Consider the following 56727-nt stretch of genomic DNA (forward strand, 5'->3'; position numbering starts at 1 on the left):
CGGTCAACGCGTCTGCTTGCGGCTTGGCGTTTTTGCCCATCCATCGGACGGGTTGTTCGGTCATGGCGGGCGGGCCGCCGGATTGAGGGTGGGCGTGCCCCTGCGCATCGGCTTGGGAAAACGATTGCGCCTCGCGGGCCAGGGCTTCAAGCTGCTTCATGTGGTGCTCTTCGCAAGGGTCTGTTGGCGCGCAGCGGCGGCGGCGCGGGTGCCGGCAATGCGGCCGAACGCCGTGCCGATGGACATGCCCACGCCTGCCGTGTAGCCCTTGCCCAGCACGTTGCCGGCCATCATTTCGCCGGCCACGAACAGGTTGTCGCTAGGCACATCGTTAAAGCGCACGGCGGCGGTGTCGTCCACCTTCAGGCCCAGATAGGTAAAGGTGATGCCGGGGCGCAGCGCGTAGCCGTAGAACGGCGCCGTGTCGATGGGGCGCGCCCAGTGCGTCTTGGCGGGCGTGACGCCTTCGGTGTGGCAGTCGTCCAGCGCGGTGTGGTCGAACGTGCCGACACGACAAGACGCGTTGTAGTCGCGCAAAGTCCTCTCGAACGTGGCGGCGTCCAGGCACAGCTTTTCAGCAAGCTCGGGCAAGGTGTCGGCCTTCACGCCCGGAAACACCGGCGGCATGAAGCGGCCGACGGCCTTGGCGTCGATGATGGAATACGCGATTTGGCCGGGCTGCATCGCGGTCAGCCGGCCCCAGATGGCGTAGCGCTTGGGCCAGAAGTCTTCGCCTTCGTCGTAGAAGCGCACGGCGTCGCGGTTGACCACGACGCCCAGCGACACGCAATCAATGCGCGTACAGATGCCGCCGTCGTACAGCGGCGCGCGCGCGTCGATCGCCACGCAGTGGGATTGCGACGGGTCGCCAATACTGTCCGCGCCTGCATCCAGCATGAATTTCAGCAGCACGCCCATGTTGAAGCGCGTGCCACGGATCAGGAAATTGTCGGCCGGCCATTCGCCGCGTTCGTTCTGGCCCCAGGCCTCGCGCAACCATTCGCGGTTGGACTCAAAGCCCCCGGCGGCCAGCACACAGGCGCGCGCTTCGATGCGTTCGTCGCCGATGCGCGCGGCCTTGAAGCGGCCGTCTTCCAGTTCCAGCGCATCAACCGGCGCGTTGTAGCGGATCTGCACGCCCAGCGCCTCGGCGCTGCGGTAGTACGCGTTGACCAGCGCTTTGCCGCCACCCATGAAAAACGCATTGGTGCGCGCCACATGCAACGCGCCCGACAGCGGCGGCTGGAAGTTCACGCCATGGCGGCGCATCCAGTCGCGGCACGTCGACGATTCGCGGATGACCAGGCGCGCCAGATGCTCGTTGGTCAGCCCGCCCGTGACCTTCAGCAGGTCTTGCCAATATTCTTCTTCGGGATACGCGTCGATCAGCACGTCCTGCGGCGCATCGTGCATGCAGCGCAAATTGCGCGTGTGCTGCGAATTGCCGCCACGCCATTCGCGCGGCGCGGCTTCCAGCAGCATCACGCTGGCGCCCGCTTCGCGCGCCATCAGGGCCGCGCACAGCGCCGCATTGCCCCCTCCCACCACCAAGACGTCCACCATGCCATCGTCCCCAATTCAAGAGGCCGACTGTACCCAGCGGGCGGTGCGTGCGATATCAGGCAGGCGTCAACGGGTCTTCACGATTCGTGAAGGGCGACGACCGCCCACTTGCCCTCGCGCGCCAGCGTGCGCGACACATCCGCCAGCACCAGACGGGCGGCCAGCGCCGCGGGCGAGAGCTCGTCGTCCGACAAACTGGCCAGCAGATTGGGGCGGAACAGGTGCGCGTCTTCAATGCGCGCCATGTGCAGCTGGCCGGGCGCGATGCGCGCGGTGGCCGAGCTGGGCTGGATGGTGGCGGCGTTGCCCAGCTGTACCACGTCCATCAGCAATGACAAGCCATCCACTTCAGCCACCACGCGTGGCGTCTGGCCCAGTTGCTGGAACGCGTTGTTGACCAACGCCCGCAAGCCATGGCGGCCGCTGGGCAAGACCAGCGGCAAGTGAGCGATGGCAGCCAGCTGCGTAGTGCCGCCCGACGCGCCGCCCGATGCGCCCCCCGATGTCGCCCCCGATGTCGCCCCCGATGGCAACCCCGGCATGTCGCGATGCGCGCAGAGAAACAAGGGTTCGTCCAGCAAAGGCATCACGCTCCAACGGCGCGCGGATTCGGTGTGGAACACGATGGCCAGATCCAGCAGGCGGCCGTTGAGCATGTCGCTTAAATGGCCCGACAGCGCCTCGACCAGATGCAGCCGGATGTCGGGATAGCGCTCGTTCATGGCTTGCAGGAACGGCGCCCCCAGAATAGCGGCGGTGGTGGATGGCAGGCCCACGCTGACGTGGCCGGCCAGCCGCGCCTGCTGCGCGGCCTGCACGGCGTCGTCGGCATGGCGCAGGGCCAGTTGCGCCTGGCGAAAGAACGCCAGGCCCGCATCGGTGGGCACCACGCCGCTGGCGCTGCGCTGCAACAGCCGCGTCGACAACTCGCCTTCCAGGCGGCTGATCTGCTGGCTGAGCGCGGACGTGACCATGCCGATGGACATGGCCGCCCGGCCGATGCTGCCCGCCTCAACGACGCGAACGAAGTAACGCAGTTGGCGCAGTTCCATGGCGGGCTCAGTGTTGCCGTTACGGCGCGGGCGGAATCGTCAGGCCGCGCACGACGGCCGGGCGGGCGACAAAGGCTTCCAGCACGCGGGCCACGTTCTTGAACTGCGAGAACTCGACGAGGTCACCCGCGCCATAGAAGCCAACCAGGTTGCGCACCCACGGCAGGATGGCGATGTCGGCGATGGTGTATTCGTCGCCCATGACCCAGTCGCGGCCTTCCAGGCGCTTGTCCAGCACGCCCAGCAGGCGCTTGGATTCGGCGGCGTAACGGTCGCGCGGGCGCTTGTCTTCGTAGTCCTTGCCGGCGAACTTATGGAAGAAGCCCAGTTGGCCAAACATCGGGCCGATGCCGCCCATCTGGAACATCACCCATTGCAGCGTCTCGTAGCGCCCGGCCGTGTCCGCGGGAATGAACTGGCCCGTCTTGCTGGCCAGATAGATCAGGATGGCGCCCGACTCGAACAGCGCCAACGGCTTGCCGTCGGGGCCATTGGGGTCAAGGATGGCCGGAATCTTGTTGTTCGGGCTCAGCGACAGGAACTCGGGCGAAAACTGGTCTTGCGTATCGAAACTGACCCGGTGCACCTCGTACGGCAGCCCCATTTCTTCCAGCAGGATCGACACCTTCACGCCATTGGGCGTGGGCAGCGAATACAGCTGAAGGCGGTCGGGATGCTGGGCGGGCCACTTCTTGGTGATGTCGAACGAGGCAAGGGAGGTCATGCGGGGTTTCTCCAGGGGAGGCGGGAATTTGTGGCGTCAATCCTAGCGCAAATGCCCCACATCTCGATGAAATTCCGGGTCGGCGGGCGGGGTGAATGGCGGGCGGCGCCCCAGAGCCGGTTTCAGCGGGCGTTAGCGAGTTTCAACGGTCTTCACCGGACAAACACGCGGCGCAGCACCCACCGCGCCGCCGCCACGGCCAGGGCGATGGGCAGCACCAGGCGCCATTGCGCCAGAAACAATTCGCGGGTGGCCTCGCCGGACGCCCAGGTATTGCCGAACACCACCGGCGCGGGCGGGGCCAGGTACAGGGCGAGCAGCGCCGCGATGAACGTCAAGCCTAACCGCCAGGCCGGGTTCAGGCGGGGTGCGGAGAATCGCTCGGCCACCACCAGCACCAGCAGGCCGGCCAGCCCCGCCAGCACGGCGTCGGCGTAGAAGTCGCGCGGCGAGTAAATGTAGGGCGCATCGGGCACCGCCCAGCCGTAGTTGCCTGTTGTCAGCAACGAGGTCAGGCAGGCGCCAAAGAGCGCGGCCGCGCCCGCCAGCAGCAGGAAGTCGCAAACGCGGAGCAGGAGTTTCGGCATGAGACGCATGGGATAAGGGCGATGGAGTGCGGGCGGGGAAGGCGGTGGGCCGGGCCACAAGGGCCGGAGCATGCCACAGCTTGTGGCGACGCGCAGAAGGATTCCACGGCAAGGGCGACGAAGCGTCTAACGAAGAAGACAGCGAAGAAGCCAGCGAAGGAGTCAATGAAGGCGTCAGCGAAGGAGTCAATGAAGGCGTCAGCGAAGAAGCCAGCGAAGGACTCGACAACGCGTTCAACGAAGGTTCACCCCGCTTCGCGCGCCTCGGGCTACAGTGTTCGGCGTTCCCTGCCTCCCTGCCCGCCATGCGCCCGCCCCGCTTACGCCATTCGCTGCTTGCCCTGACCTTGGCCTTGGCCACCGCCCTATCCGCCCCGGCCTCTGCCGCCACGCTGACGGACCAGCGCTATGGCCCCGACGCCGCGCAGATCGCCGACGTCTATCTGCCCGACGCCACGCACGCGCGCCCCGCCCCCATCCTTGTCATCGTGCATGGCGGGTCATGGAAGAACGGCGACAAGGCCGCGGCGGAAGTCGTCGACAACAAGCTCGCCCATTGGCTGCCCCAGGGCTACGCCATCGTGTCGGTCAACACGCGGCTCATGCCGCAGGCACGCCCCGAAGCGCAAGCCGAAGACCTGGGGCGCGCCATCGCCTGGATCACCCAACAGGCCCCAAGCTGGCAGGCGGACGCCAGCAACGTGATCGTCATGGGCCATTCATCGGGCGGGCATCTGCTGGCGCTGCTGGCCGCCGACGACGCCATGCGGCAACGCACCGGCGCGCCGCTCTGGCGGGCCAGCGTCATCCTGGATGGCGCGGGGTTTGATCTGCTGGACGTCATGCCCCGCCCACACGCCCCGTTCTACGACGAGGCCTTCGGCACCGACCCCGCGCGCTGGGCCGTGGCCTCGCCCGCCGCGCAACTGCGCGGCGGTCAACCGCCCGCGCTATTCGTCTGCTCGACCTTGCGCCCCGACCCTTGCCGGCGGGCGCAACGCTACGCGGATTTGCTGACCGCGCAAGGCGGCCAGGCCGAGCTCGTTGGCGTGGCGCGCAACCACGCGCAGATCAACGCGGACGTGGGCGCGGACAACGACGAAACCCGCGCGATCAGCGCATTCATCGATGCGCGGCTGGCGCGGTAGTGCGTTCGTGACACAATCGGGCTCGCCGACATAACCGGCCCCCTGGCACCGCCCTCCGCAGCTTCCATGACACCTTCGATGCAGCACCGCTTGACTCCGTTATTCCTGGCCGCCGCCGCCCTGCTGACGCCAATCGGCGCGCAGGCCGACGCCCCCGCCGAACCACCCGCCGGCATGGCGCAATACGGCGCAGGGCCGCACGGCCAGACCCTGACGCTGACGCTGCTGAACAACCACGATGCCGCCCCCGCCCCCAACACGCCCTACCGTTTGTTCCTGACGGGCAAGCAGGAATCCATCCCCAACACGCCCAGCCAGGACGGCATCCTGCATGGCGTGACCGATGCCGACGGGCGCACCGCCTGGGTCTGGACAGACAAGCCGCACGACCCCGACGACTTCACGCTGATCCGCCGCGTGGGCGACGGGGCGTGGGGCCATTTCTTCCAGCTGCACTCCTCCAGCCGCGAAAGGGAACCCGTACCCGCCTGGCCCTACGTTCTGACCATGCATCAGCGCTGGGGCGAGCAATGGGTAGACCTGGGCTACACCACGCGCCAAGGCGCGACCGCGTACTTCAGCCACGACGTGCCGGCCGTGCCGATATCGTTGTCGATTGAATCCGACGTCACGGACAACCGGAAGTGCTTCGACGAGCTGGACGCCATCAACCGCAAGTTCAGTCAGAACGATGCGGAAGGCGCGCAGCAGTTGATCAACACCATGCATTGCGCGGAGACACCCCTGCAGCAAATAAACGTGGCGCATTTGCTGCTAATGACCGGCCGCAAGGACGCGGCGCAAACATGGCTGCTGCGTGCGCGGGCGTGGCGCTTCCCGGAATCGCTCAAACCTGTCGACACCGCCTTGTTGCGCGACCGGCTGGAACTTGAGCAGTTGCTGGGCATGCCGGACCTGGCGCTGGCCGATGCAGAAACGCTGCAACAACGCCAGAACAAGCGCGGGCGCGGCGCCCAAGCTGACGGCACCGACTGGGCCAACAACGTCGCGTACTACCTGGCGGATTTTCCCGACTATCTGCCGCAAGCCGAAGCCCAGGCGCGGCAGTCGATCCGGGTGCGGGGGCCTAACGCGTACAACCAAGGCACGCTGGGCTGGATCTTGAGCTTGCGCGGCGATGCCGACGAAGGCCTGCGCCTGCTGCACACGTCGTATCGCGACTTGTCGCGCAACGAGGAACTCGTGGCCGACTATGGCCTGGCGCTATGGCGTAGCGGCCGGCGGGAGCAGGCCGTGCGGCTGTGGGACGAAGCCCAGGCGCAATGCGTGTGGGGCCGGCGCCTGCACGACGCGATGCGCGACGTGCAGTACCCGCACCCCTACTTCCAATCGACGGAGTCCGACGCGGTGAAGGCGTATCGGCAGCGCTGCGATCCGCCTAGAACGAAACGCAAGACGGTGGCGGGCGGCCCCGCGTAATCGCGGTTTCGGACTCGCGTTCCAGAATCGCTATTCCGGATCGCTATTCCAGGATCGCTTTTCCGGGATCGCTTTCCCGGACTCGCTGGTCCTTGGGCGCGTCTCCGGGATTGCTGTACCCGGAGCGCTTGGCCGTCACCGCCTTGCCGTCGCCGTGATTACTTCTCGTCCTTCATCTTCACTTCGCTGGCCGTGTCCGCCTTCAGGCCGCTGGTGTTGATCTTGCCCGGCGGCGGCGCGTCGATCTCGTCCAGGTTGGCGGCGGCCGGCGCGGGGGCCGCCACATCGTCCAGGTTCACGGCATCCGCCACGGGTGCGGCGGGCTTGGCCTTGGGCGGCGCTTTGGGACGCGGCTTGGCCGGCACGCGCGGCTTGGCGACTTCCAGCGGACGCGTGTACAGATTGCCGTCTTGATAAACCAGCATGTAAGGCTTGCCGACGGCGGGCTTCACGGTTTGACGCGCGGTCCACTGGCCATTGGCCACATTGAATGACAGCGGGCCTTCGCAGCTGCGATAGCTGTTTTGCCACTTGGACGATTGCGTGCCCGACACGCGGTACACGTGATAAACGTGGTTGCAGCCCAGCTCCGGAACGTCCAGCGTGATCAGCGTCGCGCCAGGCACTTCGGACACATTGGCCACCATCATGGCCGCGCCCTTGACCTCAAGCTCCATCACCTTTTTCTGGCCATACAGCTTGATGTCGTAGGAATCGTTGTAGTACTTGCGCAGCGCCGCGCGCTCGCCATTCACGGTGAACACCTGCTGCTCTTTGGCCAGCACTTCACCGAAATCCAGGCCCATCTTGCCCGAGCCGGTGCTGACGCACCCCGTCAGCGCCAATACGGCCGTGACGGAAACTATTGCGCCAAATGAACGGCTGACATCGGACCTGATTGCCAATTTCGTTGAAACCCATCCGACGAATGCTGAAGCCATTCACTAACCCCTTGATTTAGCGCGATATTTACCCGAATAGGAACATTCCTGACGGACGTATCATTTATTTCCAAATGATTCGCAATGTTATACTGTAAACCAATCCGTACAGGGCGAGGCTCGAAGCATGAAGAAGGTCTGCGTGGCCGCGGCAATCGCCGCCAGTGTTGGCAGCCTGCCAGCGCACGCCGAGGCGTATCGCCTGGCATATTCCAAAGCCGAAAACATCGAAATATTCATCGACCACGCCACGGGTACGCCCTGGTGCGGTCCTCACCTTGATCTGCGCGCCGTGTACGGCGCTGCCCCAGACGCCGCCGCATTGGGCCGTTTGCTGCCCAAGATCGGCGTGCTGCTCAGCAAGCAATGTCCCCAAGCCGTCGACCTGCGCTGGACCAGCGTCAACAACGCCGGCGCACGCGTGGCCGACGGCACCAGCACGAAGGCCAATGGCTGGGCGATGCTGGTGGCGGCGGCTGCGGTAGCGCCCGTGGCTGCGGCTCCGGTGGCTGCGGCTCCCGTTGCACCTGCTCCCGTTGCACCAGCTCCTGCTGTCGCGGCGACCGCTCCCGCGATTGCCGCCCCGGCCGTCACCGCCCCTGAAGCGGCGCCCGCAATTGCTCCCACGGCTGTGTCGCCGCAAGCGCCGGCGCCCGTCGCCGCTGCGCCGCTAGCCGCAGCGCCTGCGCAAGTGGAAACGCCAGCGCCCACAGCATCCGTTCAAGCTCCCGCCAGCGTCGCGCCCATCGCGCAAGCGCCGGTGGCGCCGGCCCCAGTTTTTGAAGCGCAACCTGCCGCTGCCCCGACTCCGGCCCCGACTCCGGCCCCGACTCCGACTCCGACTCCGACTCCGGCCCCAGCTTCAGCCCCTGCCGCCGCTGAACCCGCCGCGCCGGCGCTGGCGGCTGCCCCTGCCACCGCCCCTGCCCCCGCTACGGCCCCAGCCCCGGCTCCAGCGCCTGCGCCCGCCCCCGCCGTCCAAACCGCCTTCGCGGTCAGCGGCTGGACGCCACCGTCGCCCGCCGCCGCGCTGGCCAGCACCCAGATGCTGAAGGCCATGGCGGATCAGAACGGCTGCAAGGTCGTCTCGACCTTCCGCCTGGGCGAAGGCGCGCAATACATCACGTTGAAATCCGACGGCTTGACCTGCGGCCCCGACGGCTACGCCACGGGCAAGGGCCGGTTGCGGCTGGAACGTTCCGACGGCGCGCGCATCGGGCAGAGCAATGACGTGTGGGTCGTGTCGGGCATTCCGTTCACATCACCCGTCGCCGCTGCGCGCCTGGCCTATGTCAACGACGAAGGCACGCTGTGGTTCCACCTGGACAGCGACCCCGCCAGCCGCTCGCACTACCTGATGCGCGCCGAACGCATGTCGTACGGCAGCGGCCTGGACGTGTGGCGCGTCAGCCGCATCGATGTCGTCACCGAAAGCGCGAACGTGTTCCGCAATGCCACTGACATCAAGGTTGCCGTGGACGGCGCGCTGCGCGTGCTGGAACGCACCGCACTGCCCGACGCCGGCAATGCCCGCATCGTGTTCTCGGACGACTTCCAGCAAGGCGCCATTGGCGACCAGATGGAGCACCTGCTCTACGTGATCACCGCCGACCGCCCGACCGACTGGCGCACCGGCAAGCCGCGCGGCGAATGGCGCTACAACCTGCAATACGCGCAGAACTACCTGTTCAAACGCGACGAAATGCTGGCCCGCAAAAAGCGCGAAGAATTGATGCGCCTGGCCAACAAGGAACGCGACCACCTGCGCCAATACCAGAACCTGGTGGAGCAGGCCAAGAGCGATCCCAAGGGCATCCTGGGCCGCATGCAGCGCGACGTGCACTACGACTTGCTGACCGGCGGCGACTACCGTTCGCTGATGGCCGGCCGCAAGGCGGCGGTGCGCATGGTCGTCCACGTGGACGATCACAAAGACAACGACGCCATCGCCGACTGGCCCTACGAAATGCGCCTGCCCGGCCAGAAGGCCATGAAGGAAGGCTGGTATCTGGTGCCGGGTGAAATCACGCTGGACGCCAAGCGCCAGGACGACAAGGGCCTGCCGCTGACCCTGCTGACGCTGGGCCAGGCCGCGCCCGTCGCGTGCCAAAAGGAAGGCTGCGCCGACCTGAACGACCCGCTGGTGGGCGCCCGCATGATGCTGGGCCTGCCGGACTGGACGCCTGAAAAGGCCCAGGCCGTGATCGACCAAGCGACCCAACCCTAACCGCCAGACGAGCAACGCAATGATCAAACAAAAGAATGGCCTGATCGCAGGCGGTGTCGTGGTGGTGCTGGCTGCTGCCTGGTGGGGCTTGGGCGCGTATGCGTCCGGCAAGGCGGAAGACGAAATCGTGGCGCTGCTGGACAAGACCGGCCAGCGCGACATGGTGCGTTGGGAAAGCATTTCGGCGTCGCCCTTCGGGTCCGCCAAGTTGAAGCAGGTGACGATCGGCCCGGCGGGATCACCCATCGCGCTGATCGACACCGTGAAGATCAGCGGCCTGCGCAACACCGCCGACCGCCGCAGCGGCGACGTCACGATCGAAGGCGCCGCGCTGCCCAACGGCTACAGCGTACTGAGCCAGACGGATCTGGCCCGCCAAGGCGGCAAGCTGGACCTGCCGCCCGCCAACCTGCGCGTGCGATGGGACTACGACCGCGACGACGACGACGCCGAAGTTCATCTGAACCTGGAACAGCCCGACGCGCTTAGCGCGGAACTGTCGCTGAACCTGGACCGCGTCAACGCCGCGGTGGCCATGGCCGAAGACGGCTCGGCGCTGGCCGCCGCAGGCATGATGGGTTTGATGGGCATGGGCCGCCTTGACCGCACGCTGGCCCCGCTGGCCGAAATGCGCATCAAGACTGGCAGCCTGTCCGTGAAGGACGACGGTCACGTCAAACGCAGCATTGAACTCTTCAAGCGCTACAACCTGACCGCCACGCCCGGCGACGGCAACCCCGACAAACAGCGCGCCAAGCAATTCGACAAACTGGTCAGCGACAGCAAGAAGCGCTGCTATGACCAAAAGTCGTTCGCCGGTTTCAAAGACAACGACGACGCCTGCAAGGCCGCAGCCAATTTCGCCAGCGGCGACAAGCGTTCGATCACGCTGACGCTGAACCCGCGCAATGGCGTATCGATGGCGGAATTGCTGTCAAACGCGAACAATCAGGCCAAAGCATTTGCGCTGCTGGCGCCTGCGCTTGAGAACTGAGCCGCGCCTATAATCTCCTGCATACGCTGCGCACGACGCGCCTGCTGAGGGGCAGCCGCAGGAGACCTCCATGACATTCACGTTGAAGCATTTGCTTGCCCTGCTTGCCACCGCTGTGTTGCTCAGCGGCTGCGCGCCCGGTAACGGCGGCCCGCCCCACCCGGGCGCGGTCAATCCGTACAGCAGTGGCGGCTTTAATGACGCCGGGCCAAACTACCCGGATACCGGCCGCTGACCTCACCGCGCCCCGCCTGCCACGTGCAGCCGGGGCGCGGAACGCATAACAGCTTTGCGCGCCACGCGCATCCCGCCCAGCCTTTGAAATCCTAGACTACCTGCACATCACAGGCGTCAAGGAGAAGGCTTTGCAGCCGCTGTTATCAAACGTGAAAGTGCTGGACCTGAGCCGGATTCTGGCCGGCCCCTGGGCCAGCCAGATCCTGGCCGATCTGGGCGCGGACGTCATCAAGGTCGAGCGGCCTGGCCTGGGCGACGACACCCGGTCATGGGGCCCGCCGTTCCTGAAAGACGAACAGGGCCAGGACACCACCGACGGTGCCTATTTCATCGCCACCAATCGTGGCAAACGCTCCATCACGCTGGACTTGCAGACGCCCGAAGGCCAGGCGCTGGTCAAGGAGCTGTGCCGTGACGCGGACGTCGTGCTCGAAAACTACAAGGTCGGCACCCTGGCCCGCATGGGCCTGGATTACGAATCGCTGTCCAAAATAAACCCGCGTCTGGTGTATTGCTCGGTCACGGGTTTTGGCCAGACGGGCCCGCGTGCAGCAGAACCCGCCTACGACTTTCTGATCCAGGCCATGGGCGGCCTGATGAGCGTCACGGGCGAACGCGACGACAAGCCCGGCGGCGGGCCGCAAAAGGTGGGCGTGCCGATTGTGGACCTGACCACGGGCGTCTACGCCGCGCTAGGCATCGTTGCCGCGCTGCTGCGCCGTTCGCAAACGGGCCAAGGCGAACACATCGACGTCGCCATGCTGGACGTGCAGGTCGGCCTGCTGGCCAACCAGGCGATGAACTTTCTGTTGGGCAATCGCGTGCCGCGCCGCACGGGTACCGCGCATCCCAACATTCAGCCTCAACGCACCTTCGCCTGCGCCGATGGCGACATTGTGATCGTCGTGGGTAATGACGCGCAGTTCGCCACGCTGTGCCGTTTGCTTGGCCAGGATGCGCTGGCGCAAGACCCGCGCTATGTCACCAACAGCCAACGCGTGAAGAATCAGGCCACGCTGGACCCCATCCTGAACGCAATCTTTGCCGCGCAACCGCGCGCGCACTGGCTGGCGGCGCTGAAGCAGGCGGGCGTGCCGGCGGGGTCGATCAATACGGTGCCGGAAGTGTTTGAAGATCCGCAGGTCGTGCACCGCGCCATGCTGCGCCGGCTGCCGCATCCCGCTGCCGGTTCGGTGCCGCAAGTGATGAACCCCTTGCGCTTCGCGGCATCGGATTTGCGCGTGGATCGCGCGCCGCCGCTGTTGGGCGAACACACAGAACAAGTGCTGGAGGAACTGGGCATGAGCGCCGAGCAGATCCAGGATTTCCGCGACCGCAAGATCATATAAATCAAACGGAGACTGCCTCATGAGCCACCCGGAAAATCTCGCCGGCCCCTACACCGCGCTCGACGTCACGATAGACGGCGGCGTCGCCATCATCCTGCTTGCCAACCCGCCGGTGAACGCGTTGAGCACCGAGATGATGAACGAACTGTCGTGGGTGCTGGACCGCATCTCTGAAACCCCTGAGGTCCGCGCCGTGGTGCTGTCGGGGCAAGGCAAAACGTTCTGCGCGGGCGCCGACTTGAAGACCCGTGCCGCCACCATCAAAGGGCCGGGTGATCTTCCGCAGCACTCGCGCCGTACCCGCGAGTGCTTTCACGCCATCCGCGAATGCGCCAAGCCCGTCATCGGCGCCATCAACGGCGCGGCGCTTGGCGCCGGCCTGGCCATCGTGGCGTCGTGCGACATCCTGCTGGCCGCCAACACGGCGGTGGTGGGCCTGCCGGAAATCAATGTGGGCCTGCTGGGCGGGGGCCGCCACGGCATGCGGCTGTTCAGCCATTCGCGTCTGCGCAGAATGATGCTGACCGGTTTGCGAATCGATGGCGACGAACTCTACCGGCTGGGCATTGTTGAAGCCTCGGTTCCCGCCGACGCACTGATGGACCGCGCCATGGAACTGGCGCGCGAACTGGCGTCCAAGAGTCCGCTGGCAAGCGCGCTGGCCAAGCAGACGTTGAACGCCATCGAAGACATGAGCCTGCGCGACGGCTACCGGTACGAGCAGGACATGACGGCCGCCATCGCCAAAACCGAAGACGCCCAGGAAGCGCGCCGTGCGTTCCTGGAAAAGCGCGCGCCGGTCTTTCAGGGCCGCTAAGGAGACAACATGACCCGTGCGCTAGAAGGCGTAAAAGTCCTGGACCTGAGCCGCGTGTTCTCCGGCCCGTGGGCCGCGCAAATGTTGGCTGACTTTGGCGCTGACGTGATCAAGGTGGAACGCCCGGGGCGCGGTGACGACGTCCGGCATCAAGGCTATCCGATGCCCGGCCGCAACGGCGAACCCAGCCCGCAAACGTCGTCATTCGTGGCGATGAACCGCGGCAAAAAGTCATTGACGATCGATATCTCGCGGCCCGAAGGCCAGGCGCTGGTACGCCGGCTGGCGCAGACCGCCGACATCGTGATCGAGAATTTCAAAGCGGGCGACCTGCGCCGATATGGGCTGGACTACGCGTCGCTGTCGGCGCTGAATCCCCGGCTGGTGTATTGCTCGATCACCGGCTTTGGCCAAACGGGGCCGTACAGCCACCTGCCCGGCTACGACCCGATCTTTCAGTCCATGAGCGGCCTGATGAGCGTCACCGGCGTGCCCGATGGCGAGCCGGGTGCGGGGCCGGTGAAGGCCGGCTATTCCGTGTCGGACTTGACCGCGGGCTTCTATGCGGTGGCCGCCATCCTTGCTGCCTTGCATCACAGGAATCAGATTTCGGGGGTGGGCCAGCATATCGATCTGGCGCTGCTGGACGCACAGATTGCCGCCATTTCGCATATCGGCATGAACTATCTGGCCAGCGGAAAACTGCCTGCGCGCATGGGCTCGGCGTCACAGATCACCGCACCTTTTCGCGCGTTCGCATGCAGCGATGGCCATCTGATGGTGGCGGTGGGCAACGACTCACAGTTCCGCAGCTTCTGCAAAGTCATCGGGCTGCCCGAGCTGGCCGAGGACGCGCGCTTCCTGACCAACCCCTTGCGCGCCGCGGCGCAAGCCGAGCTGTCACGCCTGATCGAACCGGCGATGCGCCTGCGCACCGCCCACGCGTGGAACGAAGCGCTGGCCGCCGCCAACGTGCCTTGCGGCCCTATCTACACGATGGACCAGGTGTTTGAAGACCCGCAGGTGCGGCATCGCAAGGTGCTGGGCAGCGTTGACCACCCCGAGCTTGGCGCCATGCCGGTTATCAACAACCCCATTCATTTTTCCAACACGCCCATTACGCCGGGCCTGCCCCCGCCGCTGCTGGGCGAACACACGGCGGCGGTGCTGCGCGCGGAATTGGGCATGTCCGACGACGAGATCGCCCGCCTGCACGCGGAGGGCATCGTATGAACGCCGTTGACCACGACCTTATCGAAGCCATTCGCGACAGCGCACGCGACTTGCTTTCCAGGCGCGATCAGCGCCAAAGAAAGCGGGCCGCGCGCGCGGCGGATCGGGACTACTGGCAAGAGCTTGCCGCCGCCGGCTGGATCGGAATGAGCGTGCCGGAAGCGTTGGGTGGACTGGGCTTGGGCTGGCACGCGATGGCGGCCGTAATGGAAGAAGCGGGACGCGCGCAATTGCCCGAGCCGCTGGTGGGCGCGGGAGTGCTCGCCACCGCCCTGCTGACGCGCATTGATCCGGCGCCGGGCTCAACGCTGCGCGATCAGCTGCTGCAAGACCTTTGCGCCGGCACACGCATCATTGGCGTGGCCTGGCAAGAAACCGAAGGCCAGTTGGAAGCCGGCGAGGCGGCGGGCGCGTTTGGCGTCAGCGTCACGGCGCGAGAAGGCGCATACGTGCTGAACGGAGAAAAGCGCCACGTGATTCCCGGTGCGGGCGTGGACGGTTGGCTGGTGACGGCCGACGGCGAACACGGCACCGCGCTGTTCTATGTCGAAGCCGGCACCCCCGGCATCACGGCGCACGCACACACGCGCGCCGACGGCACGCCGGCCTGCCACCTGAGCATTGAGTCCGCCACGGTGCCCGCCGACGCGCTTGTGGCGCGCCATGACGTGCTGGACGCGGTTGACCACGCGTTGGACTACGGCCGGTTGATGCAGTCTGCAGAATTGATCGGGGTGGCGCGGCAGGTGCTGGCCGACACCGTGGCCTACCTGAACACGCGCCAGCAATTCGGCAAACCCTTGTCGTCGTTTCAAGCGTTGCAGCACCGCGTGGTCGACGCCGCAACGCAAATTGAACTGGCGGCAAGCAGCCTGCAAGACGCGCTGAACGCGTTGGCTGAGACGCCCGACGCCATCACCGTGCGTAAGGTCGCGGCCAGCCGCGTCAAGGCGCGCGCGGCGCGTGCCGGGCTGGAGGCGTCGCGGCTGGCTGTCCAGCTTCACGGCGCCATCGGCTACACGGAAGAATGCGATGTCAGCCTGCACTTCCGTAGCGCCCTGCACTTGTCCGCCTGGTTGGGCAACGCCACCGCCCACCGCCAGCGCTATGGCGCATTGGCGGACGACCCCGCCCCGCTGGCGGATGACGCAGACGAACCGGACAACGCGGCCGAGCCCTTTCCCCGGGATGCCGACTGGAATGGCATGCCCGAAGCGGAGTTCCGCGCACTGTTGCGCCGCTTCTTCCGCGCGCACTATCCGGCGCACCTGCGTCACGTTCCCTGGCGGCTGCATTGGGACGAGATCAAGGCGTGGTACTTCACGCTATCGCGCCAGGGCTGGATTGCCCCGTCCTGGCCCCGCGAACACGGCGGGATGGCGCTGTCGCCCGCCCGCCAGATTGCATTCATCGAAGAAGCCGAACGCTACGGCGTGGCGCGCGCGCCCGATCAAGGCCTGGTGATGCTGGGCCCGATTCTGATCCGCTATGGCACCGACGAACAGCGCGCCCGCTTTCTGCCGGGCATTCTGTCGGGCGAGGCCGTGTGGGCGCAGGGGTATTCCGAACCCAACGCCGGTTCCGATCTGGCGTCGTTGCGTTGCGAAGCGGTGACAGACGGCGATGCGCTGATCGTGACCGGGCAAAAGACCTGGTCAACGCTGGCGCAAGACGCCACCCACATGTTCATGCTCGTCCGCACCGACAAGAGCGTGAAGAAGCAGGCGGGCATCAGCTTCCTGCTGGTGGATCTGAACCGTCCCGGCATCRGCCGCCGGCCGATTCGAACCTTGTCCGGGCATGAAGAATTCTGCGAAGTGTTCTTTGATGAGGTCCGCGTGCCGCGTGCGAACGTCGTGGGTGAACTGAATGCGGGATGGGGCATCGCCAAGGCGCTGCTGGGGTTTGAACGGCTGTTTACCGGCAGCCCCAAGCACGCCAACCATGCGTTGCAGCAACTCTTCAGCATCGCGCGGCAACGCGGCCTGCTGGCTGACCCTGCATTCACGGACCGGCTGGCCGAGCTTCGGCTGGACAGCGCTGACCTGACCGCCATGTACCGCGTGTTCGCCGATCTGGCCCGTGCGGGGCGGCCGCTGCCACCTGAGCTATCGCTATTGAAAATCTGGGCCACCGAAACCCACGAACGTCTGGGTGCGCTGCTGATCCAGATTGCCGAAGAATACGGCGGCGCCGACATGCGGCTGGGCTACGGCAACAGCGGTGTCCAGCCGCTGGCGCCGTACATCAACGCGCTGGCCGCCACCATCTTCAGCGGCACCAACGAGATTCAACGAAACATCTACGCCAAACAGGTTCTGGGCCTGGACGGCGCATAACAACATGGCGCCGGCAAGACCCGGCGCGACCTGGAGAGAGACCATGCACAAAGCACCCGCACTGACGGTGGCGGCAATATTGATGGGCGCCGCGCTGCTGCCCGCGGCTCAGGCCGCCCAACCCTGGCCCAGCCAGCCTATCCGCATGATCGTGCCCTATCCGCCCGGCGGCTCGGTGGACAATCTGGCCCGGCTGCTGGCGCCCGCGCTGGGGCAACGGCTGGGCCAGACCATCGTCATTGAAAACAAGGCCGGCGCCAGCGGCACCATCGGCGTGGACGCCACCGTGCGCGCCACCCCCGACGGCAGCACCTTCGGCTTTGGCGTGCCGGGCGCCATTACCGGATTGCCTCACGTCATGAAGGTGCCGTACGACGTGGGCAGCATCCAGTATGTGTCGCTGGTGGCCCGCATTCCGCAGGTCATCATGGTCAACCCGGCGCTGCCCGACACGACGCTGGCCGCGTTCGTCAATGACGCCAAACAGCATCCCGGCAAGATCAACTATGGTTCCGCCGGCAACGTCACCACGCCGCATCTGGGCGGCGAATTGCTCAAGCAGCAAACCGGCATCGACATCATGCATGTGCCGTACAAGGGCGCAGCGCCCGCGGTGACGGCGCTGCTGTCCAACGAGGTGCAGATGTTCCCGGGCGATGCGTCGGCCGCGCTGGGCTTCATCAAGGCGGGCAAGCTGCGCGCCTTGGCCGTGGCCAGCCCCGAACGCTTCGAAGGCCTGCCTGATGTGCCGACCACCCGCGAAGCCGGCTTTCCCGGCGTGATCGTGGAATCGAACTACGGCATCATTGCGCCCACCGGCACGCCCCGCGACATCGTGGACAAGATGGCGGACGCCATCGCCCAATCCCTGGCGGACCCGGTGCTGCGCAAGAAGATGATCGACCAAGGAGCCATCCCGGCGGCCACCACGCCTGACCAGTACCGCACGCTGATGGAAACGGAATCAAAGAAATGGGGCGAGGTCATCCGGCGCGGCAAGCTGGGGCTGGAATGATCCATTCCCGTACGCTTTGCCGTACGCTTATGCCGTTGCTTGAGCCCCTAACCGTGAACTGCCGAACATGCCTTCTGCCAAAGCCACTGGCCTGAGCCTGGACCTGACCGCCGATCTGCACAAATGGAGGGCGTTCCTGGCTATTGCGGAGCTGGGCAGCATCACACGCGCCGCGCTCTACCTGGACCAGGATCAATCGGTGCTCAGCCGCCGCATCAACGCACTAGAGCGTGAATGCAATGCGCGGCTGTTCAACCGGACGGGGCGCGGCGTGCATTTATCCGAAGTCGGAGAGCGCCTGTTTCCGCTGGTGCAGACGCTGCTCAATGACGCCGAGCGGCTCGAGCTGGAACTCAACGGCCAGGCGCGTGAACCGGCGGGGGAAGTGACGCTGGGGCTGCTGCCGTCGACCGCGCACCCGCTTATCCGCCGCCTGTTTTCGCGGCTGCGCAAGCAGTTCCCGAAAGTGCACCTGAAGATTCTGGAGGGTTCCAGCGGCCAGATCGAAGAGTGGCTGACCGACAGCCGCGTCGACATCGCCATCCTGTACCGGTACGGCGACAAATGCCCGCCCGGCGAACAGGCATTGGCCTATGTGGATTCCTATCTGGTGGGCGCGGCGGGCGACACGCGCACGCAATCCGGCGAGGTCACGTTCGACCAGCTCAATGGCTTGCCCTTCATTCTGCCGGGCGCCCCCAACGGCCTGCGCAATGCGCTGGATGGCTTGGCGCGGGCGCGCAAGATCACCATTGCGCCGCTGATCGAGGCGGACTCGCTGCCGTTGATGAAGTCCATCGTCGAGCACGAAAAGATGTACACCGTGCTGCCCCTGCATGCCGTCTGGCAAGAGGTGCAGGAAGGCCGCTTGAGCATCGCCGCGCTGCGCGATCCCACCATGGGCCGCATCATCTCGATGGCGTTTTCACGTTCGAAAGGGCCCGGGCGCACCGTCATGGAAGTGGCAGCGCAGATTGAAACGCTGGTGCGCGAGATCGGCGGCGAAGGCGTGTGGCACGCGAGTCCGTGATGACGGACCCGGGGGTTCAGCCTGCGCTTAGCCTGACCGTATCCAAGGCGCAGCCTGCCGCCGGCAGACTACGCAAAACCGTATAGCCGCGCCGGGTTGTCCACCCATACTTTCTTGCGCAACCCCTCATTGCCCAACCAGTCATATGCCACGTCCACCAGGGCGTCCGCCGACGGCGCGGATGCGCCCATCCGCACGAACGGCCAATCTGATCCCCACAACACCTGATCTGGATTCGCAGTGGTATAGGCGTCGTGGATGAACCGCGCGTTCTCGTAGCCTGGCGCGGCGCCCACCCGGCACAGCGTCAGTTTCATCCAGATGCGGCCCTCTGCCAGCAGACGGTGCAACAGTTGAAAAGCCGGGTCTTGCTCACCGCGCGCCGGCACCACGCTGCCCAGATGATCAATGACGATGGGCACGTCCAGCGCCGCCAACGCGGGAAGATGCTGCACATAGGCATCGCAAAGCGCCCATAGCTGAGCGTGCAGGCCAAACTGCTTCATGCGCGGCGCCAGCGCCGCCAGCTGGCCAAAGCCCACGCTGCCGGGGAAAAGATTGCCGGCCGGATCGCGCGCTTCCAGAAACCGCAAGCCGCGCACGCCGCCGTCCACCATCGCCTGCAACTGCGCATCCGTCACCGACGGATCGGCCACCGCAATGCCGCGCAGCCGATCGCCCCCCTGCGCCAGCGCATCCAGCAGCGCTGCGGGGTTCACGCCGTAGGGCGCGGGCTGCACCAGCACGCCGCGTGCCGCCCCTAGCGTGTCCAGCATGCGCAGGTAGCGATCCACCGGCGCGTCCGGTGCGGCGTAAGACGATGGATGCTGCAAGGGAAACCGGTCATACGGCCCGAACACATGGCAGTGCGTGTCGCAGGCCAGGGCAGGCAAGGCGTGTTGCGGCGCCACCGGCATGCGCGGCATTTCCGCGTTCATGACGGCTCCTTGCGCGCCAGCGGCGCCATGGCGCTCAATGCCGGCTGATCTTGTTCGCGCGGCGTATCCAGCGGCGCAGGCGCGTCGTCCGGCATGGGAATCTCGTGCGCGTTCAAGGTCATGGACACCATCGTGTAGTAGCCGATCACGGCCGTCAGTTCAACGACGCCCACCGCCGCCCACCGCTCAACGGCTTGCGCGTAGAGAGCAGGCTCGACCTGCCCCGTTTCTTGCAGCTGGCGTGCAAACTCGTACACCACCTCGTCATCACGGGTATCGAACACGGGCAGCGCGCGCGCCTGAATGGCATCCAGCACGGCGTCAGAAATACCGGCGGCACGCGCGGCCTGCGCATGGATATACCATTCGATCTGGCTGTTCCAGCGGCGCGCCGTGACCACGATGGCCAGTTCGCTGACGCGCGGCGGCAGGCTCGTGCCAAAGCGCAGCAAAGCGCCCAACGCCTGCCAGCGCTCGGCCAGCTCAGGGTTGTGCAACGCCGCACGCAAGGGGCCGACCAGGCGGCCACGCGGTCCCGAGACGATCTTCTCGTACACGCGCTTCTGGTCATCAGTCATGCTGTCGGGAGAAGGCAGCGGGATACGGCTCATCATCGTCCTCAGTTCAAGGGGTTTCGTCGGGTTGGCTGCGCACGACCGACGGGCGTTCGGAGAAATTCCGATGCCATGCCGCCAGCGCGTCATGCCCATCGCGCCAGGCGATGTCTGGAAAACGATAGTCCATATACGACAGCGCGCATCCGATAGCGATCAGGCCCAGATCAAACGGCGTCGACGCCAACGCAGAAGCCTCGGCGTCCAAGGCCGCCAGCACCGACCGCACCTTCAGCGCAAAAGCATCCAGCCAGGCCGCCGTCTGCTTTTCCACAGGCTTGTTGCGCTCTTGCCGATACAGCAGCAAGGCATCCAGGAAGCCGTCGCCCAGCGCCTGGCGGCGTTCCGCCACCAGCCGCGCGTGCGGCTCCCGAGGCAGCAGGCGTCCGCCCGTCAGGCCGTCCAGATAGGCGGAGATCACCCGCGAGTCATACACCGGCGTGCCATCGTCCAGCACCAGCGTTGGCAATTTGATCAAGGGGTTATCCGGAATCAGATCCAGATTGGGCTTGTCCATAGCCACCGGCRTACGCGCGAGCGTCACGCGGTCTTCCATGCCCGTTTCGTACAACACAATCATCACCTTGCGCACAAAGGGCGACCGTGGCGACCAATGCAGTTTCATCGTTCAGCTCCTGATTCGTTGAGTCTAATCCTGACGGGTTCAATGCCCCTGCGCAGGCCGCACGGCGGGGTCGTTCGCTGCGTCCGGGACAAGCATCTGGAACAGATCGCTGGTATGCGCATACCAGCCCGCCCCATGCATGCGGCCCAGCAAGCGCAAGGCGGGCGTGTCCACGTAGAAGCGGTCGCGGTTCAACAGCGCATCATCGCGCAGGTACATGCCCACCACGCGCGCCAGCACGATCACCCGCTGCGGCGCAGCCTCGATCACTTGCCAGACCTTGCACTCCAGCGCGGCGGGACTTTGCGCGATGCGCGGCGGCGCCACTGTTTTCGACGGCTCGGTCGTGAGGCCGGCACGCACCAATTCGTTGACATCGGCGTGATAGTCCAGGCTGGTGCGATTCATCTGTTCGGCAAGCTCGGCGGACACCAGATTGATCACGAATTCACGCGTGTCCAGAATGTTGCGCGACGTGTCCTTCAACTGCCCGCCCCGAGGGCCGATGCCCAGCGCCACAATCGGCGGATCGCTGCTGACCACATTGAAGAACGAGAAGGGTGCGGCGTTGATATCGCCGGTTGCCGACTGGCTGACCACCCACGCGATGGGGCGCGGCACGACCACGCTGGACAGCAGCTTGAACGCATCGGCCGCGGCCAACTGGCTGAAGTCAAAGTTCATCGTGGCATCGCCTTGCGCGTGGTGGCTGAAAGGATCAGCGTCATTTTGCCAGCAGCCCCAAGGAGCCCAGCAACTGCTGCATGTCGGCGCGGTCGCGGCGCACATAGGCGTCGGCATCTGCCGGTGACAGCGCCATCAGCTCGATCGCTTGTTCCTGCATGACGCGGCGATAGTCGGGGTCGCTGTTCACGGCTTTGACCGCGTCGCTTAAGCGCTGCACGACGTCGGGCGGCGTACCGGCGGGGGCCGCCAGGCTGTACCACGTGGCCGCCTGTGCGCCAGAGATGCCGGCTTCTTCCAGCGTGGGCACGTCCGGCAACAAGGCCGAACGTTTGTCGGCCGCATAAGCCAGCGCCTTCAACCGGCCCTGGCGGATGAACGGCAGGCTGGCCGACAGGTTCAGCATGGCCAGGTCAATCTGGCCGCCCACCGCATCATTGATCGCGGGCGACGCGCCCGCGTAGGGAATATGGTTCAGCTGGATGTGCGCCTTTTGCTGGAACAGTTCTGCGCCCAGATGGGTAGCGCCACCCACCCCGGCCGAACCGTAGCTCAGCTTGCCCGGCTCGGCGCGGGCGCGTTCGACCAGCGCCGCAACACTGCCGATGCCGCGCGACGGATTCACCACCAGCATGATCGGCTGCACCGCCACCACCGAGCAAAACGCGAACCCTTCCACGCCGTCATAAGGCGTCTTCTGCATCAACGGCGTGACGACATGGCCGGCGGAGGTGCCCAGCAACAGCGTGTAGCCATCCGGCTTGGCGCGCGCCACAAAACCCGTGCCGATGGACGCGCCGCCGCCCGGCTTGTTTTCCACCACCACAGGCTGGCCCAACCGCTTCTCCAGCGCACGCCCAAGGCTGCGCGCCACGACATCGGCCGGGCCGCCCGCAGCATAGGGATTGATCAGCGTCAGCGGATGGTCAGGGTAAGAGGCCGCCTGGGCCATGGGCGTGAACGCGCACGTGGCAAGCGCCGCCGCAAGCAGGGATCGGATCATCGAAGTCATTGGAGTTCCCGTCGAAGTCATCGCGCGAAGAATGGCAAACGTCGCGCCCGCAAACCCGCATTCAATCCGCGCGTGCCCCAGACTGCTTGATCACTTGCGCCCATTTCGCCGTGTCGGTCTGAATCTGCGCGGCGAACGCTTCAGGCGTGCTGTGCGTGGTCTGGATGCCGTAAGCGGCCATGCGTTCGACCATCTGCGGCGATGTCATGACCGCCTTGATGTCCTGATTCAGCTTGTCGATAACGGCGCGAGATGTGCCGGCGGGCGCCAGCACGCCTGACCACAAGCTGACCTCGTAGGATTCAAAACCGGGCGATTCTGAAATCGACGGCACGTCCGGCAACGCCGGCAACCGTTTCCGGCTGGTCACGCCCAGCGCATGCACCTTGCCCTGCTTGACCTGTTCGATAAAGTTGGACGACGTATCGATCATCATCGAGATACGCCCAGCCAGAAAATCATTGATGGCGCCCGACGTGCCCTTGTACGGGATATGGCGGATATCAACGCCTGCCGTCGACTTGAACATTTCGCCCGCCAGATGGCTGGTGGTGCCATTGCCCGACGAACTGAACGTGAGTTCACCCGGCCGCTGCTTGGCCAGCGCCGCCAACTCTGCGACCGAGTTGACCTTTAATTCCGGGTTCACGACCAGCAGATTCGACGTCAGATTCGTCATCGAAATCGGCGCAAAGCTTTTCTGCGGGTCATAGCGCAGCTTGGCGTACAGCGACGGGTTGATCGTCAACACGCCCATCGTCGAATACAGCAAGGTGTAGCCATCAGGCGCCGCGCTGGCCACGGCCTCGGCCCCGATCGACCCGCCCGCGCCGCCCCGGTTTTCCACCACGACAGCCTGCCCGAGCTTTTCTCCCAAGCCCTGCGCCAGCGCGCGGGCCATCAAGTCGGTGGCGCCCCCTGCGGGAAAGGGCACGATCATCCTGACCGGATGATCGGGATAGGGGCCGGCCAAGGCCGGCGTCAACGGGGCCAGCCCTATACCCAGCCCCATACCCAGGCTGACCCACACCAGCGAACTTGCGATCTTCATGCTGTCTCCAAACCTTATTTCTTGTGTTTGGAGCATGGTAGGCGCAGCGCCTGGGCGGCGCTATGCGCCGAATCGCATATCTGTTTTGTCGGGCACGGTTCGCGCCAGACGTTCCGAGATCAATCCGCGCCGCGAATGGCCGCAATCAGCGCATTCAATTCCGCATCGCGATCCGGCTCGTTCGCGCTGACATAGCGCGGCTCGGGGTACGCGGCCAGTTGCACCACCACCAGCGCATGGCGGCGGTCGATGTAGATGCGCTGGCCGGAATGGCCCATCGCCATCATCGCGCCGTCTGCGCGCAGCCACCAGCTATAGCCGTAGCCCGTCAGCCCCAGCGCCTGGCGGCTGGCGGCATGGAAGGCTTCCGGCACGGTGTGCGCCACCGTCGCCGCCTGGTCGATCCAGCCTTCCGGCAGCACGCGCTGGCCGTTGACAACGCCGTCGTCCAGCACGAACTGCCCCACCCGCCCCAGATCACGCAGCGTCATGCCTGCGCGGCTGCCGCCAATTTCCTGGCCATTCTCGGATTCCAGCGTGTAGAAGGCATCGAACTCCATGCCATAGGGCTGCCAGATCTTGCGCGACAAGTAATCCGCCAGCGTGCTGCCGGTGGCCGCGGAAATCAGCGCGCCCAACAGATACGTGTCGCCGGTGTTGTAGTGCCAGACGTCGCCCGGCACATGCAGGCTTTGGCAGGCGCGCAGCAAGGCCAGCACACCGCCGGGCGCTTTATCGGCCAGCGATTTGCTGTAGCGGTTCACGTCCGACTGTTTGTCGGTGTAGTCCTCGGTCCAGGCCATGCCCGAGCACATCGTCATCAGATGGCGCACCGTTACGTGTTCGTAGGCGCACCCTTGCATGGCGGGCAGGTAACGCGTGACGGGGTCGTCGATGCTGCCGATGGCGCCGTCCTGCACGGCCGCGCCGACCAGCAGCGCGGTAACGGACTTGATGGTGGACATCGTCGACCAGCGGTCATGCGGTTGCAGACCCAAGCCGTATTGCTCCAGCACCACGCGCCCGTCACGAATCGCCAGCAGACCGGCGACGTTGTTGCGGTCCATGAATTCAGGCACGCCGCGTTGCACGCCGTCGGTGACGTATCGCACTTGGGCTTCCGGGCCGCGCGCCAGTTCACGCGTGACCGGGCCGCGCGTCACGGTGCGCGTGGCGAACAGCTGGTCAACGATGCGATAGCCGTAGGACTGCAAGCAAGGCGGCCACAGCAGAAAGTCTTCACTGCGCGGCAGGTGGACGGTGGGCTGGGCGATGGCGGCGGGCGGTAGGGAAAGGTCGGTCATGAATCAGGCTCAATGCAATGCCGCGCCGCCAGTGGGGCGGCGCGCGAAAAGGAAGGGTCAGATCAATCGTTCTGGATGCCCAGGCGCTTGATGATGGGCCCCCACGTGGCGGCCTCGCGCTGCATGGCTTCGGCCACGGCCGGGCCGCCGAAGCTGGCGGGCGGCAGCATGTAGATCTGCGCCATCTGCGCACGCGCCTCGGGGTCGGCCCAGAACTTCTGCGTGGCTTCGGTCAGGCGGGCCAGCACGGCAGGCGGCGTGCCTTTGGGCGCCATCAAGCCATACCAGCCATCGCTGGGAAAATCGCGGGCGCCCACTTCGTAGATCGTCGGAACATCAGGCAGCTCGGCCACGCGCTGGCTGCCAAAGACCACCAATGGCACCGCCTTGCCGGTCTTGATCTGCGGGATGGCGCCCGTCAACGCGTCCGCCGTCAGGTCGATTTGCCCGCCGACCAAATCCATCATGGCCGGCGCCGCGCCCTTGTACGGCACATGCGACATATCCAGGCCAAAATGCTGCGCCAGGAATGCCACGTTCAGATGCGTTGAATTGCCCATGCCAGCCGAGCCATAGTTCAGTACGCCGGGCTTGCTCTTGGCCACCTTGACCAGGTCGTCGACGCTTTTGATGCCGGTGGCCGCATTCGTGACCAGCACCTGCGAGGTGCCGGCGATCATCGTCACCGGATCAAAGTCGCGCACCGGGTTGTACGCCAGGGTCTTGTACGAGAACGGGTTCAACGACATGTTCGACGTGCTGCCAAACAGCAGCGAATAACCGTCCGCCGGCTGCTTGGCCACAAACGCCGCAGCGATGCTGCCGTTGGCGCCGGGCTTGTTCTCGACAATCACCGTGCCGCCGATGGCCTTGCCGACGTAGCTGGCCCAGGCGCGCGCCAACGCATCTGCCGCGCCGCCGGCCGATACCGGCACCACCACCGACACCGGCTTGACCGGGTAATCCGCCTGCGCGGCGAACGGGGCGAGCGCAGCGCCCGCCACGCTTGCGGCGGCCAGCCAGCGGCGCAGCGAAGCACGGGGAAAGAGGGGCGATGCAGCAACACAGGGGAATAGCGACGGGACCATGGCGGCTCACAGGAAAGCGGGTGCCGGCTAGCGGCGGAGGTGCAGCGATCTTAGGAGCGCCACTAATTGCCGTCCAATGCATAATCGGCTTACCTTCCATAATCAAAATGAATAATTTGGGCAAGCCCGCATGAACCTTCAGCAGCTGGACCACTTCCTGGCCGTGGTGGAAACGCAGTCTTTCAGCCGCGCCGCCGACAAACTGCATCTGACCCAACCCGCGCTTAGCCGCAGCATCCAGGCGCTGGAAGAAGAACTGGGCGGCCCGCTGCTGGAACGCGGCAAGAACAAGACGCTGACATCACTGGGTGAACTGGCGCTGGCGCGCGCGCGGCGCGTACGGGTCGAGCTGGCCGAGCTGCGGCGCAGCGCAAAGATACTTGCCGATGTGGAAGGCGGCACGCTGCGGCTGGGCCTGGGGCCCGCGCCCACCGCCATGCTGTCCGTGCACCTGTTGCAGCACATGATGCAGCGCTATCCCGCCATCAAAGTGCAGTTAAGTGGCGGCACGGCCGACATGCAGTTGCAGGAATTGCGCGACGGCGATGTCGATGCGCTGATCTTGCACCGCACCCAGGTGCCGCCGGATGACGACCTGACGCTGGACCTGTTTCCGCCCACGCCGCTGGGCTTTGTCTGCCGCGCAGGCCACCCGCTACAGCACGTGCACGAGCTCAGCTTCGCCGAGCTGCGCAAGTATCCGCTGGCCGCCAGCGGCCGCGCGATGAGCCACGACGTGCTGCATCGTCTGAACGAATACTTCGGCAACCGCACGCACTTTCATGACGCCATCCAATATCAGTCGAACGACGTGAACGCCCTGGTGGAAATGGTGCGCCGCAGTGACGCGGTGTTCTTTGGCGTGCTGCAAGTGGCGCGTGAGTGGTTGGAACGCGGTGAGCTCGTACCGCTGCATCTGTCGCCGCCGCTGGCGCTGAGTTCGCAATTCATGTTCGTCACGCTGGATGGCAAAACGCCACCGCCCGCGCTGGAAAAAGTCCGCGACTGGTGCGCGGCGCAGATGGCGGGCACGCCTTGACGGCGTAGCGTCAGAAATTTTGTTTTTGCATTCAGACTGCATTTACCGCAGCGATATCCTCGCGCGCAACGGTCAACGCAGTTCGTCCAGCATCAGCCGTCCGACCACGCGCCCGACTTCAGCAGCGGTTCTAGGATGCCAGCGGTGTACACCCGCGCCACGTTTTGCAGGAACGCGGTGAAGTCGGTCTTTGCGGCATGGTCGGCACGGTCGGAAATCACACGCATCACCGCAAACGGGATGCCGAATTCATAGCAGATCTGCGCCATCGCCGCGCCTTCCATTTCCACGCACAACGCATCGGGTAAGCGCTTGCGCAGCGCCTGCGCGTCGTCGTTGTGGCTGACGAACACATCGCCGGTGGCGATCAGGCCGTGGTGGACGCGGGGTTTGGCGAGCGTGTCGCCAGCCTGTATGACAGGCATGTCGCGCCGGCTCGTAAAGCGTGACGCGCTGTCATACAGCTGCTGGCTCAAGACCGCATCGGCTTCAAAGTGCACGCACCCCAGCAAGGGAATTTCGTGCTGGTCGAACAAGGGCCGCGCGTCCATGTCGTGCTGCATCAAGGTGCTAGCGACCACCACGTCGCCCACGTCCACGTCCGCATGCAAGCCGCCCGCAAGCCCCGTGAAGATCACGCGCGACACCTGGAATTCCTGGATGACAATCGTTGCCGTCGCAGCCGCCGCCACCTTGCCGATGCGGCTTAGCGCGATCACGCAGGGCGTGCCCCACAACGTGCCCACATGAAAATCGCGCATGGCGATGCGATGTACGGCCGCGCCCGGGTCCATCGCGGCGAGCAGGTCGGCGATTTCTTCGTGCAAGGCGCCCAGAATGGCGAGACGTTCCATGATGTCCTTCGATGCTGAATGGCGTAGCGGCGCGACGTCGAACCCGCCGGTCGCGCCCAGCGCGCAACATACTCCAAAAGCAGGAGCGCCGCGCGGCAGCATCGCTACTCGTCTACCCCAGCGCACCGCGGACGGCTTCGCTACCCATCTACCCCAGCGCGCCGCGGACGACTTCGCTACCCCGTGTACCCCAGCGCACCGCAGACGGCTTCGCTACCCCGTGTACCCCAGCGCAGCGCTTGCCGCCGCCGCTTCTTTTTTCACCGCCGCCACCACCTTGCCGCCCGGCGACACGTCGAAGCCGCCTGTCGCGCCCAGCGCCGTCAACACCGCGCAGGGCCGGCCGGTGTGGTCATACAGGGGCGCGGACACCGCGCTGATTCCGCGCAGATTGGTGTCCTTCACCGTCGCACAACCCGCCGCGCGCACGTCGCGCCGCAATACGCCGATGGGATCATCGCGGTCCAGCAAAGCGCGCAATTCCTGCGGTGCGTCCGCCAGTTCCGCCAGCGCCATCTGCTGCACCGGCGCTTCATCCAAGGCACCCAAAAACGCGCGCCCCGTCGCCGACCACAGCATCGACAGCACCGACCCCACGCGCACGTTCACGGTAATCGGCAGGCCCGGTTCTTCGAAGCGAACGATGGTCGGCCCCTTGTTGCCCATCACCGCGATGAAGCACGTGACGGCCAGGCTTTCGCGCAGCCGGATCAGCGCAGGTTCGCTGATTCGTAATGGATCGGCCTGACGCATCGCGGCCACGCCCACGAACAGCGCTTCCAGGCCCAGGTGGTATTGCTGGGTTGCGACCTCCTGATCCACCAGCCCTTCAGCCATCAGACTCATCAGATAGCGGTGCACTTTGGCGGGGCTTTCGCCGACGTGGGCCGCCAGCGCCGTCAGGCTTGCGCGGCCGCCCATGCGGGCCAAGCCCTTCAACACCACCATGCCGGTCTCGGCCGCCTGGACCCGTTGACGGCGGGCGCGCGGGCTGGCGGCAGATTCCAGATCGGAATCGGCAGCAGACGTTTCGGACGGCGGGACGGCTTTGCTCATATCGGGGTGCGGCTCCAGGCAGAGATGGGGTCACTGGCTGGCGCGGCGCGCTGCCAGGGACGGAGCAAGGTTAACCCTTCTTGAAAAATTACGCATTGCGTATATGATTTACGCAAAAGAAGGGATGCCATCAGGCTATCCCAATGAGGAGACAGCCTATGCGCACCTTGAAGCACCCCATCCTGACCGCCCTCTTGGCCCTGCCCTTGCTGGCCTGTGCCGGCGCGTCCGCCCAGCAAGCCCCGTCCGCGTATCCGTCCAAGCCCGTGCGCTGGATCGTGCCTTACGCCGCCGGCGGCGGCTCGGATTTCCTGGCGCGCAGCATCGGCCAGGGCCTGACGGGCCGCCTGAACCAGCCGGTCGTGATCGAGAACAAGCCGGGCGGCAACACCGCCATCGCCGCATCCGAAACCGCCCGCGCGCCCGCCGACGGCTACACCATGCTGTCTGCCGACAACGGCACCCTGGTGTTCAACCCGGCGCTGTACAAGAAGCTGTCATACGACCCCGCGAAAGACCTGGCCCCCGTCACGCTGATGGGCCGCTTCCCGATGATTCTTGTCGTCGGGCCCGCCATGAAGGTCAACACGGTGCAAGAGTTCCTAGCCGAAGCCAAGTCGCGCAAAGACGGACTGGACTACGGTTCGGCCGGCGCCGGCAGCCCGCACCACCTGGCGATGGAACTGCTGAAAGTAGAAAGCGGCCTGACCATGACGCACGTGCCCTACCGCGGCGCATCGCCCGCGCTGGCCGACGTGGCCGGCGGCCAGATTCCCGCGATGATGGTGGACCTGGCCGCGGGCGCCGGCTTCATCAACGGCGGCAAGGTCCGCGCACTGGCCGTGGCCAACCCGACCCGTCTGGCGCAATTGCCTGACGTGCCCACCTTCGCCGAGATCGGCCTGAAGAACGTGGAAGCGGCCGCGCAAGTGGGTGTGGTGGTGCCGGCCGGCACGCCGCAAGCGGTGATCGACACGCTGAACAAGCAGGTCGTCGCCACCATCAATGACCCCGCCACGCGCCAACGCCTGATCGAGTTCGGCATCGAACCCGTCGGCAACACGCCCGCGCAATATGCGGAACTGCTGACGGGCGAACGCGCCCGCTGGCAAAAGCTGATCAGCGATCTGCACATCACGCTGGACTAAGCGCTTTCGGCCTGCCTCGCCCGCGGGGCAGGCCTGCTGCAACACGAATACACGGAAGGATTCCATGAGCCAATCGCCCTCCTCCTCGCGCCCGTCGGGCTGTCCCATCGACCACGCGGCGCTTGCCGCGATGCAAAGCCCCACCGGCTGTCCGGTCAGCGCGCGCGCGGCCGAGTTCGACCCCTTTGGCGACGGCTATCAGCAAGATCCGCCCGAGTACGTGCGCTGGGCGCGCGACCAGGAACCCGTGTTCTACAGCCCCAAACTGGGCTACTGGGTGGTCACGCGTTACGAAGACATCAAGGCCATCTTTCGCGACAACATCACCTTCAGCCCGTCCATCGCGCTGGAAAAAATCACCCCCACCGGCCCCGAAGCCAACGCCGTGCTGGCGTCTTATGGCTACGCCATGAACCGCACGCTGGTGAACGAAGACGAACCCGCCCACATGCCGCGCCGCCGCGTGCTGATGGACCCGTTCACCCCCGAAGAATTGAAGCACCACGAACCCATGGTGCGCCGCCTGACCCGCGAGTACGTCGACCGCTTCATCAACGACGGCCGCGCCGACCTTGTCGACCAGATGCTGTGGGAAGTGCCGCTGACCGTGGCGCTGCATTTCCTGGGCGTGCCGGAAGAAGACATGGACCTGCTGCGCCAATATTCCATCGCGCACACGGTCAACACCTGGGGCCGCCCGCAGCCCGAAGAACAGGTTGCGGTAGCGCATGCCGTCGGCAACTTCTGGCAGCTGGCCGGCAAGATTCTGGACAAGATGCGCCAGGACCCGTCCGGCCCCGGCTGGATGCAGTACGGCTTGCGCAAACAACAGACGCACCCGGATGTCGTCACCGATTCCTACCTGCATTCCATGATGATGGCCGGCATCGTCGCCGCCCACGAAACCACCGCCAACGCCTCGGCCAACGCCATCAAGCTGCTGCTGCAACACCCCGACGCCTGGCGCGAAATCTGCGAAGACCCTGACCTGATCCCCAACGCCGTCGAAGAATGCCTGCGCCACAACGGCTCGGTCGCCGCCTGGCGCCGGCTGGCCACGCGCGACGTCGAGATCGCCGGCGTGCCGATTCCGGCGGGGTCAAAACTGCTGATCGTCACCTCATCCGCCAACCACGACGAAGGCCAATTTGCCGACGCCGACCTCTTCGACATCCGCCGTGAAAACGCCAGCGACCAGCTCACCTTTGGCTATGGCTCACACCAATGCATGGGCAAGAACTTGGCCCGCATGGAAATGCAGATCTTCCTGGAAGAACTCACGCGCCGGCTGCCGCATCTGAAGCTGTCAGAACAGGCATTTACGTATGTGCCGAACACGTCGTTTCGTGGGCCGGAGCATTTGTGGGTGGAATGGGATGCCACGAAAAACCCGGAACTGGCGTCGCCCGAACTGCTGAACGATCAACACCCGGTACGTATCGGCGAGCCCTCATCGCACGCCATCACACGGCCTGTGCTCGTGCAAAGCGCGGTCGACGCCGCTGACGGCATCGTGCGCTTGCGCTTGGTGTCGCCCGATGGAAAGCCCCTGCCCCGCTGGACGCCGGGTTCGCATATCGATGTGGAATGCGGCGATACCGGTTTGTCGCGCCAGTACTCACTGTGCGGCGATCCTGCGGACGCAGGCGTATTTGAAATTGCGGTGCTGAAGGAAACAGAAGGCCGAGGCGGCTCTGCATGGATGCACGCAAACGCGGTTGCCGGTGCGCGCCTGCGCATCCGTGGTCCGCGCAATCACTTCCGGATGAACGAAGCCGCAGGCAAGCTGATCCTGATTGCCGGAGGCATCGGCATCACCCCCATCAGCGCCATGGCGCGGCGTGCGAAGGAGCTGGGCTTGGATTACCAGCTGCACTACAGCGGCCGGTCGCGCGTCTGCATGGCGATGTTGGAAGAGCTAGCGGCCCTGCACGGGGACCGCATGCATGCCCACGTAAAAGACGAAGGCACGCGCGCCGACTATGCGGCGCTGCTGTCCCAGCCCGACGCCAGCACGCAGATTTACGCGTGCGGGCCGCAGGGGTTGCTGGATGCGCTGGCCGGATGTTGCGCGTCGTGGCCAGAGGATGCGTTGCGAGTCGAGCACTTCCATTCCACCCTGGGCACGTTGGACCCGTCGAAGGAACAAGCGTTTGAAGTGGTGCTGAAGGATTCCGGCATCGTTCTGAACGTACCCGCAGATCAGACCTTACTGACGGCGCTGCGCGGCGCAAATATCGACGTGCAAAGCGATTGCGAGGAAGGGCTTTGCGGGTCGTGCGAAGTGCGAGTGCTGGAAGGCCAGATTGATCATCGAGATGTGGTGCTGACACGCGCAGAGCGGGATGCGAACAACAAGATGATGGCGTGCTGTTCGCGTGCGTGCGGAGGTGGGAAAGTGGTGTTGGAGCTTTGAAGTTCCAAGGTTCCGCTTTTTAACCAGCCGCCATCCGATCCCGCGTGGATACCATCCATACAGAATCGGATGGCGACGTTTTATCTAGTTCTGTTGTCTCATCCACTAGTTAACCTCACGCCCATCGCGCGGCGGCGATGACCTTAACGCCGTCCTCCGACTAGTACAAAAAGCGGTGTACATCCCTTCAGCAGGGAAACCACTTGGACGGCAAACGCACGAGCACCGTGATAGCGTGCCTCACGCGGGCATCATCCCAGCCAGCAGCAGATGTATCGCAAGACTCGATCTGTGGGGAGCTGAACATGGTGAAGAATCTGGCCATCTTCTTTGATGGCACGTGGAACGAACCCAACGACCGCACGAACGCCTACGAGCTTTACAAAGCCGCGCCCGAAACCAGCACGCAAGAAACCCTGTACATCGAAGGCGTCGGCACGCAGGGCCAAGGCCTGTGGACCGCCGTCGACAAGTTCTTGGGCGGCGCATTCGGCGCGGGGCTATCCGCCAACATTCGCCACGGCTATCAATGGCTTTGCCAACGCCAGGAACCCGGCGATCACATTTTTCTATTTGGCTTCAGCCGTGGCGCATACTCGGCTCGCAGCCTGGCCGGCATGGTCCGTAAATGCGGCCTGCTCAAAAATCCCACCGACGACAACGTCACTGAAGCCTACGCGCTGTATCGCGACGACTGCCTGCCGTCTTCCATCGACGCCCTCTCGTTTCGCGCGCAATTCTCGCGCGAGACCGACCTGCACTTTGTCGGCGTGTGGGACACCGTGGGCAGCTTAGGGATTCCCGTCGGCGGAATTTCGTTTCCCGGATTCTCGAAGTTCTATAACTTTCACGACACCGAGCTGAGTAATCACGTGCATCACGCCTATCACGCGATTGCTACGAACGAGTATCGCGAACCGTACTTTCCGACGTTGTGGACAAGGCTTGCGACATCGGAACCGCGTCCGGCGGACAGGCCGGTCGAGCAGCGCTGGTTTATTGGCGCGCACTCGGATATCGGTGGAGGGTATCGGGACGGGAGCTTGCAGACCTTGCCTGCGGCTTGGTTGCAGGAAAAGGCCCGACAGGTCGGGCTAGAAGCAGGGGTTGTGCAGCGGATATCTACGGACTACGACCAGTGCGAACCGCATGATTCGTACAAGGAGTTTACGGAGAAGGTGCTGATTCATGTGAAGAAGCGGCCGCGGGTTTGGGATGGGGAGACGGTGTTGAATTTGACGGTGGATGAACGGATGGCGAAGCGCGTCGAACAACACCCTCTGTACATGAAAGACTATCCTGATTTCAAAGCTGCGTTGGCGGAACTTCCTGTGGGGCGGGCCTGAGCCGTGCTTTAAGGTGTCAGACTCCAAAAAAACCCAAAAAAAAACCCCGACGATCTCTCGTCGGGGAGTCCCTGCACACACAACACCGTTTACTCAGTTCGCGTACACCTTGATCTGATCGCTCTTCAGCACATCCGGCGTCAGGCTCTTCTCAATCCACTCCATCGACGTATCCGCCACTCCGGGCGTGACCAGCTCCGCCGGCACGATGGTGATGTCGGCCAGCACCTTGAACGGGTACTTGTCGCTCTTTTTCGTCACGCCGAACAACTGCGCTTCCAGGCCTTGGCCGTCGGCGCGGTGCATTTTGACTTCGCGGCCGTAGCCTTTGAAGGTCACGTCATGCATGGCGGCGGCCACTTGTTCCGGGGTGGGCCAGGCGCCGTTGTTGTCTTTGATGGCTTTCTCGTAGCCGGCTTTCAACCCCTGGATGGCTTGCACCATGTGGTAGACCGAGTAGATCGGATAGGCGCCCGTCTTGTCGTGGAACTTCTTCACGAAAGCCTGGTGCTGCGGATCGTCCTTGGTTTCCGGGTGCAGGAAGTAGTGGTCGCCGCGCGCGCCGACGTAGACGCCTTCGGGCAAGGCATTGCCCAAGCGCTCCAGCGAGCTTTCGGCCAGCGACAGCACGAAGGTGGAGTTCTTGAACAGGTTGCGTTGCGAGGCCTGGCGCACGAAGTTGTCCAGGTCGCCGCCCCACGACGTGGACACGATGACGTCCGGGCGCAGCGCTTGCAGGCGGCTGATTTCGGTGGAGAAGTCGGCGGCGCCGAACTTGGGGAACATCTCGGCCACGACCTTGACGTCGGGCTTGAACTTCTTCAGCGCGGCCAGGAAGATGTCGCGCGAATCGCGGCCCCAGGCGTAGTCCTGGTTGACGATGGCGATCGTCTTGAAGTCAGGTTTTACCTTCATCAGGTACAGCACCTGCGCGACCATTTCAGTGGTGGCGTTGGCCTGTGTGCGGACGACGTACTTGTACTTCTTGCCTTCCAGGGCCTTTTCCGTGCCGCAGTCCCACAGCACGTTCAGCACCTTCAGGTCTTCGGCGACGGGGGCCACGATGTTGCAGTGGCCGCTGGAGATGGCCGAAAGCATCACGCGCGTGCCGCCTTCGGCCAAGCGGCGATATTCGGACAGTAGCTTTTCACCGCCGCCGCCTTCGTCGATGTAGCTGGGCACGAGCTTGACGCCGTCGATGCCGCCTGCGGCATTGATGTCCTGGATCAGGATCTCGGCCGCGTCGCGGGCGGGCACGCCGAACACCGAGGCCGAGCCCGACAGGAACGTCGAGATGCCGATGTTCAGTTCTTTGGGCTTGTCAGCGGCGCTGGCCAGCGCCGTGAAGCCTGACAGCAGGGTGGCGCCTAACAGGGCAGCCAGTCTTGAAGTTTTCATGGTCTTGTCTCCAGTGTTGTAGTCGGGTCTATGCCCTTAGAAAACGATGGCGTCGCGCAGGCTGCCGCCGGTGGCGAGGTGATCGAACCCCTCGTTGATCTGGTCCAGCGAAAACGATTTGCCCATCATCCGGTCCACCGGCAACTGGCCGGCTTTGTACAGGTCGATGTAGCGGGTGATGTCGATGGCCGGCACGCCCGAGCCCAGGTAGCTGCCGCGTATGTCGCGCTCTTCGCCCACCATCTGCGACAGCGACAACGGGAAGCTGAACTTCGGGTTGGGCAAACCCGACGTGACGGTGGCGCCGCCGCGGCGGGTGAGTTTGTAGGCGGTCTCGAACGCAGGCACCGCGCCCGCCATGTCAAAGCCGTAGTCCACGCGGCCGCCTGCCAGGTCGAAGAGATCGTCGTCGGATTTGATCTGCTTGGGGTTCACGACATGCGTGGCACCGAGTTCGCGGGCCAGCGCCAGCTTCTCGTCGCTGAGATCAACGGCGACGACGCGGCGCGCGCCGGCGGCCACAGCGGCCAGCAAGGCGGACAAGCCCACGCCGCCCAGGCCCACGATGGCGGCGGTGTCACCCGCTTTGATGCGCGCACGATTCAGCACGGCGCCCGCCCCGGTCAGCACCGCGCAGCCGAACAACGCGGCTTCGCGATGGCTGAGTTCAACGTTGACCTTGACGCAAGACCGGCGCGACACCACCGCGTATTCCGCGAAGCAGGATACGCCCGTATGGTGGTTGATGTATTCGTCGCCGATGTGCAGACGGCGGTCGCCGCCCAGCAGCGTGCCTTGGGTGTTGGCGGCGGCGCCTGGCTCGCACAGCGCGGGCCGGCCTTCCATGCAGGGGTTGCAGCAGCCGCAGCTTGGCACGAACACCATCGCCACATGGTCACCGGGTTTCAGGTCGGTAACGCCAGGGCCCGTTTCCACTACCTCGCCGGACGACTCATGCCCCAGCACAATCGGCACGCCACGCGGGCGGTCGCCGTTGATGACTGACAAGTCCGAATGGCACAGGCCTGCCGCCTTGATCCGCACCAGCACCTCGCCCGTACCGGGCGGGTCGAGTTCGATCTCGGTGATGGTCAATGGCCGGGTCTGGGCGTACGGGCCTTCCACCCCTACGTTGCGCAACAACGCCGCTTTGATTTTCATGCGCCTGACATCCTGGTAGGTCAAAGACGGCCGGCGCGCGCCGGCCGATCCGAATCAATCAGACGGTGCGCCCGCCGTCCACCGGGAACTCAACGCCGGTGATGAATTCCGCCGCGTCGCTCGCCAGGAACAACGCGGCCGCCGCCACATCCGACGGCTGGCAGAAGCGGCCCAGCGGAATCGTGGAGACGAACTTGGCGCGGTTCTCCGGCGTGTCCGGCAGACCCATGAACAGCTCGAACATGCCGGTAATGCCCATCACGGGGCAGATGGCGTTCACGCGGATGCCGTCCGGGCCCAGTTCCACCGCCATGGATTTCGACAGCACGTTCACCGCGCCTTTGGACGCGTTGTACCAGCTGAGGCCGGGGCGCGGACGGATGCCGGCGGTGGACCCGATGTTCAGAATCACGCCGCGCTTCTGCTTGCGCATCACGGGCACCACGGCTTGCGCCATGTGATAAATCGACTTCACGTTGATGTCGAACATGCGGTCGAACATGGCCTCGTCCACGTCCAGCATCGGCTGGTTCTTGTGGGTGATGGCGGCGTTGTTGACGACGATGTCGACCGAACCGAATGTGTCCTGGCAAACGCGCACGACGTTGTCGATGTCGGCGCGGCTGGACACGTCGGCCTTCACGGCCACGGCCGCAGCGCCCACTTCGGCCGCCACGCGGTCGGCGGCTTCCTTGTTGATGTCGGCGATGACGACCTTCGCGCCTTCCTTCGCGTACAGCTTGACGATGCCTTCGCCGAAACCGCTGCCGCCGCCCGTGACGATGGCGACCTTACCTTGCAACTGACTCATGACTGGACTCCGGAAATTGCGCGGCGATCACTCGCCATAGAATTGGATCAACGTTTTGGTCGTGCTCATTTCTTCCAGGGCGATGAAGCCCTTCTCGCGCCCGTGGCCGCTTTTCTTCACGCCGCCAAACGGCAGTTCCACGCCGCCGCCCGCGCCAAAACCGTTGATGTAGACCTGGCCGCATTTGATGCCGCGCGCAACACGCTGCTGGCGTCCGCCGTTCTCGGTCCAGACCGCGCCCAGCAGGCCGTAGTCGGTGGCGTTGGCCAGCCGGATGGCGTCGGCTTCGGTGTCAAACGGCAGCGCCACCAGCACCGGCCCGAAGATCTCTTCGGTCAGCAAGGTGCTGTCATGCGACGGCGCGGCAAACAGCGTCGGTTTGACGAAGTAGCCGCCTGCGGGCACGCCATCGGCAATCGTGCCTTCGGCCGCGACCTTCAAGCCGTCAGCCAGACCCTTGGCGATGAAGCGGTTGACGCGGTCAAACTGCGCCTTGTTGACGACGGGGCCGCAGGTCAGGTCCATGTCCGGCGTGCCGGCGCGCACCTTCGAGAATTCCTCGGCCAGCGCGTTCATGAACTCGGCATAGATGCCCTTTTGCACCAGCAGGCGGCTGCCCGCCGTGCAGGTCTGGCCGGCGTTGTGCACGATGCCCTTCACAATGGCGGGAATGGCCAGCTTGAACTTGGCGTCGTCGAACACGATGTGCGCCGATTTGCCGCCCAGCTCCAGCACGCACTTGACCGCGTTGACAGCGGCCGCTTGCTGGATCAGCACGCCCACTTCGTTCGACCCGGTAAACGTGATGAAGTTGATATCCGAATGGCGCGACAGGCTGGCGCCCGCCTCTTCGCCCAGGCCCGTCACGATGTTCAATGCGCCCGCGGGAAAGCCCACTTCCAGCGCCAGTTCCGCCACGCGGATGATCGACAGGCACGCGTCTTCGGCGGGTTTGACGACGCTGGCGTTGCCCATGGCCAAGGCCGGCGCCACGCTGCGGCCAAACATTTGCGCCGGGTAGTTCCACGGAATGATGTGGGCGGTAACGCCCAGCGGTTCGCGGATCAGCTGAACCGAATAGTCTTTCTGGAACGGAATGGTCTGGCCATGCACCTTGTCGGCTGCGCCGCCGTAGAACTCGAAGTAGCGCGCCAGCACGGTGATGTCGGCGCGTGCGGTGGACATGGGCTTGCCGGTGTCGCGCGATTCCAGTTGCGCCAGCTCTTCGTGGTGCGCCAGCACGGATTCACCCAGACGCAGCAGCAGGCGGCCGCGGTCCAGCGCCGTCATGCGGCCCCAATCGCCTTCCAGCGCGGCGCGCGCGGCTTTGACGGCGGCGTTCACGTCGGCCTCCTGGCCGCGCGGAATGGTGGTGAACACGTCGCCGTTGACGGGCGACACCACGTCAATGCTGCGGCCGTCTTGGGCGTCGACCTTGCGGCCGTCGATAATCATCTGCGTCATGGAATGTCTCCGGGAATTCAATTCAAGGTGATCGAGCCGCGCTCAATCGTCCAGATCTGGTCAGGGATATCGCCCAATAGCTTCACGTTGGATTCGGTGATCACGACGCACAGCTCGGGTTGCAGTTCTTTCAGCCGCCCAAGCGCTTCGGTGTAGTCACGCGCAAGCTTGGGGGCCAGACCCTGGAAGGGTTCGTCCAGCATCAGCAGGCGGGTGCCCACCATGATGGCGCGCGCCAGCGCCACCATCTTTCCCTGGCCGCCCGACAGCGCCGAACCCGAGCGGCCCAGCATGGGCTCCAGCTGCGGCACTACCTTCAGCACCGTGGCGATGCGGGCGGCGATGTCGGCCTTGGACTGCCCCTGCACTTCGCAGGGCAGGTTCAGGTTTTCTTCCACGGTCATGGTCGGGAAGATGACGCGGTCTTCCGGCGCGTAGCCCACTTTCAGCGCGGCGCGCTTGTGGCCGGGCATGGCGGTCAGGTCGGCCCCGTCAAAGGCGATCTTGCCCGACTTGATCTTGGTCAGGCCCATGATGGTGCGCAACAGCGTGGTCTTGCCCGCGCCGTTGCGGCCGACGATGCCGATGGTTTTTGAGGATTCGAAACTTGCGTTGACGTCGCGCAGGATGCGGTTTCCCGCCAGGTCGACGTTGATGGCCGATAGATTCAACATGGTTCAGGCCCCCAGCACTTCGCTTTTGATCTGCGGGTTATTCAAGACTTCGCTGGGCGAGCCGTCGGCGGCCACCTTGCCCGCAATCCAGGCCGCTACCCGCGTGGCGTAGCGCGACACAATGTCCACATCGTGCTCAACGAACCAGCTCGTCACGCGGCGTTCATCCAGCGCGTGCATCACGGTTTCCATCAGCGCGAATTTGTCTTCGGACGCCACGCCGCTGGTGGGCTCGTCCATGATCAGCAGCTTGGGCCGCAAGGCCAGCGCCATCGCCACATCCAGCAGCTTGCGCTTGCCTTCGGGCAGTTCGATGGACGCTTCATCGGCTTCGGGCAACAGGCCCACCAGGTCCAGCGTGGCGTCCACTTCGCGTTCGTCGATGGTGCTTTCCAGCGAGCGGAACCAGCTCAGTTCCTTGTTGCGGCGCGCGGCGGCAATCTGCACGCATTCGCGCACGGTGTGTTCCGTGAACAGCTGCGGCAACTGGAACGAACGGCCCAGCCCCAGGCGCACGATCTTGCGCGGCGCCATGGCCGTGACGTCGCGCCCGTCGAAGTACACCTTGCCCTTGGACGGCGCCAGGTAGCCCGTGCAGATGTTGATGAAGGTGGTCTTGCCCGCGCCGTTCTGGCCAATGACGGCCAGCCGTTCGCCTTCGTGCAATTCGAAATTGATGTTGTCCGCCGCCACCACGCCGCCGAACGCCAGATACAGGTCAGTCGTTTGAATCAGGGGTTTCATCTTCAGTTCCTTACCGGCACGCGGGATTGCAGCGTGGCGTTGGCGCGCGCCTGAGCGCGTGCGCGGTCACGCTTCTGCGTGGCGATGCGTTTCATGATCTGGCCCACAAAGCCGGTGGGGAACATGAAGATCACCAGGATCAGCGTGAGGCCCAGCAGGAACTGCCACAGGCCGGGGAAGTACGCCGCCGACACCAGCTTCACCGATTCAAACCCCACCGCACCCAGGAACGCGCCCGCCGCGTGGCCGGCGCCGCCCAGAATGGTGATGAACACGAATTCACCCGAGCGCAGCCACGAGCCGATTTCCGGCGTGACCAGGCCCTGCATCAGCGCCAGGATGGCGCCCGAAAAGCCCACCACCACAGCGGACAGCAAGTAACCCTTCCACATGATGAAGTACGCGGAAAAGCCCAGATATTCGATGCGCGTTTCGTTCGTCTTGATGGCCGACAGGGCTTGCCCGCTGCCCGACCGGAAGTAGCGCTGCACCCACCAGGCCAGCACCATCGACAACACCAGCGTCACCACCAGCAGCGCGCGTTCAAACGATTCGCGCTCCATCACGATGCCGGCCAGGGTTGGGCGCACGATGCGCAGGCCGTCGGAGCCGCCCGTCAAGGTGTAGAGCTTGCCCAGCAGTGCGAACAGCACCATGCTCAGCGCCAGGTTCAGCATGCCGAAGAAGATGCCGCGGTACCGCACGACGAAGAGACCAATGACGATGGCAGCCAGGAAGCTGGCGACGACGCCTGCCAGGATCAGCACCAGCGCATCCGCGCCCGGCATGGCGCGCGCCAGGAAGGCGACGGTGTAGGCCGAGATGCAGGAATACATCGCATGGCCAAACGAAATCTGGCCCGCGCGCGCCATCACCGACACGCCCAGCGCAGCAATCGCGTAGGTCAGGCCGATGACGATCGGGGTGATGGTCCAAGACAAGGTGTAGCCAAGAATAAGCGTGGCAACGGCGGCCACAAGGCTGAGTACGGCAACTTTCATCAGATCCTCCGGGCCTGGGCGACGGTGAACAGGCCGTGCGGCCGAATGATCAGCACCAGCACCATGATGATGTACGGCACCGCCACTTCGAGCTCGGGCGCGGCGTACACGGCGATGGCGCGGATGATGCCAATCAGCAACGCGGCAATCAGCGCGCCTGTGATCTGCCCCAAGCCAGCGGTGGCGACGACGGCGAACGACAGCACCGTCATGTCGGTGCCTGCGCCCGGCACCAGCGACGTGGTGGGCGCGGCCAATGCGCCGCCCAGCGCGCCAAGAATGGTGGCGATCACAAAGGTGACGTAGCCGATCTTCTTGGCGTTGATGCCCAACGACGTCGCGACTTCGCGGTTGTGCGTGGTGGCCACCGTCTGCTTGCCCAGCTTGGTGTGGCGCAGGAAGAATTCCAGGCACACGTAGGCCAGCACCGCCACCACCGGCACCACCACAAGCTGATAGGTGGTGTAGGTGATGTCGCCAATTTCGATATTGCCCAGCCGGTTCACGACTTCGCTGGCGCTGTAGGGCTGCGCGCCCCAGAGCAGGCGCTGGATGTCTTCCAGCATCAGAAAGCCGCCAAACGTGATCAGCAATTTAAGAATGGGGTCGTAGTTTTGCGCCCGGCGAATCAGCACGAATTCCATGATGCTGCCCAGCGCCAAACCCACAGCGATGGCTGCCACGAACAAAGCGGCGAACAGCAGGAAGGGGGAGTCTGTCTTGGGCGCCAGAAACATGACGAGGCTGGCGGCGGCGTAACCCCCGAAGGCGTAGAACGCGCCATGGGCGACATTCAAGATGCCCATCACGCCGAACACCAGGGTTAACCCCATCGACACCAGGAACAGCAGACTGGCGTATGCCACGCCATCCACCAAGGCGAGAGGCAATAGATCCAAGGTCAAGCGTCTTCTCCCAATACGCTAAGCACCTGCCACCAGGCTCGCGCATTGCCGCGGCAACATCGCGTCCTGCTTGGCGGTGCGGGCGTGTCGCCCAGGACGCGCATGGCGCGCCCTTGTCTCGTTATGGACCTTGCCGTGCCTGTTCGCGATGCGCTGCGTAACGGGCCGGAAGGCGTTTATGTGGAGGAGTCCGAAGGTTGGCTGCCGCCGCTTTTCGTACTCGTCCGATAGTGGAAACGAAGTATAGGGAGGCCCCTTTTCAGCGCCTATTTATCTTTGTGCAAGCCGGGTTTCACAAGCGATAGAGTCGTCTTGAATCACAACCCGCGACTACGGGTTTACCTGAATCACTGCAGCCAGCGGCGCACGCGTCTGGTAGTCAGGGATGATGCGGACCTGCGCTTCGCCAGGCAATTGCACATAACGGCCTAGTCCATCTGGCGCCATCGCGCCGACTGCCATTCGGGCCAGCGCAACGCCCTGGGCGTCGTCGATGGCGATGTGCAATGCGGCCGGGTCCAGGCCGTAGGATTCGCCGGGATGCGGGCTCAGGATGCGGTCGCTGCGCGCTTGGGAAAACAGCGAGACGAAGTCGGCGGCGTCAAAGGCTCTGCCGGTGTGCGCGGGCGTGGCGGCCCATCCGCTTGCCCCTCGCGTCAGGGTCAGCGTGGATGCGGGTGTGGACAAGGTGATGCGCGCGGCCTGATCCGCGTTCCACGCATACAGGCGCGCGGGCTTGCCGGTGTCGTCATGCAGATGGGAATGGCCGCCATGCGCGGCGGGCGACTCCGTGGCTTCGCGCCATTGCCACGCCGACAGCGCGACGCCGGCCGCAAGCAACAGCGGCCAGACGAGGCGTGCGGGAAGGCGTGCGGCGGGCGTCGTCCCGGTAGATGTGGCGGCAGTCGCCGAGGTCGCCGCGGTCGCCGTAGTCGCCGTAGTCGCCGCTGTCGCCGCTGTCGACGTGGCAGCCGTCTTCGTCGCGTTCACCGCCGCCTCCACCACAGCAGCAATCCCGTGAACAACGCCAGCAGCGGCAAGGCAACCGTGCTGGTCCAGAAGACGGTGCGCATCTGATTGTTCGTAAGTTCGACGCGGCGGTTTTCGTAATGACGGGGCCGGATCGTCAGCAGGGCATCTTCGCCCGCCAGCAGCGTCACCGCGCTGGTGAACAGCGCGCCATTGCCCAGCGTGGCGAAATGGCGGTTGGTGGCGAAGTCGCTATCGCCCGCCACCAAGAGCGTGGGCCGCGCCGATCCGTCACTGCTGGCCGCCTGCGCGTTACGCGTCGCCAGCGCCATCAGGGTGTAGCGCGACGGCGGCTGGCCCGGCAGATGCGCCTGGCTGGACGTCTGCGCCAAAGGCGTCACGACGACGCCCGGCGGCAAGCCATCGCCCGCGGGTTCCAGCCCTGCCGCACCGGGAAAGAAACTTAGCGGCAAGCCACGCGTCATCTTGTGACGGGTGTAGTCGCTGACGGCCGGGCTGCCCGGGTCGTTGCGAAAGTGGCTGCCCGGATCTGCCAGCGACCCCGCCGGGCGTGCGATGCCAAAGTCGCCCAGTAACGCGTCCAGCCCATGACGCGTGTCCGGCTCCAGCAGCAACAAGGTCTTGCCGCCGTCATTGGTCCACCGGCGCAACGCCTGCGCATCGTCATCACCAAAGGGCGTGCGCGGCCCGGCCGCCACGACCACCGAGCAACTCGGCAAGGCCTGCGCCAAATTGCCTGCGTTGACGCCGCGCGTGCTGAAGCCCAGGGTCTGCAAGGCGTTGCGCGCCATCGCCATGCCGTGCTGCTCGTGAACCTCCACGCGCGCGACCAGGTTTTCGTCGTCGCCATGGTCTTCCAGATCGTCCAGCGACGTCAGGCTGTTGAGCATGGCTTCGCGATGGCCTTGCGTGAAGCAGACCGTTTGCGCGCCGCGCTGGCTGATGCGGATCAGCGCATTGGTGAAGTCGGTTTCGGTGCCGCCGTTGATCGTCATCTTGCGATCATCCGAGGCCAGCACCGCGCTGCCCGCAAACTGGATGCCGGCTTCGCGCGCCTCGGCCGGACGCAAGGCCGGGTCCACGCCCCGCACGCGAATCAGCGGGTTGGCGTGTTCGTACTGGCGCAGCAGCTCCAGCGCGTCGACCATGCTTTTGTTGCGCAGGTCGTAGAACCACGTCACGTTCACCGGCTGCTTGATCTGCCGCGCCACCTCGACACTTTCCGGCGCCAGGCTGTAGAGCCGCTGCGCCGTCAGGTCCACGCGGCCCAGATGGCGAGATGTCCACAGGTTCAGCGCCAGCAACAACGCGGCAACCGCCAGCACCGGCAGCCACAGCAGCAACCGCTTGCCCGCGCGGCGCACGCGTGAAGAGGAATGCGCGCTCATCGCAGCCTCCAGCGCTTCAGGTTGACGGCGGCGATCATCAGCGCCAGCACCGCCACGCTAGCCAGCGTGACCGTGGCCGGGCCGGGCAGCACGCCACGGATGAAATCCACATGTTGCGCCGACAACGACAGCGCTTGAAAGAACGGCGACAACGCGGGAAACGCATCCAGCGCCGCCGGATAGTCGATGAACCACAGCAGCACCAGAATGCCCCAGGTAGCGCTGGCCGCGACAATCTGATTGGTGCAGGCGCTGGACACGGCAATGCCAATCGCCAGGAACAACGCGCCGTACAGGAACACGCCGATGTAGCCGCCCACGATGGGGCCGTAATCGGGCTGGCCGTACCAGGCCAGCGGCAACACGGCGGCGGTCGTGCCCGCCAGCATCAGGGCCAGCATCGTCAAGCCGGCCGCGTACTTGGCGGCCACCAGCGTGGCGTCGGACAACGGCAAGGTCAGCAGCAATTCCAGCGTGCCTTGTCGCGCCTCTTCCGCGAACGCGCGCATGCTGACCAGCGGCATCACCAGAATCAGCAGGATCGTCATGTTGTGAAACGCCGTCACCATCTGGCCGGTGCTGACGAAGAACAGGTTGAAGCTGAACAGGTACCCAGACAACGCCCAGAACACGGCCACCACCACCAGCGCCACGGGCGAGCCGAAGTCGGTGCGCAGTTCTTTCCGGTACAACGCGGCAAAGCCTTTCATGCCCGCCTCCGCACCAAGGGATCGTTGGGCGCCAGGGCCGCCAGCAGCCGGGTTTCGACGGCGTCGTGTAGCGACAGCACGGCGCGCACTTCGGCATGCGCGAGCACGATGCGCAGCACGGCGTCGCAGGTGGCGTGGCTGGCTGCGGTGTCGGAAGCGGTCGTGGAAGCGGCGCCGGAAGCGGCGCCGGTTGCGCCACGAGCCGTCTCCCAACTGATCCGCCACTTGCTCACCCCGCCGTCACCTTCGATGGCGTCCACGCCACGCACGCCCGGGCAGGCCGACAACGCCGCCTGCAACGCCGCGTGGCGCGCAAGCGGCAGCGCCAGCTGCAATTGCAGGGCGGCCTGCGCCTGGCCCAGCGCGGTGTCTTCCACCAGCCGGCCTTGGCGCAGGATGGCGATGCGCGTGCACAGCGCTTCCACCTCTTGCATCAGGTGGCTGCTGAACACCACGGCGCGCCCTTCGGCGCAACGCCGGATCATCGCGCGCGCCTCCACAATCTGCACCGGGTCCAGGCCGTTGGTGGCCTCGTCCAGCAGCAGCACGGGCGGATCATTCAACACGGCTTGCGCCAGCCCCACGCGCTGGCGCTGGCCTTTGGACAAGCGGCCGATGGCGGAACCCGCCACGCCTTGCAGATCGAAGCCGTCGATCGCGCGCTCGATGGCCTGGCGGCGCGCACGCGCCCCGCCCGCCACCTTCACGCCCGCGCCGAACTCCAGGTACTGCGTCACCGTCAGCGCGTCATACAGCGGCGCGCGTTCCGGCAGATAGCCGATGTCGGCATTGCCACGGCCAGGGGCCGGCTCGCGCCCCCGGATCGTGATGCGGCCGCTATCAGGCGTGTAGAACCCGGCCATCAGGCGCAGGGTCGTCGTCTTGCCGCTGCCGTTCGGCCCAAGCAGGCCCACAATTTCCCCGGGCCTGACGGACAGGCTCAGGGAATGCAGGACCTGCCGCGGTCCGAACGACTTGCAGACCTCGTGCAAAACAACAGCTGGCTGCATGTGGCGCCTTGGGTCGAGGTTGCGGGGGGGGTGGCGTGGGTCAGCGGTGGCCGGCGTCAGTCGAAGACTTTCGTCTTGGCGTTCTGCGCATGCTGCTCCGCATCATGGCTATACCAAAGCTGGCCCTGGCGCGCATCGCGGATCTGCTTGAGCCGGTCAATCGCCAGCATCGACGCCGCCGTATTCCAGGTGATGCCCGGAATCACGCCCGCCTCGTTCTCGCCGGTATAGATGGCGTCGGCCGCCAGCAGCACCGTGCCGGTGTTCTTCAGCTTCACCTGCAAAGACTGGTGCCCCTGCGTGTGGCCCTTGGTGTCCAGCAGCACAATGGTGCCGTCGCCAAACAGGTCGAAGTCGCCTTCGACCTGGATGAAGTCGTAGTCGCGCGTGGTGTCGAAGTCTTTCATGACATAGGCGGCGCGCTGGAATTTTTCGGGCCACCAGGCGGCGCGAAGCTCAGCCTTTTGAACAACGTGCTTGGCCTTGGGGAACATCTTGATGTTGCCGGCGTGGTCCAGATGGAAGTGCGAGTACACGACGTACTTCACGTCGCTGACGTCAAAGCCCGCGGCCTTCAACTGGCGGTCGACCACTTCGTCGCGGCCCTGAATGGAGTTGAACGCGCCGCACAGGCCCTGGCCCCAATAATTGGCGCAGTTGCCATCGGCCGTGGCCTGGTTCATGCCGGTGTCGAACAGCACCAGCCCGCGCGGATGCTGGATCACATACGCCGGCACCGGAATCTTGATCTTCGTGCCCACGTCCACCATGGCGGTCATGAAGCCCTTGTCCAGTTCGATCTTGCCAACCGATAACTGCATCAGCTTGATGTCGGGCGGCGGGTCAGCGGCTTGCGCCCCGGCCGCCATCAACACGGATACGCCCACCGCACCTGCAAACGTCTTCCAGCTCTTGCTCATTGTTGTCTCCTCGGACCAACGGGGGAGCCGCCACCCGAGGGCGACGGCCGATAGCAAGCCACCCGGTGTGTCCCGGGTTTCTTTCGATAGGGTCTGCTGTGCGGGGCTGACTGCGCGGCCGGTGGACTCACTGGCCGAGACGGCATCTGACGGCCGTTTTCTCTGAAGCGCACTCTGACGCAGCGCCGAGGGGCTGCCAATTAAGGTTTTATTAAGCTGGGCTTCGCGGCCCGTGAACGGGTAGGAACCCTTAGAAGCCGGAACCCTTAGCCGTCGGAACTCTTAGGAGTCGGAACCCTTAACAGTAGGAACCCTTAGCGGTAAGCGCATTCACACCAGGTCTGCACCCTTGCGCCGCGTGAACTGCGCCAGTGACCGCAACGCCAGCGCGTGCATGGCGGCCACCGACGGCAGCAGCGTTTCTTCCTTGCGGGTCAGCACGCCGACAATGCGTTCCACCGTGGGTTCGGCCAATGGCACGAACGCCAGGCCGGACCCCACTGAAGGGCGCGCCAGCACCGGCAGCACCGTCACGCCCAGGCCGCTCACCACGCTGGCCAGCAGCGAGGCGCGGTTGGACACGATCATGGCGGGGTCATCAATGCCGCGGCCTAGCTGCCGGTTCTTCAGTGTGTCGAAGGTGGCGTTGCCGATCAGCCGTTCGTCTTCCAGCGCCGACCACGGCACCGGCCCGCGCCGGCGCGCCAGCGCATGCCCCTTGCGGCAGACCAGCCCGAACGCATCGCGCGCCACCGGCGTGAACGCAACCTCGGCCGTGCGCGGCACCTGGCCCGCCACGCCAACTTGCACCTCGCCATTCAGCACCAAGCGATGCACATCCTGCGACGACTCATCCACCGCCCGGATTCGGATGTCTGGATGATTGCGGGCGTACCGCTCCAGCAGCTTCGGCAACCACTCATCCGCCAGCGACGGCATCACCGCCAGCGACACCGGGCCCGTGTTGCCCATGCCCAATTGGCGCGCCGCATCCAGCACGCGGTCGTGCGTGGACAGCAGCTCACGAAACAAGGGCGCCACGGCTTGCCCCAGCGGCGTCAGCTGCGCGCGCTTGCCCGCTTCGAAGAGCGGCGCGCCCAGTTGTTGTTCCAGGTCTTGCATGGCGGCGGACACCGCCGCTTGCGACCGGTGCGTGCCTTCGGCCGCCAGCCGGAAACTGCCATGGTCGGCCGCCAGCAGAAACTGGCGCAGGTGTTGGATCTTCAGCGGAGCAGGCATGACGCGGCCAAGGTTGAATTCAGGTTTTCCGAAATTAACTTACGTTAATTTGGATTGTCAAAATTCGGCCACCGCTTCAACAATGGCTCCATCGTTATCCACATGTACGGGAGCAATGGAATGGCTTTGCAAGTCCGCAAGATTGTCAGTTATGTCGAGAAGACCCTTATCGAAGGCGGCAAGGCGGCTGAACGCCCGCTGATCATGATCGTGGCCGCCGCCGTGATTCGTAACCCGTGGGCCGGCCTGCCCTTCCAAGAAGACCTGCGCCCGCAGATTCTGGAAAACGCCCCGCCGCTGGGCGAGCTGCTGGTGGAAGAGATCTTGCGGCAGGCAGGGTCGGCCGATCAGATCGAAGCCTATGGCAAGGCCGCAGTGGTGGGTACGGCGGGCGAAGTCGAACACGCGTCCGCGCTGATCCACACGCTGCGCTTTGGCAATGCGTATCGCAATGCCGTGGGCGGCACCAGCTACCTCAGCTTCACCAACATGCGCGGCGGCCCTGGCTGCGTGATTACGGTGCCGCTGATGCACAAGCAGGACGAAGGCCTGCGCTCGCACTACCTGACCGTGCAGACCAACATTGCCGACGCGCCGGCTCCGGACGAAATCGTCATCGCGCTGGGCGCCGCCACCTCTGGCCGGCCGCATCACCGCATTGGCAACCGCTATTCCGACTTGCAGGAACTGGCGCAAGAGGCGCAATCGAAATGAGCGCGCCCCGTCGCCGTTCCGGCCGCGGCGCGCCATTAGTGCTGCTGCACGGCGTGGGGCTGGACCACACGCTCTGGGATGATCTGGCGCCACGGCTCGAAGCCGACTTCGACGTGCTGCGCTATGACCTGCTTGGGCACGGATCTGCGCCCGGCATCACTGGCACGGCCGACATCCAGGACTTCATCACCCAGCTGGATGCAGAGCTGGATCAGGCGGGCTGGAAGCACGCCAACGTGCTGGGCTATTCCATGGGCGGCCTGATTGCGGGCGCCTATGCCGCCGCCCGGCCGCAGCGCGTGAAGCGGCTGGTGCTGCTGAGCACGGTGTTCCAGCGCACACCGGAAGAGTTGCAAGCGGTGATGGCGCGCCTGGACGCCGCCGCCACGCAGGATGTGCAAGCCGCTGCCGCGGTGTCGTTGCAGCGCTGGTTCACGCCCGCGTTCCAGGCGGCGCGGCCCGAGCGGGTGGCCGCCATCGGCCAACGGCTGGTGCAGAACGACCGCGCCAATTTCCTGGCCGCCTACCGCTTGTTCGCCGAAGGCGATCAGATCCTGGCGCACGCCGCGCCCGACATTGCCTGCCCCACGCTCGCGATGACGGGTGAGCACGACGTCGGGTCCACCCCGCGCATGACGCGCGGCCTGGCGCGGGCGCTGCCCGACAGCCGCGCGCGCGTCATCGATGGCCAACGGCATATGCTGCCGGTAGAGGACCCCACCGTCGTCGCCGCAGCGCTGCACGCTTTTTTATTGCCGGCCCGGCAGCCGGCCACCGCTGAATCGTCCGCCTGATAGAGACGATCGGCACACGCCCCGACGGGCGGAGATGGAGACAACCGCATGCATCGCAGAACTGTTTTGAAGCACCTGGCCCTGGCCGCGGCGGCGCCCCTGGCCTTATCGCTAAGCCGCTACGCCGCCGCACGCGACGCGCCGTTGCGCGTGATCGTGCCCTTCCCGCCCGGTGGCGGCACCGACGTGCTGGGCCGCGTCATCGCCGCCACGTTGGAAAGCGCGCTGGACCGCTCCGTGGTCGTGGAAAACAAACCCGGCGCCAGCGGCATGCTGGGCGCCGACTACACCGCCAACGGCGCCAAGGACGGCAGCGTGCTGTTGTTCGCGGGGCTGGTGCCATCGGTGCGCTACTACGCGCGTCCGCCAGAAGAGGTGTTGAAGCAGCTGGCGCCCGTCTGCCCGATTGCGCGTTCGCCGTATATGGTGGCCGTGAACAGCGAGCTGCCAGCCAAGACGCTGGCCGAACTGGTCGCCCAGGCCAAGCGCGAGCCCAAAGGGCTGACCTTTGGTTCGCCCGGCAACGCCACGCCGCAGCATCTGGCGACCGAGCTGCTGCAAGCCGCCTGCGGCATCGACATGCTGCATGTGCCGTATCGCGGTACCGGTCCCATGATGACGGACCTGCTGGGCGGCCAGATTCAACTGGTGGTGGCCACCGTTGCCGCCGTCGAACCGTATCTGAAAAGCGGCCGGCTGCGCGTGCTGGCCGTGACCAGCCGCGAACGCCTGACGAAATACCCGGACATTCCCACCGTCGCCGAAAGTGGTTACGCCGGCTTCGATGCGCAGATCCAATTCGGCACGTATTGCGCGGCGGGCACGCCGGACGCGACGATTGCCGCACTGAACCAAGGCATCAACCGCGCGCTGCAAACCGACGCCGTCCACGCCAAGCTGGCCGAACAAGGGTTCCAGCCCACCGGCGGCACGCCCGCGCAGTTGCAACAGGCGTTGCTGTCCGAAATCCGCGACGTGGCCGGGCTGGTACAGGCGGGCAAGGTGCGGGTGGACTTGTAGCGATCTGTAGCGGCCCGTAGCGAAACGGGGGTTACGCCGGCAGGCCGCGTGATTAGAATTCGGTCTTCTTCGTCCCTGCCCGCCCACGATGCCCCGCCCCCTTTCCTGCTTGACCGGCGCCCTGACCTTGTCCGCCCTGTTGACCGGCATGGCGCAAGCCGCAGGCGGCCCCTGCCCCCAGGCGGCCGACATCGTGCGCACCGTCTATCAAAACCAAGATAAGCCCGACCACGAAGGCCGCATCCGTTTGAAGCAAGGCCACGCCATCGTGACGATTTCTGACGCGGACGTGGGCGCGCCCTTCGCGGTGGCCTGCAAGGCCTGGCCGGCCAACCCGGACTTGCTGCTGGTGGCGGTGCCGTTGATGCAGGACACGCCCGACCCCGAAAACGGCCACGAGGGCGACCTGGAAGTGCTGGTGCTGGACCGCCAGACGCTGCAAGTGCGGCAGCGCCGCACGCTGGTGGATCTGATGTCGGATGACGCCGTGCGCATCGACGGCCTGTCGTTCGATACGGCGCGCTACGACGTCACCGCTGACCGCCGCGCCTTCGGTATCCGCATCGAACGCCAAGGCGCTTCCCGCGCCAACCCTTTTGACGAAACCAGCTTGCGGCTCTTCACCGTGGAAGACAACGAATTGCGCCTGGTGCTCGACGGCCTGAGCGTCCAGCGTTCCTCCGGCGAATGGGACACCACCTGCGCGGGCGAATTTAGAGAAAGCGCGGTGAGCCTGGCCATGGGATCGGCGCAAACCAAGGGCTACCGCGACATGGTGGCCACCGACTCGCACTCCGCCAGCCGCGCGGCGGTGCAGCAAGACGGCGGCTGTTCTGAAAAAACCGTCAGCCAGGGCAAGACGCGCCACACGCTGCGCTTTGACGGCAAGCGTTATCGAATTCCCAAGGCGTTGCGGTCCATGGACAGCGACACCGCTGGATAGGCACCCGCTGGATAACCACCATTTACAAGCGGGTCCGTCTCTGGGCATGCTGCCTTGTTGATCCGGCGCAGATCGGGCGCAACATGGAGACGACATGCCTAGTCAGGAATCCCTGCATTCCGCCCATATCCGAGAGATCGAACAGGTAGGCCGCGGCCGCCCGACGCAGCGCGACGCGCATGTGGTGCGCAGCTGGCTGCGCTGCCTGGATCAATACCAGCTCGACCCCGCCCAGGCTTGCGAAGCCTACATCGTGCCTGACGGCCGGCTGCGCGAGCACCGCCAACAATCCGAAGCGCTGATCAACATTGCACGCACCGGGCTGGACCATCTGTTCAAGCAGGTGGCGGGCCAGAACTATGTGTTGCTGCTGGCCGACCGCCAGGGCGTCACCGTGGAATTCCTGGGCGACCCGTTGCAGACCGACAAGCTGCGCAAGGCCGGCCTGTACCTGGGGTCTGAATGGTCCGAGCCGCGCGCCGGCACCTGCGCCGTAGGCGCTTGCCTGGAAACCGGTGAAGCGCTGACCATTCACCAGACCGATCACTTCGACAACACGCACACGCCGCTGTCCTGCACCGCCGCCCCCATCTACAACGCCAATGGCGAACTGGCCGCCGTGCTGGATATTTCGCTGCTCAGCTCGCCCAGCCTGAAGACCAGCCAGAACCTGGCGCTGCATTTGGTCAACAGCACCACGCGCCGCATCGAACTGGCCAACCTGATGGCGCGCACGCGCAATGAATGGGTGCTGCGTTTTGCGCGGTCGCCCGAATTTCTGGACGTGGACCCGGAGGCGGCGATCTCGCTGGACGGGTCTGGCCGCATCCTGGGCATGACTCATTCCGGCGCCAAGCTGCTGGCGCACGCCGCCGGGCTGGATTGGCGCAGCCCTTCCGGCCTGATCGGCCAGCCCGTGACCCGCTTCTTTGATGTGCAGCTGGACGACCTGCCGCACTACACGCGCGGCCACGCGCCGCAAGACCGCCTGATTGTTGCCCGCGACGGCAATGCGTTGTTCGCCCACGCCATTGAACCCAACCGCCACCCGCGCGGCGCCACGGTCGCCGTGCGCGCCACGCCGTCCGCGCTACGCGGGCTGGACGGCGGCGACGCCAAGATGGCGGCGCTGCAAGTGCGCGCCGCCAAACTCGCGCGCCAAGGCCTGCCCATTCTGCTGCAAGGCGAGACGGGCGTGGGCAAGGAATACCTGGCCCGCGCCATTCACGACGACAGCCGCCGGCCGGGCAGCTTTGTTGCCGTGAACTGCGCGGCCATTCCCGAATCCCTGATCGAAAGCGAACTGTTCGGTTATCTGCCCGGTGCGTATACCGGCGCCGCCCCCAAAGGCCGCAAGGGCCTGATCGAAGCGTCTGACGGCGGCACCTTGTTCCTGGACGAAATCGGCGACATGCCGCTGACGTTGCAAAGCCGCTTGCTGCGTGTGTTGGCCGAAGCCGAAGTCACGCCCATCGGCGCCAACGCCCCGCGCGCGGTGCGCCTGTCGCTGGTATCGGCCTCGCATCGCGACCTGGGCGAACAGGTGCGCCAGGGACGGTTTCGCGAAGACCTGTATTACCGCATCAACGCCGCCACGCTGACTGTGCCGCCCCTGCGCGAGCGCCAAGACCTGGACTGGCTGATCGCCCGGATGCTGGCGCGCCATCAAGACGAATCCGGCGCGCCCGTGCTGTCGTCCGCCGCGCTGTTGGCGCTGAAGGCGCATGCGTGGCCGGGCAACATCCGCGAACTGGCCAACGTCATCGCGGTGGCCGCCGCCTTGTGCGAAGACGGCGTCATCACTCCGCAAGATCTGCCGGACACGTTTGCGCCTGCGGGCGTGGCGGTCAGTGCGGAAGAAGCTGCGCTGCGGTCCACGTTGGCCCGTTGTGGCGGCAACGTGTCGGAAGCGGCGCGGCAGTTGGGCGTGGACCGCTCCACTGTCCACCGCCAGATGCGGCGCTATGGGCTGACGCGTTAGGCGAAAACCAGGCGCAAAGTCGGCGCAAAGCGCCACACCGTGTTGCAACAGGTGAGGCGTGTTGCAACAGTACGCCTCACTGCCGCATCGCGTGCGCCCCGCCGCCACGGGTGCCCGGCAGTCTTTCACACCTGGCACGGCATTTGCATGTGCAGTCTTGACGCCCACCGGCCGGCACAGGCCGGAGCGTCAATGGACGGACCCATCCGCCATGACCACACCGCCCGCCCCGGGCAAGGAGACAAGACATGCAGACAGACCCCGCCGATGCCGCCCTGGACGCGGTGCTCGCCCGCTTGAACACGGCATTGGGCAACAAGGAGATTGATGCGGTTGCCGACCTGTTCCAGGACGAATGCTATTGGCGCGACCTGGTGCTTTTCAGCTGGAACCTGCGCACACTGGAAGGCCGCGACCAGATCCGCGAAATGCTGACGCAACAGCTGTCGCAAGTGGAGCCGGTGCGCTTCACCCGCGACGAACGCGAGGCCGTGTCCGACGACGAGGGCCTGTTGCAAGCCTGGCTGCATATCGACACGAACCTGGCGCGTGGCTACGGCCATATCCGCCTGAAAGACGGCAAGATCTGGACGCTGCTCACCACCATGTCTGAACTCAAGGGGCATGAAGAACCCAGCGGCACACGCCGCCCCAAGGGCGCCGAACACGGCAGCAGCCGCGAACGCCAGACCTGGCTGGAAAAGCGCGAGCAGGAAGCCGCTGAACTTGGCTACCAGACCCAGCCCTATGTGCTGATCATCGGCGGCGGGCAAGGCGGTATTGCGCTGGGCGCGCGGCTGCGCCAGCTGGATGTGCCCACCATCATCATCGAAAAGAACGAACGCGCGGGCGACAGCTGGCGCAAGCGCTACAAGTCGCTGTGCCTGCACGACCCGGTCTGGTACGACCACCTGCCCTACATTCCCTTCCCCGAAAACTGGCCCGTGTTCGCGCCCAAGGACAAAGTCGGCGACTGGCTCGAGATGTACACCAAGGTGATGGAGCTGAACTACTGGACGTCCAGCGTCTGCGAGTCGGCGCGCTACGACGAGGCGAAACAGGAATGGGAAGTCACGGTGCTGCGCGAGGGCAAGCCCGTGGTGTTGCGTCCCAAGCAGCTGGTGCTGGCCACCGGCATGTCGGGCAAGCCGAACATTCCGCGCTTTCCCGGGCAGGACGAGTTCCAGGGAGAACAGCAGCATTCGTCGCAGCACCCCGGCCCCGATGCGTATCGCGGCAAGAACGTGGTGGTAATCGGCGCCAACAATTCAGCGCACGATATCTGCGCCGCGCTGTGGGAAGGCGGCGCCAACGTCACCATGGTGCAGCGTTCATCCACGCATATCGTGCGGTCGGATTCGCTAATGGACATCGGGCTGGGCGGGCTGTATTCCGAACAGGCGCTGGCCAACGGCATGACCACGCGCAAGGCGGACCTGACCTTTGCGTCGCTGCCGTACAAGATCATGGCGCAGTTTCAGATTCCGCTGTACGAGCAGATGCGCGAACGCGACGCAGAGTTCTACGCCAAGCTGGAGAAGGCCGGCTTCATGCTGGACTGGGGCGATGACGGCTCCGGCCTCTTCATGAAGTACTTGCGGCGAGGGTCGGGCTATTACATCGACGTAGGCGCGTGCGACCTGATCATCGACGGCAGCATCAAGCTGCAATCCGGCACCGACGTCAGCCATCTGGCGCGCGAGGCCGTGGTGTTGAAGAACGGCGTAACGCTACCCGCCGACCTGGTCGTCTACGCCACTGGCTACGGCTCAATGAACGGCTGGGCCGCCGACCTGATCAGCCCCGAGGTGGCCGACAAGGTAGGCAAGTGCTGGGGCCTGGGCTCGGACACCACGAAAGACCCCGGCCCCTGGGAAGGCGAACAGCGCAACATGTGGAAGCCCACGCAGCAGGAAGGGCTGTGGTTTCACGGCGGCAACCTGCATCAGTCGCGGCATTACTCGCAGTACCTGTCCCTGCAACTGAAGGCGCGGCACGTCGGGCTGCCAGTGCAGGTCTACGGCATGCAGGAGGTGCACCACAAGCGGTAGCGAACCGGGGCGGTCCGTCCCCGCAAGCGGCCTCCCCCGCCGCTTGCGCCGGCGGCCCTCACACGTTAAATTGTTGACAATCTGGCGTCCAAGCACGCCTTATCCCGATTTTTACCCCTGAAACCGGATAGATTGTTGACACAATGAGCAAAGTGCTGACCCTGCCGGGCACCGTGCCGGGCGATGGTGAAACGCTGTCGGATCACATCTTCAAGAAGATCCAGGCCGCCATCGTCAAAGGCGAGATCGCCCCGGGCAGCAAGATTTCCGAGCCCGAGCTGGCGCGCATTCATGGCGTGAGCCGCGGGCCGCTGCGCGAGGCGCTGCATCGGCTTGAAGGCCAGAAGCTGCTGGTGCGCGTGCCGCATGCGGGCGCGCGTGTCGTGTCGCTGTCGCAGCAAGAGCTGTCCGAACTCTACGAAATCCGCGAATCACTGGAAGGCATGGCGTGCCGGCTGGCTGCCGAACGCATGCCGCCGTCTGAAATCGCTGAACTGCGCGGCGTGCTGGAAGCGCACGAGCGCGACGCGGCCTTTCAAGCCGGGCTGGGCTATTACCAGCAGGAAGGCGATTACGATTTCCACTACCGCATCGTCAAGGGCAGCGGCAACCAGATGCTGTTTCGCATGCTGTGCGACGAGCTCTATCAATTGGCGCGCATGTACCGCATCCAGTACTCGACCACGCCCAACCGGCCGCGCCAGGCCTACGCTGAACACCACCGCATTCTTGACGCCATTGCCGACCGCGATGGCGAGCTGGCTGAAATCCTGATGCGGCGGCACATCCGTGTGTCGCGCATCAACATCGAACAACAGATCGCGCAGAGCAAGCAGCAGCGCACGGAGGCATGATGAATCACTCGTACCGCAAGACCCTGCCCGGCACCCGCCTGGATTATTTCGATGCGCGCGCCGCCGTCGAAGCCATTGCGCCGG

General features: G+C 65.2%; 53 protein-coding genes (2 of these 53 only partly in view). 23 read left to right on the plus strand and 30 right to left on the minus strand.

Annotated elements, in window-relative coordinates:
• The 5 genes from tcuB to AC1DB0_RS24460 form a co-directional block, all read right to left on the minus strand.
• Positions 1 to 160, minus strand: partial view of a tricarballylate utilization 4Fe-4S protein TcuB gene (gene tcuB / locus AC1DB0_RS24440; RefSeq protein WP_476758127.1) — the beginning only. Its footprint begins 1094 nt before the window's first position; 160 of the gene's 1254 nt are visible here — the first part of the coding sequence; it begins with the start codon at positions 158 to 160; its stop codon lies off the left edge, out of view.
• A complete protein-coding gene (gene tcuA, locus AC1DB0_RS24445; RefSeq protein WP_476758128.1) occupies positions 157 to 1563 on the minus strand; it encodes an FAD-dependent tricarballylate dehydrogenase TcuA in 1407 nt (468 codons plus the stop codon). The genes tcuB and tcuA overlap by 4 nt, the downstream gene beginning before the upstream one ends.
• Positions 1564 to 1640: 77 nt before the next feature.
• Positions 1641 to 2615, minus strand: a complete 975-nt coding sequence (locus AC1DB0_RS24450) for a LysR family transcriptional regulator (protein WP_476758129.1) — start codon at positions 2613 to 2615, stop codon at positions 1641 to 1643.
• Between the two features lie 19 nt (positions 2616 to 2634).
• Positions 2635 to 3339 carry a glutathione S-transferase N-terminal domain-containing protein gene (locus AC1DB0_RS24455; RefSeq protein ID WP_175170957.1) on the minus strand — a complete coding sequence of 235 codons (705 nt, stop codon included), beginning with the start codon at positions 3337 to 3339 and terminating at the stop codon, positions 2635 to 2637.
• Between the two features lie 152 nt (positions 3340 to 3491).
• A complete protein-coding gene (locus tag AC1DB0_RS24460; RefSeq protein WP_342066192.1) occupies positions 3492 to 3926 on the minus strand; it encodes a hypothetical protein in 435 nt (144 codons plus the stop codon).
• Positions 3927 to 4006: 80 nt separating this feature from the next.
• Here AC1DB0_RS24460 and AC1DB0_RS24465 point away from each other — a divergent pair, with 80 nt between their 5' ends.
• Positions 4007 to 5074 carry an alpha/beta hydrolase gene (locus AC1DB0_RS24465; protein ID WP_476758130.1) on the plus strand — a complete coding sequence of 356 codons (1068 nt, stop codon included), beginning with the start codon at positions 4007 to 4009 and terminating at the stop codon, positions 5072 to 5074.
• Positions 5075 to 5164: 90 nt separating this feature from the next.
• Complete coding sequence (locus AC1DB0_RS24470; RefSeq protein ID WP_476758131.1) at positions 5165 to 6514, plus strand: tetratricopeptide repeat protein; 1350 nt, start codon at positions 5165 to 5167, stop codon at positions 6512 to 6514.
• A 158-nt stretch (positions 6515 to 6672) separates the two neighbouring features.
• On the opposite strand, the gene AC1DB0_RS24475 is transcribed toward AC1DB0_RS24470, so the two are convergent.
• The gene (locus AC1DB0_RS24475; protein WP_156336548.1) at positions 6673 to 7419 is read right to left on the minus strand and encodes a hypothetical protein; all 747 of its coding nucleotides are present in this window, start codon (positions 7417 to 7419) and stop codon (positions 6673 to 6675) included.
• 163 nt (positions 7420 to 7582) lie between these two features.
• Here AC1DB0_RS24475 and AC1DB0_RS24480 point away from each other — a divergent pair, with 163 nt between their 5' ends.
• The 9 genes from AC1DB0_RS24480 (at position 7583) to AC1DB0_RS24520 (ending at position 18696) form a co-directional block, all read left to right on the plus strand.
• Entirely contained in the window at positions 7583 to 9682 is a 2100-nt protein-coding gene (locus tag AC1DB0_RS24480) for a hypothetical protein (RefSeq protein ID WP_476758132.1), read from the plus strand.
• Between the two features lie 19 nt (positions 9683 to 9701).
• Positions 9702 to 10676, plus strand: a complete 975-nt coding sequence (locus tag AC1DB0_RS24485; protein ID WP_054423234.1) for a hypothetical protein — start codon at positions 9702 to 9704, stop codon at positions 10674 to 10676.
• Between the two features lie 70 nt (positions 10677 to 10746).
• Complete coding sequence (locus AC1DB0_RS24490; RefSeq protein ID WP_175170962.1) at positions 10747 to 10911, plus strand: hypothetical protein; 165 nt, start codon at positions 10747 to 10749, stop codon at positions 10909 to 10911.
• A 130-nt stretch (positions 10912 to 11041) separates the two neighbouring features.
• Entirely contained in the window at positions 11042 to 12262 is a 1221-nt protein-coding gene (locus AC1DB0_RS24495) for a CaiB/BaiF CoA transferase family protein (protein WP_476758133.1), read from the plus strand.
• A gap of 19 nt (positions 12263 to 12281) precedes the next feature.
• A complete protein-coding gene (locus tag AC1DB0_RS24500) occupies positions 12282 to 13079 on the plus strand; it encodes an enoyl-CoA hydratase/isomerase family protein (RefSeq protein WP_054423236.1) in 798 nt (265 codons plus the stop codon).
• Between the two features lie 9 nt (positions 13080 to 13088).
• The gene (locus AC1DB0_RS24505; RefSeq protein WP_476758134.1) at positions 13089 to 14312 is read left to right on the plus strand and encodes a CaiB/BaiF CoA transferase family protein; all 1224 of its coding nucleotides are present in this window, start codon (positions 13089 to 13091) and stop codon (positions 14310 to 14312) included.
• Positions 14309 to 16651, plus strand: a complete 2343-nt coding sequence (locus AC1DB0_RS24510; protein WP_476758760.1) for an acyl-CoA dehydrogenase — start codon at positions 14309 to 14311, stop codon at positions 16649 to 16651. The genes AC1DB0_RS24505 and AC1DB0_RS24510 overlap by 4 nt, the downstream gene beginning before the upstream one ends.
• A 43-nt stretch (positions 16652 to 16694) precedes the next feature.
• Positions 16695 to 17666 (plus strand): tripartite tricarboxylate transporter substrate binding protein, encoded by a 972-nt coding sequence (locus AC1DB0_RS24515; RefSeq protein WP_175170966.1) that lies wholly within the window; start codon positions 16695 to 16697, stop codon positions 17664 to 17666.
• Between the two features lie 67 nt (positions 17667 to 17733).
• Positions 17734 to 18696, plus strand: a complete 963-nt coding sequence (locus tag AC1DB0_RS24520; RefSeq protein WP_054423240.1) for a LysR family transcriptional regulator — start codon at positions 17734 to 17736, stop codon at positions 18694 to 18696.
• A gap of 68 nt (positions 18697 to 18764) precedes the next feature.
• Here AC1DB0_RS24520 and AC1DB0_RS24525 read toward each other — a convergent pair whose 3' ends face one another.
• The 8 genes from AC1DB0_RS24525 to AC1DB0_RS24560 all read right to left on the minus strand — a co-directional run bounded on the left by AC1DB0_RS24525 (position 18765) and on the right by AC1DB0_RS24560 (position 26012).
• Positions 18765 to 19634, minus strand: coding sequence for an amidohydrolase family protein (locus AC1DB0_RS24525; protein ID WP_476758136.1), 870 nt, complete (start codon positions 19632 to 19634; stop codon positions 18765 to 18767).
• Complete coding sequence (locus AC1DB0_RS24530) at positions 19631 to 20245, minus strand: carboxymuconolactone decarboxylase family protein (protein ID WP_175171041.1); 615 nt, start codon at positions 20243 to 20245, stop codon at positions 19631 to 19633. The genes AC1DB0_RS24525 and AC1DB0_RS24530 overlap by 4 nt, the downstream gene beginning before the upstream one ends.
• A 13-nt stretch (positions 20246 to 20258) precedes the next feature.
• Positions 20259 to 20873, minus strand: a complete 615-nt coding sequence (locus AC1DB0_RS24535; protein WP_476758761.1) for a glutathione S-transferase family protein — start codon at positions 20871 to 20873, stop codon at positions 20259 to 20261.
• 39 nt (positions 20874 to 20912) lie between these two features.
• Positions 20913 to 21557, minus strand: coding sequence for a flavin reductase family protein (locus tag AC1DB0_RS24540; protein ID WP_054423243.1), 645 nt, complete (start codon positions 21555 to 21557; stop codon positions 20913 to 20915).
• 40 nt (positions 21558 to 21597) lie between these two features.
• Positions 21598 to 22569: a Bug family tripartite tricarboxylate transporter substrate binding protein gene (locus tag AC1DB0_RS24545; protein ID WP_476758138.1), complete on the minus strand. Its 972-nt coding sequence runs from the start codon at positions 22567 to 22569 to the stop codon at positions 21598 to 21600.
• A 61-nt stretch (positions 22570 to 22630) separates the two neighbouring features.
• Positions 22631 to 23620 carry a Bug family tripartite tricarboxylate transporter substrate binding protein gene (locus tag AC1DB0_RS24550; RefSeq protein WP_476758139.1) on the minus strand — a complete coding sequence of 330 codons (990 nt, stop codon included), beginning with the start codon at positions 23618 to 23620 and terminating at the stop codon, positions 22631 to 22633.
• A 119-nt stretch (positions 23621 to 23739) separates the two neighbouring features.
• A complete protein-coding gene (locus AC1DB0_RS24555; RefSeq protein ID WP_342066181.1) occupies positions 23740 to 24924 on the minus strand; it encodes a serine hydrolase domain-containing protein in 1185 nt (394 codons plus the stop codon).
• A 62-nt stretch (positions 24925 to 24986) separates the two neighbouring features.
• Positions 24987 to 26012: a Bug family tripartite tricarboxylate transporter substrate binding protein gene (locus AC1DB0_RS24560; protein ID WP_447982663.1), complete on the minus strand. Its 1026-nt coding sequence runs from the start codon at positions 26010 to 26012 to the stop codon at positions 24987 to 24989.
• A 130-nt stretch (positions 26013 to 26142) separates the two neighbouring features.
• Between AC1DB0_RS24560 and AC1DB0_RS24565 the strand changes: the two genes are divergently transcribed.
• On the plus strand, positions 26143 to 27051 hold the full coding sequence (locus AC1DB0_RS24565; RefSeq protein ID WP_476758140.1) for a LysR family transcriptional regulator: 909 nt from the start codon (positions 26143 to 26145) through the stop codon (positions 27049 to 27051).
• Positions 27052 to 27143: 92 nt separating this feature from the next.
• Here the strand turns inward: AC1DB0_RS24565 and AC1DB0_RS24570 are convergent, their stop codons facing one another.
• Together AC1DB0_RS24570 and AC1DB0_RS24575 are read right to left on the minus strand one after the other, a co-directional pair.
• Positions 27144 to 27905 carry a 5'-methylthioadenosine/adenosylhomocysteine nucleosidase gene (locus AC1DB0_RS24570; protein ID WP_476758141.1) on the minus strand — a complete coding sequence of 254 codons (762 nt, stop codon included), beginning with the start codon at positions 27903 to 27905 and terminating at the stop codon, positions 27144 to 27146.
• A gap of 213 nt (positions 27906 to 28118) precedes the next feature.
• A complete protein-coding gene (locus tag AC1DB0_RS24575) occupies positions 28119 to 28961 on the minus strand; it encodes an IclR family transcriptional regulator (protein ID WP_082387065.1) in 843 nt (280 codons plus the stop codon).
• A gap of 158 nt (positions 28962 to 29119) precedes the next feature.
• On the opposite strand from AC1DB0_RS24575, the gene AC1DB0_RS24580 reads away from it, so the two are divergent.
• The 3 genes from AC1DB0_RS24580 to AC1DB0_RS24590 all read left to right on the plus strand — a co-directional run bounded on the left by AC1DB0_RS24580 (position 29120) and on the right by AC1DB0_RS24590 (position 33871).
• Positions 29120 to 30109, plus strand: coding sequence for a Bug family tripartite tricarboxylate transporter substrate binding protein (locus AC1DB0_RS24580; protein ID WP_054423249.1), 990 nt, complete (start codon positions 29120 to 29122; stop codon positions 30107 to 30109).
• A gap of 64 nt (positions 30110 to 30173) precedes the next feature.
• Entirely contained in the window at positions 30174 to 32525 is a 2352-nt protein-coding gene (locus AC1DB0_RS24585; RefSeq protein ID WP_476758142.1) for a cytochrome P450, read from the plus strand.
• A 305-nt stretch (positions 32526 to 32830) separates the two neighbouring features.
• The gene (locus AC1DB0_RS24590) at positions 32831 to 33871 is read left to right on the plus strand and encodes a DUF2235 domain-containing protein (protein ID WP_441371646.1); all 1041 of its coding nucleotides are present in this window, start codon (positions 32831 to 32833) and stop codon (positions 33869 to 33871) included.
• A 93-nt stretch (positions 33872 to 33964) separates the two neighbouring features.
• Here the strand turns inward: AC1DB0_RS24590 and AC1DB0_RS24595 are convergent, their stop codons facing one another.
• The 14 genes from AC1DB0_RS24595 to AC1DB0_RS24660 form a co-directional block, all read right to left on the minus strand.
• Complete coding sequence (locus AC1DB0_RS24595) at positions 33965 to 35269, minus strand: ABC transporter substrate-binding protein (RefSeq protein ID WP_476758143.1); 1305 nt, start codon at positions 35267 to 35269, stop codon at positions 33965 to 33967.
• 36 nt (positions 35270 to 35305) lie between these two features.
• Positions 35306 to 36430: a zinc-dependent alcohol dehydrogenase family protein gene (locus AC1DB0_RS24600; RefSeq protein ID WP_054427594.1), complete on the minus strand. Its 1125-nt coding sequence runs from the start codon at positions 36428 to 36430 to the stop codon at positions 35306 to 35308.
• Positions 36431 to 36488: 58 nt separating this feature from the next.
• Positions 36489 to 37241 (minus strand): glucose 1-dehydrogenase, encoded by a 753-nt coding sequence (locus AC1DB0_RS24605; protein ID WP_054427593.1) that lies wholly within the window; start codon positions 37239 to 37241, stop codon positions 36489 to 36491.
• 27 nt (positions 37242 to 37268) lie between these two features.
• Positions 37269 to 38705, minus strand: coding sequence for an aldehyde dehydrogenase family protein (locus AC1DB0_RS24610; protein WP_476758144.1), 1437 nt, complete (start codon positions 38703 to 38705; stop codon positions 37269 to 37271).
• Positions 38706 to 38722: 17 nt separating this feature from the next.
• Positions 38723 to 39379, minus strand: a complete 657-nt coding sequence (locus AC1DB0_RS24615) for an ABC transporter ATP-binding protein (RefSeq protein WP_476758145.1) — start codon at positions 39377 to 39379, stop codon at positions 38723 to 38725.
• A 3-nt stretch (positions 39380 to 39382) separates the two neighbouring features.
• Positions 39383 to 40123, minus strand: coding sequence for an ABC transporter ATP-binding protein (locus AC1DB0_RS24620; protein WP_054427590.1), 741 nt, complete (start codon positions 40121 to 40123; stop codon positions 39383 to 39385).
• A gap of 2 nt (positions 40124 to 40125) precedes the next feature.
• Positions 40126 to 41124, minus strand: a complete 999-nt coding sequence (locus AC1DB0_RS24625) for a branched-chain amino acid ABC transporter permease (protein WP_476758146.1) — start codon at positions 41122 to 41124, stop codon at positions 40126 to 40128.
• Positions 41124 to 42029 carry a branched-chain amino acid ABC transporter permease gene (locus AC1DB0_RS24630; protein WP_054427588.1) on the minus strand — a complete coding sequence of 302 codons (906 nt, stop codon included), beginning with the start codon at positions 42027 to 42029 and terminating at the stop codon, positions 41124 to 41126. The genes AC1DB0_RS24625 and AC1DB0_RS24630 overlap by 1 nt, the downstream gene beginning before the upstream one ends.
• Before the next feature lie 330 nt (positions 42030 to 42359).
• On the minus strand, positions 42360 to 43019 hold the full coding sequence (locus AC1DB0_RS24635) for an electron transporter SenC (RefSeq protein WP_476758147.1): 660 nt from the start codon (positions 43017 to 43019) through the stop codon (positions 42360 to 42362).
• Positions 43016 to 44407 (minus strand): GldG family protein, encoded by a 1392-nt coding sequence (locus AC1DB0_RS24640; protein ID WP_476758148.1) that lies wholly within the window; start codon positions 44405 to 44407, stop codon positions 43016 to 43018. The genes AC1DB0_RS24635 and AC1DB0_RS24640 overlap by 4 nt, the downstream gene beginning before the upstream one ends.
• Positions 44404 to 45117 carry an ABC transporter permease gene (locus AC1DB0_RS24645; protein WP_054427586.1) on the minus strand — a complete coding sequence of 238 codons (714 nt, stop codon included), beginning with the start codon at positions 45115 to 45117 and terminating at the stop codon, positions 44404 to 44406. Before AC1DB0_RS24645 ends, AC1DB0_RS24640 begins: the two co-directional genes overlap by 4 nt.
• Entirely contained in the window at positions 45114 to 46127 is a 1014-nt protein-coding gene (locus tag AC1DB0_RS24650) for an ABC transporter ATP-binding protein (protein WP_476758149.1), read from the minus strand. Before AC1DB0_RS24650 ends, AC1DB0_RS24645 begins: the two co-directional genes overlap by 4 nt.
• Before the next feature lie 56 nt (positions 46128 to 46183).
• A complete protein-coding gene (locus AC1DB0_RS24655; protein WP_054427584.1) occupies positions 46184 to 47047 on the minus strand; it encodes an N-acyl homoserine lactonase family protein in 864 nt (287 codons plus the stop codon).
• 330 nt (positions 47048 to 47377) lie between these two features.
• The gene (locus AC1DB0_RS24660; protein ID WP_054427583.1) at positions 47378 to 48286 is read right to left on the minus strand and encodes a LysR family transcriptional regulator; all 909 of its coding nucleotides are present in this window, start codon (positions 48284 to 48286) and stop codon (positions 47378 to 47380) included.
• 120 nt (positions 48287 to 48406) lie between these two features.
• Between AC1DB0_RS24660 and AC1DB0_RS24665 the strand changes: the two genes are divergently transcribed.
• The 8 genes from AC1DB0_RS24665 to acnD form a co-directional block, all read left to right on the plus strand.
• Positions 48407 to 49000 carry an amino acid synthesis family protein gene (locus tag AC1DB0_RS24665; RefSeq protein WP_054427582.1) on the plus strand — a complete coding sequence of 198 codons (594 nt, stop codon included), beginning with the start codon at positions 48407 to 48409 and terminating at the stop codon, positions 48998 to 49000.
• Positions 48997 to 49794, plus strand: a complete 798-nt coding sequence (locus AC1DB0_RS24670; RefSeq protein ID WP_476758150.1) for an alpha/beta fold hydrolase — start codon at positions 48997 to 48999, stop codon at positions 49792 to 49794. The genes AC1DB0_RS24665 and AC1DB0_RS24670 overlap by 4 nt, the downstream gene beginning before the upstream one ends.
• Positions 49795 to 49842: 48 nt before the next feature.
• Positions 49843 to 50814: a Bug family tripartite tricarboxylate transporter substrate binding protein gene (locus AC1DB0_RS24675; protein WP_054427580.1), complete on the plus strand. Its 972-nt coding sequence runs from the start codon at positions 49843 to 49845 to the stop codon at positions 50812 to 50814.
• Between the two features lie 127 nt (positions 50815 to 50941).
• Entirely contained in the window at positions 50942 to 51757 is an 816-nt protein-coding gene (locus AC1DB0_RS24680; protein ID WP_476758151.1) for a PA3715 family protein, read from the plus strand.
• 94 nt (positions 51758 to 51851) lie between these two features.
• Positions 51852 to 53738, plus strand: a complete 1887-nt coding sequence (locus AC1DB0_RS24685) for a sigma-54-dependent Fis family transcriptional regulator (RefSeq protein WP_476758152.1) — start codon at positions 51852 to 51854, stop codon at positions 53736 to 53738.
• A 248-nt stretch (positions 53739 to 53986) separates the two neighbouring features.
• Positions 53987 to 55789, plus strand: a complete 1803-nt coding sequence (locus AC1DB0_RS24690) for an NAD(P)/FAD-dependent oxidoreductase (RefSeq protein ID WP_476758153.1) — start codon at positions 53987 to 53989, stop codon at positions 55787 to 55789.
• 143 nt (positions 55790 to 55932) lie between these two features.
• Positions 55933 to 56643 (plus strand): GntR family transcriptional regulator, encoded by a 711-nt coding sequence (locus tag AC1DB0_RS24695; RefSeq protein WP_054427576.1) that lies wholly within the window; start codon positions 55933 to 55935, stop codon positions 56641 to 56643.
• Positions 56643 to 56727, plus strand: partial view of a Fe/S-dependent 2-methylisocitrate dehydratase AcnD gene (gene acnD / locus AC1DB0_RS24700; protein ID WP_476758186.1) — the start only. Its footprint extends 2531 nt past the window's final position; 85 of the gene's 2616 nt are visible here — the first part of the coding sequence; its start codon is at positions 56643 to 56645; its stop codon lies beyond the right edge, outside the window. The genes AC1DB0_RS24695 and acnD overlap by 1 nt, the downstream gene beginning before the upstream one ends.

This window comes from Achromobacter sp. 10T422 (genome assembly GCF_056394065.1).

What these genes read in the sequence shown, in the direction of transcription:
- AC1DB0_RS24565 (WP_476758140.1), top strand. Translation starts at nt 26,143, where the DNA reads ATGAACCTTCAGCAGCTGGACCACTTCCTGGCCGTGGTGGAAACGCAG.
- AC1DB0_RS24545 (WP_476758138.1), bottom strand. Translation starts at nt 22,569, where the DNA reads ATGACTTCGATGATCCGATCCCTGCTTGCGGCGGCGCTTGCCACGTGC.
- AC1DB0_RS24615 (WP_476758145.1), bottom strand. Translation starts at nt 39,379, where the DNA reads ATGTTGAATCTATCGGCCATCAACGTCGACCTGGCGGGAAACCGCATC.
- AC1DB0_RS24650 (WP_476758149.1), bottom strand. Translation starts at nt 46,127, where the DNA reads ATGCAGCCAGCTGTTGTTTTGCACGAGGTCTGCAAGTCGTTCGGACCG.
- AC1DB0_RS24450 (WP_476758129.1), bottom strand. Translation starts at nt 2,615, where the DNA reads ATGGAACTGCGCCAACTGCGTTACTTCGTTCGCGTCGTTGAGGCGGGC.
- AC1DB0_RS24605 (WP_054427593.1), bottom strand. Translation starts at nt 37,241, where the DNA reads ATGAGTCAGTTGCAAGGTAAGGTCGCCATCGTCACGGGCGGCGGCAGC.
- AC1DB0_RS24570 (WP_476758141.1), bottom strand. Translation starts at nt 27,905, where the DNA reads ATGGAACGTCTCGCCATTCTGGGCGCCTTGCACGAAGAAATCGCCGAC.
- AC1DB0_RS24525 (WP_476758136.1), bottom strand. Translation starts at nt 19,634, where the DNA reads ATGAACGCGGAAATGCCGCGCATGCCGGTGGCGCCGCAACACGCCTTG.
- AC1DB0_RS24500 (WP_054423236.1), top strand. Translation starts at nt 12,282, where the DNA reads ATGAGCCACCCGGAAAATCTCGCCGGCCCCTACACCGCGCTCGACGTC.
- AC1DB0_RS24550 (WP_476758139.1), bottom strand. Translation starts at nt 23,620, where the DNA reads ATGAAGATCGCAAGTTCGCTGGTGTGGGTCAGCCTGGGTATGGGGCTG.
- AC1DB0_RS24645 (WP_054427586.1), bottom strand. Translation starts at nt 45,117, where the DNA reads ATGAAAGGCTTTGCCGCGTTGTACCGGAAAGAACTGCGCACCGACTTC.
- AC1DB0_RS24480 (WP_476758132.1), top strand. Translation starts at nt 7,583, where the DNA reads ATGAAGAAGGTCTGCGTGGCCGCGGCAATCGCCGCCAGTGTTGGCAGC.
- AC1DB0_RS24685 (WP_476758152.1), top strand. Translation starts at nt 51,852, where the DNA reads ATGCCTAGTCAGGAATCCCTGCATTCCGCCCATATCCGAGAGATCGAA.
- AC1DB0_RS24490 (WP_175170962.1), top strand. Translation starts at nt 10,747, where the DNA reads ATGACATTCACGTTGAAGCATTTGCTTGCCCTGCTTGCCACCGCTGTG.
- AC1DB0_RS24660 (WP_054427583.1), bottom strand. Translation starts at nt 48,286, where the DNA reads ATGCCTGCTCCGCTGAAGATCCAACACCTGCGCCAGTTTCTGCTGGCG.
- AC1DB0_RS24505 (WP_476758134.1), top strand. Translation starts at nt 13,089, where the DNA reads ATGACCCGTGCGCTAGAAGGCGTAAAAGTCCTGGACCTGAGCCGCGTG.
- AC1DB0_RS24575 (WP_082387065.1), bottom strand. Translation starts at nt 28,961, where the DNA reads ATGAGCAAAGCCGTCCCGCCGTCCGAAACGTCTGCTGCCGATTCCGAT.
- AC1DB0_RS24640 (WP_476758148.1), bottom strand. Translation starts at nt 44,407, where the DNA reads ATGAGCGCGCATTCCTCTTCACGCGTGCGCCGCGCGGGCAAGCGGTTG.
- AC1DB0_RS24690 (WP_476758153.1), top strand. Translation starts at nt 53,987, where the DNA reads ATGCAGACAGACCCCGCCGATGCCGCCCTGGACGCGGTGCTCGCCCGC.
- AC1DB0_RS24670 (WP_476758150.1), top strand. Translation starts at nt 48,997, where the DNA reads ATGAGCGCGCCCCGTCGCCGTTCCGGCCGCGGCGCGCCATTAGTGCTG.
- tcuA (WP_476758128.1), bottom strand. Translation starts at nt 1,563, where the DNA reads ATGGTGGACGTCTTGGTGGTGGGAGGGGGCAATGCGGCGCTGTGCGCG.
- AC1DB0_RS24610 (WP_476758144.1), bottom strand. Translation starts at nt 38,705, where the DNA reads ATGACGCAGATGATTATCGACGGCCGCAAGGTCGACGCCCAAGACGGC.
- AC1DB0_RS24665 (WP_054427582.1), top strand. Translation starts at nt 48,407, where the DNA reads ATGGCTTTGCAAGTCCGCAAGATTGTCAGTTATGTCGAGAAGACCCTT.
- AC1DB0_RS24625 (WP_476758146.1), bottom strand. Translation starts at nt 41,124, where the DNA reads ATGAAAGTTGCCGTACTCAGCCTTGTGGCCGCCGTTGCCACGCTTATT.
- AC1DB0_RS24600 (WP_054427594.1), bottom strand. Translation starts at nt 36,430, where the DNA reads ATGAAAATCAAAGCGGCGTTGTTGCGCAACGTAGGGGTGGAAGGCCCG.
- AC1DB0_RS24585 (WP_476758142.1), top strand. Translation starts at nt 30,174, where the DNA reads ATGAGCCAATCGCCCTCCTCCTCGCGCCCGTCGGGCTGTCCCATCGAC.
- AC1DB0_RS24675 (WP_054427580.1), top strand. Translation starts at nt 49,843, where the DNA reads ATGCATCGCAGAACTGTTTTGAAGCACCTGGCCCTGGCCGCGGCGGCG.
- AC1DB0_RS24540 (WP_054423243.1), bottom strand. Translation starts at nt 21,557, where the DNA reads ATGAACTTTGACTTCAGCCAGTTGGCCGCGGCCGATGCGTTCAAGCTG.
- AC1DB0_RS24590 (WP_441371646.1), top strand. Translation starts at nt 32,831, where the DNA reads ATGGTGAAGAATCTGGCCATCTTCTTTGATGGCACGTGGAACGAACCC.
- AC1DB0_RS24515 (WP_175170966.1), top strand. Translation starts at nt 16,695, where the DNA reads ATGCACAAAGCACCCGCACTGACGGTGGCGGCAATATTGATGGGCGCC.
- AC1DB0_RS24485 (WP_054423234.1), top strand. Translation starts at nt 9,702, where the DNA reads ATGATCAAACAAAAGAATGGCCTGATCGCAGGCGGTGTCGTGGTGGTG.
- AC1DB0_RS24655 (WP_054427584.1), bottom strand. Translation starts at nt 47,047, where the DNA reads ATGAGCAAGAGCTGGAAGACGTTTGCAGGTGCGGTGGGCGTATCCGTG.
- AC1DB0_RS24530 (WP_175171041.1), bottom strand. Translation starts at nt 20,245, where the DNA reads ATGAGCCGTATCCCGCTGCCTTCTCCCGACAGCATGACTGATGACCAG.
- AC1DB0_RS24595 (WP_476758143.1), bottom strand. Translation starts at nt 35,269, where the DNA reads ATGAAAACTTCAAGACTGGCTGCCCTGTTAGGCGCCACCCTGCTGTCA.
- AC1DB0_RS24580 (WP_054423249.1), top strand. Translation starts at nt 29,120, where the DNA reads ATGCGCACCTTGAAGCACCCCATCCTGACCGCCCTCTTGGCCCTGCCC.
- AC1DB0_RS24695 (WP_054427576.1), top strand. Translation starts at nt 55,933, where the DNA reads ATGAGCAAAGTGCTGACCCTGCCGGGCACCGTGCCGGGCGATGGTGAA.
- AC1DB0_RS24620 (WP_054427590.1), bottom strand. Translation starts at nt 40,123, where the DNA reads ATGAAACCCCTGATTCAAACGACTGACCTGTATCTGGCGTTCGGCGGC.
- AC1DB0_RS24460 (WP_342066192.1), bottom strand. Translation starts at nt 3,926, where the DNA reads ATGCCGAAACTCCTGCTCCGCGTTTGCGACTTCCTGCTGCTGGCGGGC.
- AC1DB0_RS24555 (WP_342066181.1), bottom strand. Translation starts at nt 24,924, where the DNA reads ATGACCGACCTTTCCCTACCGCCCGCCGCCATCGCCCAGCCCACCGTC.
- AC1DB0_RS24520 (WP_054423240.1), top strand. Translation starts at nt 17,734, where the DNA reads ATGCCTTCTGCCAAAGCCACTGGCCTGAGCCTGGACCTGACCGCCGAT.
- AC1DB0_RS24455 (WP_175170957.1), bottom strand. Translation starts at nt 3,339, where the DNA reads ATGACCTCCCTTGCCTCGTTCGACATCACCAAGAAGTGGCCCGCCCAG.
- AC1DB0_RS24560 (WP_447982663.1), bottom strand. Translation starts at nt 26,012, where the DNA reads ATGGTCCCGTCGCTATTCCCCTGTGTTGCTGCATCGCCCCTCTTTCCC.